The 56,527-nt window shown below is 39.7% G+C and carries 66 protein-coding genes (1 of these 66 cut by a window edge); 10 read left to right on the forward strand and 56 right to left on the reverse strand.

The window, feature by feature from the left end; translation table 11 throughout:
* Nucleotides 1-102 precede the first annotated feature (102 nt).
* The 39 genes from ABS766_RS15250 to rpsL all read right to left on the reverse strand — a co-directional run bounded on the left by ABS766_RS15250 (nt 103) and on the right by rpsL (nt 28,207).
* On the reverse strand, nt 103-1,989 hold the full coding sequence (locus tag ABS766_RS15250; protein ID WP_408086059.1) for a T9SS type A sorting domain-containing protein: 1,887 nt from the start codon (nt 1,987-1,989) through the stop codon (nt 103-105).
* A 99-nt stretch (nt 1,990-2,088) separates the two neighbouring features.
* Nucleotides 2,089-2,850 (reverse strand): LytR/AlgR family response regulator transcription factor, encoded by a 762-nt coding sequence (locus tag ABS766_RS15255; protein ID WP_408086060.1) that lies wholly within the window; start codon nt 2,848-2,850, stop codon nt 2,089-2,091.
* Nucleotides 2,847-4,730, reverse strand: coding sequence for a tetratricopeptide repeat-containing sensor histidine kinase (locus ABS766_RS15260; protein WP_408086061.1), 1,884 nt, complete (start codon nt 4,728-4,730; stop codon nt 2,847-2,849). The genes ABS766_RS15255 and ABS766_RS15260 overlap by 4 nt, the downstream gene beginning before the upstream one ends.
* A gap of 235 nt (nt 4,731-4,965) precedes the next feature.
* Nucleotides 4,966-7,221: a DUF7619 domain-containing protein gene (locus ABS766_RS15265; protein WP_408086062.1), complete on the reverse strand. Its 2,256-nt coding sequence runs from the start codon at nt 7,219-7,221 to the stop codon at nt 4,966-4,968.
* Between the two features lie 127 nt (nt 7,222-7,348).
* The gene (gene eno / locus ABS766_RS15270) at nt 7,349-8,644 is read right to left on the reverse strand and encodes a phosphopyruvate hydratase (protein WP_408086063.1); all 1,296 of its coding nucleotides are present in this window, start codon (nt 8,642-8,644) and stop codon (nt 7,349-7,351) included.
* Between the two features lie 27 nt (nt 8,645-8,671).
* Nucleotides 8,672-9,787, reverse strand: a complete 1,116-nt coding sequence (gene carA / locus ABS766_RS15275; RefSeq protein WP_408086064.1) for a glutamine-hydrolyzing carbamoyl-phosphate synthase small subunit — start codon at nt 9,785-9,787, stop codon at nt 8,672-8,674.
* 173 nt (nt 9,788-9,960) lie between these two features.
* Nucleotides 9,961-10,464, reverse strand: coding sequence for a 50S ribosomal protein L17 (rplQ, locus tag ABS766_RS15280; protein ID WP_408086065.1), 504 nt, complete (start codon nt 10,462-10,464; stop codon nt 9,961-9,963).
* Nucleotides 10,465-10,506: 42 nt separating this feature from the next.
* On the reverse strand, nt 10,507-11,499 hold the full coding sequence (locus tag ABS766_RS15285; protein ID WP_408086121.1) for a DNA-directed RNA polymerase subunit alpha: 993 nt from the start codon (nt 11,497-11,499) through the stop codon (nt 10,507-10,509).
* Between the two features lie 21 nt (nt 11,500-11,520).
* Entirely contained in the window at nt 11,521-12,126 is a 606-nt protein-coding gene (gene rpsD / locus ABS766_RS15290; RefSeq protein WP_408086066.1) for a 30S ribosomal protein S4, read from the reverse strand.
* A gap of 94 nt (nt 12,127-12,220) precedes the next feature.
* Nucleotides 12,221-12,604, reverse strand: a complete 384-nt coding sequence (gene rpsK, locus ABS766_RS15295; RefSeq protein WP_408086067.1) for a 30S ribosomal protein S11 — start codon at nt 12,602-12,604, stop codon at nt 12,221-12,223.
* A 14-nt stretch (nt 12,605-12,618) separates the two neighbouring features.
* Nucleotides 12,619-12,993, reverse strand: a complete 375-nt coding sequence (gene rpsM / locus ABS766_RS15300; protein ID WP_408086068.1) for a 30S ribosomal protein S13 — start codon at nt 12,991-12,993, stop codon at nt 12,619-12,621.
* 2 nt (nt 12,994-12,995) lie between these two features.
* Nucleotides 12,996-13,112, reverse strand: a complete 117-nt coding sequence (gene ykgO, locus ABS766_RS15305) for a type B 50S ribosomal protein L36 (protein ID WP_013305171.1) — start codon at nt 13,110-13,112, stop codon at nt 12,996-12,998.
* 10 nt (nt 13,113-13,122) lie between these two features.
* A complete protein-coding gene (gene infA, locus ABS766_RS15310) occupies nt 13,123-13,338 on the reverse strand; it encodes a translation initiation factor IF-1 (RefSeq protein ID WP_408086069.1) in 216 nt (71 codons plus the stop codon).
* A gap of 8 nt (nt 13,339-13,346) precedes the next feature.
* The gene (gene secY / locus ABS766_RS15315; RefSeq protein WP_408086070.1) at nt 13,347-14,690 is read right to left on the reverse strand and encodes a preprotein translocase subunit SecY; all 1,344 of its coding nucleotides are present in this window, start codon (nt 14,688-14,690) and stop codon (nt 13,347-13,349) included.
* A 12-nt stretch (nt 14,691-14,702) separates the two neighbouring features.
* Nucleotides 14,703-15,155, reverse strand: a complete 453-nt coding sequence (rplO, locus tag ABS766_RS15320) for a 50S ribosomal protein L15 (RefSeq protein WP_408086071.1) — start codon at nt 15,153-15,155, stop codon at nt 14,703-14,705.
* A 12-nt stretch (nt 15,156-15,167) separates the two neighbouring features.
* Complete coding sequence (gene rpmD / locus ABS766_RS15325; RefSeq protein ID WP_408086072.1) at nt 15,168-15,350, reverse strand: 50S ribosomal protein L30; 183 nt, start codon at nt 15,348-15,350, stop codon at nt 15,168-15,170.
* 15 nt (nt 15,351-15,365) lie between these two features.
* Nucleotides 15,366-15,890 (reverse strand): 30S ribosomal protein S5, encoded by a 525-nt coding sequence (gene rpsE / locus ABS766_RS15330; RefSeq protein ID WP_408086073.1) that lies wholly within the window; start codon nt 15,888-15,890, stop codon nt 15,366-15,368.
* Between the two features lie 6 nt (nt 15,891-15,896).
* A complete protein-coding gene (gene rplR, locus ABS766_RS15335) occupies nt 15,897-16,247 on the reverse strand; it encodes a 50S ribosomal protein L18 (RefSeq protein WP_408086074.1) in 351 nt (116 codons plus the stop codon).
* Nucleotides 16,248-16,258: 11 nt separating this feature from the next.
* On the reverse strand, nt 16,259-16,801 hold the full coding sequence (gene rplF / locus ABS766_RS15340) for a 50S ribosomal protein L6 (protein WP_408086075.1): 543 nt from the start codon (nt 16,799-16,801) through the stop codon (nt 16,259-16,261).
* A 19-nt stretch (nt 16,802-16,820) separates the two neighbouring features.
* Nucleotides 16,821-17,219 (reverse strand): 30S ribosomal protein S8, encoded by a 399-nt coding sequence (gene rpsH / locus ABS766_RS15345; protein ID WP_408086076.1) that lies wholly within the window; start codon nt 17,217-17,219, stop codon nt 16,821-16,823.
* 21 nt (nt 17,220-17,240) lie between these two features.
* A complete protein-coding gene (gene rpsN, locus ABS766_RS15350) occupies nt 17,241-17,510 on the reverse strand; it encodes a 30S ribosomal protein S14 (RefSeq protein ID WP_408086077.1) in 270 nt (89 codons plus the stop codon).
* Nucleotides 17,511-17,513: 3 nt separating this feature from the next.
* Nucleotides 17,514-18,065, reverse strand: a complete 552-nt coding sequence (gene rplE, locus ABS766_RS15355) for a 50S ribosomal protein L5 (protein ID WP_408086078.1) — start codon at nt 18,063-18,065, stop codon at nt 17,514-17,516.
* A 2-nt stretch (nt 18,066-18,067) separates the two neighbouring features.
* Complete coding sequence (rplX, locus tag ABS766_RS15360) at nt 18,068-18,382, reverse strand: 50S ribosomal protein L24 (RefSeq protein WP_408086079.1); 315 nt, start codon at nt 18,380-18,382, stop codon at nt 18,068-18,070.
* An 11-nt stretch (nt 18,383-18,393) separates the two neighbouring features.
* On the reverse strand, nt 18,394-18,762 hold the full coding sequence (gene rplN / locus ABS766_RS15365; protein ID WP_116787132.1) for a 50S ribosomal protein L14: 369 nt from the start codon (nt 18,760-18,762) through the stop codon (nt 18,394-18,396).
* Nucleotides 18,763-18,764: 2 nt separating this feature from the next.
* The gene (gene rpsQ, locus ABS766_RS15370; protein WP_408086080.1) at nt 18,765-19,022 is read right to left on the reverse strand and encodes a 30S ribosomal protein S17; all 258 of its coding nucleotides are present in this window, start codon (nt 19,020-19,022) and stop codon (nt 18,765-18,767) included.
* Between the two features lie 17 nt (nt 19,023-19,039).
* Nucleotides 19,040-19,231, reverse strand: coding sequence for a 50S ribosomal protein L29 (gene rpmC / locus ABS766_RS15375; RefSeq protein ID WP_408086081.1), 192 nt, complete (start codon nt 19,229-19,231; stop codon nt 19,040-19,042).
* Between the two features lie 10 nt (nt 19,232-19,241).
* Nucleotides 19,242-19,661, reverse strand: a complete 420-nt coding sequence (gene rplP / locus ABS766_RS15380) for a 50S ribosomal protein L16 (RefSeq protein ID WP_408086082.1) — start codon at nt 19,659-19,661, stop codon at nt 19,242-19,244.
* Nucleotides 19,662-19,681: 20 nt separating this feature from the next.
* Entirely contained in the window at nt 19,682-20,416 is a 735-nt protein-coding gene (gene rpsC / locus ABS766_RS15385) for a 30S ribosomal protein S3 (RefSeq protein ID WP_408086083.1), read from the reverse strand.
* 11 nt (nt 20,417-20,427) lie between these two features.
* Entirely contained in the window at nt 20,428-20,841 is a 414-nt protein-coding gene (gene rplV / locus ABS766_RS15390) for a 50S ribosomal protein L22 (RefSeq protein ID WP_408086084.1), read from the reverse strand.
* 5 nt (nt 20,842-20,846) lie between these two features.
* Nucleotides 20,847-21,125 (reverse strand): 30S ribosomal protein S19, encoded by a 279-nt coding sequence (gene rpsS, locus ABS766_RS15395; RefSeq protein ID WP_408086085.1) that lies wholly within the window; start codon nt 21,123-21,125, stop codon nt 20,847-20,849.
* Between the two features lie 11 nt (nt 21,126-21,136).
* Nucleotides 21,137-21,961 (reverse strand): 50S ribosomal protein L2, encoded by an 825-nt coding sequence (rplB, locus tag ABS766_RS15400; RefSeq protein WP_408086086.1) that lies wholly within the window; start codon nt 21,959-21,961, stop codon nt 21,137-21,139.
* A gap of 7 nt (nt 21,962-21,968) precedes the next feature.
* On the reverse strand, nt 21,969-22,259 hold the full coding sequence (rplW, locus tag ABS766_RS15405; protein ID WP_408086087.1) for a 50S ribosomal protein L23: 291 nt from the start codon (nt 22,257-22,259) through the stop codon (nt 21,969-21,971).
* 7 nt (nt 22,260-22,266) lie between these two features.
* Nucleotides 22,267-22,896 (reverse strand): 50S ribosomal protein L4, encoded by a 630-nt coding sequence (gene rplD, locus ABS766_RS15410; protein WP_408086088.1) that lies wholly within the window; start codon nt 22,894-22,896, stop codon nt 22,267-22,269.
* Nucleotides 22,896-23,513: a 50S ribosomal protein L3 gene (rplC, locus tag ABS766_RS15415; protein WP_408086089.1), complete on the reverse strand. Its 618-nt coding sequence runs from the start codon at nt 23,511-23,513 to the stop codon at nt 22,896-22,898. The genes rplD and rplC overlap by 1 nt, the downstream gene beginning before the upstream one ends.
* 221 nt (nt 23,514-23,734) lie before the next feature.
* Nucleotides 23,735-24,673 carry a hypothetical protein gene (locus ABS766_RS15420; protein WP_408086090.1) on the reverse strand — a complete coding sequence of 313 codons (939 nt, stop codon included), beginning with the start codon at nt 24,671-24,673 and terminating at the stop codon, nt 23,735-23,737.
* A 147-nt stretch (nt 24,674-24,820) separates the two neighbouring features.
* Nucleotides 24,821-25,126 (reverse strand): 30S ribosomal protein S10, encoded by a 306-nt coding sequence (gene rpsJ, locus ABS766_RS15425; protein ID WP_020213633.1) that lies wholly within the window; start codon nt 25,124-25,126, stop codon nt 24,821-24,823.
* A gap of 11 nt (nt 25,127-25,137) precedes the next feature.
* Complete coding sequence (gene fusA / locus ABS766_RS15430) at nt 25,138-27,273, reverse strand: elongation factor G (protein ID WP_408086091.1); 2,136 nt, start codon at nt 27,271-27,273, stop codon at nt 25,138-25,140.
* 27 nt (nt 27,274-27,300) lie between these two features.
* Nucleotides 27,301-27,777 (reverse strand): 30S ribosomal protein S7, encoded by a 477-nt coding sequence (rpsG, locus tag ABS766_RS15435; protein WP_408086092.1) that lies wholly within the window; start codon nt 27,775-27,777, stop codon nt 27,301-27,303.
* Nucleotides 27,778-27,802: 25 nt separating this feature from the next.
* Complete coding sequence (gene rpsL / locus ABS766_RS15440) at nt 27,803-28,207, reverse strand: 30S ribosomal protein S12 (RefSeq protein WP_248432887.1); 405 nt, start codon at nt 28,205-28,207, stop codon at nt 27,803-27,805.
* A 180-nt stretch (nt 28,208-28,387) separates the two neighbouring features.
* Here rpsL and ABS766_RS15445 point away from each other — a divergent pair, with 180 nt between their 5' ends.
* Nucleotides 28,388-30,055 carry a BamA/TamA family outer membrane protein gene (locus ABS766_RS15445; protein WP_408086093.1) on the forward strand — a complete coding sequence of 556 codons (1,668 nt, stop codon included), beginning with the start codon at nt 28,388-28,390 and terminating at the stop codon, nt 30,053-30,055.
* A 59-nt stretch (nt 30,056-30,114) separates the two neighbouring features.
* On the opposite strand, the gene ABS766_RS15450 is transcribed toward ABS766_RS15445, so the two are convergent.
* Nucleotides 30,115-32,856 carry a fibronectin type III domain-containing protein gene (locus ABS766_RS15450; RefSeq protein ID WP_408086094.1) on the reverse strand — a complete coding sequence of 914 codons (2,742 nt, stop codon included), beginning with the start codon at nt 32,854-32,856 and terminating at the stop codon, nt 30,115-30,117.
* 294 nt (nt 32,857-33,150) lie between these two features.
* Between ABS766_RS15450 and rlmB the strand changes: the two genes are divergently transcribed.
* Complete coding sequence (rlmB, locus tag ABS766_RS15455) at nt 33,151-33,885, forward strand: 23S rRNA (guanosine(2251)-2'-O)-methyltransferase RlmB (protein ID WP_408086095.1); 735 nt, start codon at nt 33,151-33,153, stop codon at nt 33,883-33,885.
* 93 nt (nt 33,886-33,978) lie between these two features.
* On the opposite strand, the gene ABS766_RS15460 is transcribed toward rlmB, so the two are convergent.
* Entirely contained in the window at nt 33,979-34,773 is a 795-nt protein-coding gene (locus tag ABS766_RS15460; protein WP_408086096.1) for a rhomboid family intramembrane serine protease, read from the reverse strand.
* 67 nt (nt 34,774-34,840) lie between these two features.
* Nucleotides 34,841-35,728 (reverse strand): alpha/beta hydrolase family protein, encoded by an 888-nt coding sequence (locus ABS766_RS15465; RefSeq protein WP_408086097.1) that lies wholly within the window; start codon nt 35,726-35,728, stop codon nt 34,841-34,843.
* Nucleotides 35,729-35,822: 94 nt separating this feature from the next.
* Between ABS766_RS15465 and ABS766_RS15470 the strand changes: the two genes are divergently transcribed.
* Entirely contained in the window at nt 35,823-37,100 is a 1,278-nt protein-coding gene (locus ABS766_RS15470; RefSeq protein ID WP_408086098.1) for a replication-associated recombination protein A, read from the forward strand.
* A 100-nt stretch (nt 37,101-37,200) separates the two neighbouring features.
* Here ABS766_RS15470 and ABS766_RS15475 read toward each other — a convergent pair whose 3' ends face one another.
* The 7 genes from ABS766_RS15475 to ABS766_RS15505 form a co-directional block, all read right to left on the reverse strand.
* Nucleotides 37,201-37,950 carry a hypothetical protein gene (locus ABS766_RS15475; protein WP_408086099.1) on the reverse strand — a complete coding sequence of 250 codons (750 nt, stop codon included), beginning with the start codon at nt 37,948-37,950 and terminating at the stop codon, nt 37,201-37,203.
* Nucleotides 37,951-37,956: 6 nt separating this feature from the next.
* Nucleotides 37,957-38,646, reverse strand: coding sequence for a YjjG family noncanonical pyrimidine nucleotidase (locus ABS766_RS15480; protein ID WP_408086100.1), 690 nt, complete (start codon nt 38,644-38,646; stop codon nt 37,957-37,959).
* A 41-nt stretch (nt 38,647-38,687) separates the two neighbouring features.
* A complete protein-coding gene (locus ABS766_RS15485; protein ID WP_408086101.1) occupies nt 38,688-39,017 on the reverse strand; it encodes a hypothetical protein in 330 nt (109 codons plus the stop codon).
* A gap of 67 nt (nt 39,018-39,084) precedes the next feature.
* Nucleotides 39,085-39,573: a hypothetical protein gene (locus ABS766_RS15490; protein ID WP_408086102.1), complete on the reverse strand. Its 489-nt coding sequence runs from the start codon at nt 39,571-39,573 to the stop codon at nt 39,085-39,087.
* The gene (locus ABS766_RS15495; protein ID WP_408086103.1) at nt 39,566-40,933 is read right to left on the reverse strand and encodes an ABC transporter permease; all 1,368 of its coding nucleotides are present in this window, start codon (nt 40,931-40,933) and stop codon (nt 39,566-39,568) included. The genes ABS766_RS15490 and ABS766_RS15495 overlap by 8 nt, the downstream gene beginning before the upstream one ends.
* Before the next feature lie 3 nt (nt 40,934-40,936).
* Nucleotides 40,937-41,563 carry an ABC transporter ATP-binding protein gene (locus tag ABS766_RS15500; protein WP_408086104.1) on the reverse strand — a complete coding sequence of 209 codons (627 nt, stop codon included), beginning with the start codon at nt 41,561-41,563 and terminating at the stop codon, nt 40,937-40,939.
* Between the two features lie 94 nt (nt 41,564-41,657).
* Nucleotides 41,658-42,044, reverse strand: coding sequence for a hypothetical protein (locus tag ABS766_RS15505; RefSeq protein WP_408086105.1), 387 nt, complete (start codon nt 42,042-42,044; stop codon nt 41,658-41,660).
* Between the two features lie 249 nt (nt 42,045-42,293).
* On the opposite strand from ABS766_RS15505, the gene ABS766_RS15510 reads away from it, so the two are divergent.
* The 3 genes from ABS766_RS15510 (at nt 42,294) to ABS766_RS15520 (ending at nt 45,041) form a co-directional block, all read left to right on the forward strand.
* Nucleotides 42,294-42,935, forward strand: coding sequence for an NAD(P)-dependent oxidoreductase (locus tag ABS766_RS15510; protein WP_408086106.1), 642 nt, complete (start codon nt 42,294-42,296; stop codon nt 42,933-42,935).
* Between the two features lie 131 nt (nt 42,936-43,066).
* Entirely contained in the window at nt 43,067-44,074 is a 1,008-nt protein-coding gene (locus tag ABS766_RS15515; RefSeq protein WP_408086107.1) for an aldo/keto reductase, read from the forward strand.
* Between the two features lie 58 nt (nt 44,075-44,132).
* Nucleotides 44,133-45,041: a helix-turn-helix domain-containing protein gene (locus ABS766_RS15520; RefSeq protein ID WP_408086108.1), complete on the forward strand. Its 909-nt coding sequence runs from the start codon at nt 44,133-44,135 to the stop codon at nt 45,039-45,041.
* 117 nt (nt 45,042-45,158) lie between these two features.
* On the opposite strand, the gene radC is transcribed toward ABS766_RS15520, so the two are convergent.
* On the reverse strand, nt 45,159-45,857 hold the full coding sequence (gene radC / locus ABS766_RS15525) for a RadC family protein (protein ID WP_408086109.1): 699 nt from the start codon (nt 45,855-45,857) through the stop codon (nt 45,159-45,161).
* Between the two features lie 96 nt (nt 45,858-45,953).
* On the opposite strand from radC, the gene ABS766_RS15530 reads away from it, so the two are divergent.
* Nucleotides 45,954-46,523 (forward strand): DUF1287 domain-containing protein, encoded by a 570-nt coding sequence (locus tag ABS766_RS15530; protein ID WP_408086110.1) that lies wholly within the window; start codon nt 45,954-45,956, stop codon nt 46,521-46,523.
* A gap of 77 nt (nt 46,524-46,600) precedes the next feature.
* On the opposite strand, the gene ABS766_RS15535 is transcribed toward ABS766_RS15530, so the two are convergent.
* Entirely contained in the window at nt 46,601-47,959 is a 1,359-nt protein-coding gene (locus ABS766_RS15535) for a UDP-N-acetylmuramate--L-alanine ligase (protein ID WP_408086111.1), read from the reverse strand.
* Between the two features lie 94 nt (nt 47,960-48,053).
* Between ABS766_RS15535 and ABS766_RS15540 the strand changes: the two genes are divergently transcribed.
* Nucleotides 48,054-48,806 carry a nucleotidyltransferase domain-containing protein gene (locus ABS766_RS15540; RefSeq protein ID WP_408086112.1) on the forward strand — a complete coding sequence of 251 codons (753 nt, stop codon included), beginning with the start codon at nt 48,054-48,056 and terminating at the stop codon, nt 48,804-48,806.
* Nucleotides 48,803-49,861: a nucleotidyltransferase domain-containing protein gene (locus tag ABS766_RS15545; protein ID WP_408086113.1), complete on the forward strand. Its 1,059-nt coding sequence runs from the start codon at nt 48,803-48,805 to the stop codon at nt 49,859-49,861. The genes ABS766_RS15540 and ABS766_RS15545 overlap by 4 nt, the downstream gene beginning before the upstream one ends.
* Nucleotides 49,862-49,946: 85 nt before the next feature.
* Here the strand turns inward: ABS766_RS15545 and ABS766_RS15550 are convergent, their stop codons facing one another.
* Both ABS766_RS15550 and ABS766_RS15555 read right to left on the reverse strand, forming a co-directional pair.
* A complete protein-coding gene (locus tag ABS766_RS15550) occupies nt 49,947-50,831 on the reverse strand; it encodes a T9SS type A sorting domain-containing protein (RefSeq protein WP_408086114.1) in 885 nt (294 codons plus the stop codon).
* A 131-nt stretch (nt 50,832-50,962) separates the two neighbouring features.
* On the reverse strand, nt 50,963-52,633 hold the full coding sequence (locus ABS766_RS15555; protein ID WP_408086115.1) for a tetratricopeptide repeat protein: 1,671 nt from the start codon (nt 52,631-52,633) through the stop codon (nt 50,963-50,965).
* 214 nt (nt 52,634-52,847) lie between these two features.
* On the opposite strand from ABS766_RS15555, the gene lysM reads away from it, so the two are divergent.
* Nucleotides 52,848-53,300, forward strand: a complete 453-nt coding sequence (lysM, locus tag ABS766_RS15560) for a peptidoglycan-binding protein LysM (protein ID WP_408086116.1) — start codon at nt 52,848-52,850, stop codon at nt 53,298-53,300.
* A 72-nt stretch (nt 53,301-53,372) separates the two neighbouring features.
* Here lysM and obgE read toward each other — a convergent pair whose 3' ends face one another.
* The 3 genes from obgE to ABS766_RS15575 form a co-directional block, all read right to left on the reverse strand.
* Nucleotides 53,373-54,386 (reverse strand): GTPase ObgE, encoded by a 1,014-nt coding sequence (gene obgE, locus ABS766_RS15565; protein WP_408086117.1) that lies wholly within the window; start codon nt 54,384-54,386, stop codon nt 53,373-53,375.
* Between the two features lie 208 nt (nt 54,387-54,594).
* Complete coding sequence (locus tag ABS766_RS15570) at nt 54,595-56,022, reverse strand: glycosyltransferase (RefSeq protein WP_408086118.1); 1,428 nt, start codon at nt 56,020-56,022, stop codon at nt 54,595-54,597.
* Nucleotides 56,023-56,273: 251 nt separating this feature from the next.
* Nucleotides 56,274-56,527 carry the 3' portion of a hypothetical protein gene (locus ABS766_RS15575; protein ID WP_408086119.1) on the reverse strand. It continues 271 nt past the right edge of the window, so 254 of the gene's 525 nt are visible here — the last part of the coding sequence; the start codon falls outside the window, past its right edge; its stop codon occupies nt 56,274-56,276.

Below are 56,527 nucleotides of genomic sequence, written 5' to 3' on the forward strand. Positions count from 1 at the left end.
ATACATATAAATCAGTAAATAAAGAGAAATCAGAATTGATTATAAAAAAAAGGAGCTGTCCCTTTTGAGACAGCCCCCTTTCTAAAAAATAATTCAAAACCTTTATTTCTTCATAATTTTTGAAATACTTGCACCATTATTGGTGATAATTTTAACTAGATATATTCCCTTAGGCCTTCCGGAAAGATCAAGCGATACTTCTGTACCACTTTTACTTTCGGTTTGTAATTGCCTGCCTTGTATATCATAAAGTTGTACTGATATTATATTTTCATCACTTACAATATTCACTATGCCATCAGAAGGATTCGGATATACCGCTACCCTGTTTTTGATAAAATCATCTACCCCCATAGTACCGAATGATGTTGTAGCTATATTGGTTTGTACCGGCGGGTTATAATCATAAAATATCCTGGCCTGACTGTTTACTGATGTACCGCCTAACAGACTTGGCCTTGTTTTTACTTTAAAAAGTATATTACCATGATCATCTGTAGCAAGGTTTATATTGTTAAAAATAACCTGCAAAATATTGCCCCTCATTCTGGCATTTACATTATGTGAACTGTTGAGTATTTCAACCGTATTACTATCAAACTGCGCCGGGTCTATTTCCTGTTCTATAACTATCGAGTTGGCAGTTTGCATACCCATATTTTTAAAATTTACTATATAATGAAGGTATTCGCCTATAGCTGTACCAGGTTCTGTTTCTCCTTCAATACACACAATATTATTAGCTGTTACTGCTCCCATAACTTTTTGATCCAGCTGATAGGTGTTGTCTTGTGGTGCTATATCTCCAGTTAGGTTTGCACTGGCATAAAAAGATATTACATCACCCTCATTTACGGGATAGCCATCTGTATTTGTGTGGACACCTAAAGAAATTGTGACTTCCCTGTTTTCAAAAGGCTGCAGGTTAGTAAAGTTCCAGGTATACGTTGCCATATCTCCTACCACTTGTGTATTGTCAGGAGCAGGAGTAAAACTGTTGCTATAAAAATCAAACAAAGTGTAGTCCCATGTGCATTGCACATTACCACTAACCACTTGGTTACCCTTATTTTTATACACCATTTTATAATGCGCTGTATTACCAGGCACTGCCTCTACTACCGGGGCCATAACTATTTCTATATCAGGATTAGCACCCGTTGGGGTTATGCAAAAATTTTGTGTAATTATAGTATTATCTATTACCGGGAAATTTACCGGTGCAGTAACCGGGGTTGCAGAAAAATAAACCGGCTCCTCAAACTGAGGGGTAACTGTAAAAGTACCTGTTTGCTGTGTATAAAAGTTGTAGCCGCCAAAAGGATTAGTAAAAACAGAAATATCTTCTGTACCATTATTTACAGTAACTTTAATAAAACTTTGCACCGGATCAGCACTGTCACAGCCATTGTTATCTGCATCTACTGTAAGCGTACCTGTAATAGTGTTGTAATCGCCTCCGGGTGTAAAGGAGCAATATGCATTAAGATTTATTGAACCAGGCAATGTACCCGCAAGCGCTGCTACCTGAAAATCATCTGCACATACATACTGAAGCGGTATGTTTGATGACCATGTGCCCGGAGCCAGGGTTTCATCCTGCCCGTTTTTTATAAAAAGCATTTGCAGGTTGTTAGCGGTACAATCAAGATATGTAAGGGCGGTATTGCTATTAAGGTCTAATTGTGTAAGGTTGTTATTATTGCAATTTAGAGTTTGCAGGCTGGTAAAATACTCTATACCTGTAACATCTGTTATGCCACTGCCTGAAATATCAAGCGTAAATACGGCCAGTGCCTCATCCTGCTGTATTTGGTTATCAGCATTGGCATCAACAACTATAGCATTGCCATAGTTGTTTTTTGCCACATTGTTTGATGTTGTGGCAGAGAGCAGCACGGCTTTAAAAACCGGATCGGTAAAATTAATATCCTGGGCATTTATCCCAAATGAAATTAATATGAGGAACAATAGTAACTTTTCTTTCATAACAACCTGTTTTCTTGCACTATAAACTTTCAAATATAAACAGTATACTTTACTAAAATACTTTTTATTTAGAATTTAGCGTGTTCCATTTAGAATTCGTTACAATGACTTTAACAGTTCCTGTAACCTTTCTTTTTTACGCTGTGATATAGGAAGGTGGCTGTTATCGGCCATTATAGCATAGCCCCCATCTTTTTTTATGTACGATTTAAGGTACGCCAGATTGATAAGGTGCGACTGGTGAATGCGCTCAAAACCTTCTTCCCCCAGCATATCTTCATATTCTTTCAGGGTTTTGGCTATTAGTACAGGTTTACTGTTTTTTATGTAAAATTTGGTATAATTATCCTGTGATTCCAAGCGGATAATATCGCTGACTTCAAACAGGTGTATACCATCTGAAGTAGACAGGGCAATACGTTTAAATTTATCTACTTTCTTTCGTATATTCTCCAACAGCAGGTCTATATGCGCAAAACCATCGTTGGTGGTTACAATTTTTTTAATTTTATCAAGTACTTTTTCCAGATCTTCCGGGTCAACAGGCTTTAATAAATAATCTAACGCACTAAACCGGAATGCCTTAACAGCATACTGCTCGTGTGCGGTAATAAAAACCACATGCTGGGCAATGTTGCCGTGTTTTTGGGCTAATTGCTCCAGTATATCAAAGCCGGTGCCGTCTCCTAATTGTATGTCCAGAAAAACAACATCAGGCCTATGCTGCTCTATGGCAGTAATTGCTGTTTTAACGCTATCGGCTTCACCAACTATATCTATCTCCGGAGCATAACGCGCCAAAAGGCTTTTCATGCCATTGCGCAGGTTATTATCATCGTCTATAAGTAAAGCCGTAATCATTTCTTTTTATCTATATATTGTATGGGTAAATACAGGGTTATTTTTGTACCGGTAGCCTGGCCGGAGGTATTGGTAAGCTCATCAATTTCTACATATGAAGCTTTTGAGGTATACTCCTGAATTATCTCAAGGCGTTTGCGGGTAATTTCGAGCGCCAGCGATTTATGCACTGTTACCGAGTTTTCCTTAATTTGTTTTGAGCGGTTTATGCCAATACCATTATCTGTAACAATACAAACCAGCTTATCCTCTTCAATGAGAAAATTTATAGTAATAACACCTTCATAATCATCATTCAGTTGCTTTTTAGGCACAATACCGTGCATGATGGCGTTTTCTACAAAAGGCTGTATAAGCAATGGCGGCAGCGCCACATCATCTTCTATATCAGCAGCTTTGCTAATATTAAAAGTAAACATTTTATTAAAACGCAGCTGCTCAAGCTCCAGGTAATTTTGAAGCCCTTCGATTTCCTTATCTATAGGTATAAGGGATTCTTTAGAATATTCGAGCGTTAACCGCATGAGCTTGCTGAATTTTGAGAGGTATTTTATAGCTGAATCGGTTCCGTTCTGCACAATAAATGCGGAAATAGCCCCGAGGCAGTTAAATACAAAATGCGGATTCATTTGCAGGTGTAATGCTTTCTGCTCATATTCTGCCAGGTCGCGTTGCAGGGTGAGGGTCTTTTTTAACTGCAGCCTGCTGTATACTAAAAAAGCTATACCAAAAAGAAGCAGTAACAATAACCCTGTGAATAACATTTGCAGTTTATACCTCTTAGCCTGTTCATTAAACAAGGCTTGTTTTTTTTCGGTTTCAACTTTTTGCAGTGCTGCCTTGCGTTCAAATTCATAATTCATTTCCTCGCGCACCATGCTTTTAATATTCTCGGCATTATTAATGCTTTCCCTGGCAGCAGTATAGTTTTTATAGTGGGCAAGGGCCTGTTGCGGATTGCCTGTTTTTTCATACAGGTCGCTAAGTGCTTTTTCAGACTTCATTACCTGTTTAGGAACGCCGATTTCACGGGCATAATCTGCCGATTTCTGAAAATTGGCTATGGCTTTGGTATCATTACCCTGAGAGGCATTTAACTCTCCCAGATAATATAGTGAGGACGCCGTACCATATTTTTCGCCTACCTGTTCAAAAACAGTAATAGCTTTATTAAAATACTTTTCTGCACGAAGGTTATCATCCTTTTTCAGGTAATAATTTCCGAAATTATTATATAACTCCGCAAGCCCCCTTTGGTATTCATCCTGCTTAAATAACCCTTCTGCTTCGTTAAAAGACTGTAAGGCCTTGCTGTCTTCATCACGGGCCAGGTATATTTTACCAATATTGCTTATGGTAATGGCAGCCGAAGAAAGGTCGCCTGATTTTTTATGTATCCAAAGGGCTTTATTAAAATAATCAAGCGCTTTGCCATATTCTTTTTCGGCATCATAAATGTTGCCAATATTGTTGTATACTATAGCCATTACGGCTTCCTGCCCGGTTTCCTGAAATAACTTTAATGCTTTAAAATAATATTCAAGCGCCTTGCCGTAATTATTTTGTTCTGAACACACTATACCTATACTGCCGTATATATTGGCGAGGCCTTCTTTATAATATACTTGGTTATTTTTTGTAGCTGTAGTAACCAGCTGTTCATAAATAGTTTGTGCATTGGTAAAGCACCTTAGCGCACTGGTATATTTGCTTTGAATAATATTGGCATTACCCAGGTTTTGCCAGCCCTGCGCTTCAGATTCCAACAGTTTTTCCTGTTTTGCCAGCTTGATTGCCTTTTTGGCATATTGCTCCATAAGTGGCGGGGCATTTTCATATGCAGCAGCCAGTTCATTTAGCATGTTTGCCTTTTCTAGCACTGTTTTAGCATTTTCTAACCGGTTTTTTAAACTATCTATAGCCCGGTTTTGGGCTAAGGAATGCAAACAGATAAAAAAAAGCAAAAAAGGCAACTGTTTCAAAAGCTTCATATACACCTTTTTAATAGCTGCAAATGTATTGCTTACTTTTGAAATAATGTAAAACGGTTTAGAATTTAAGCCTTATGGTTTAGAATTTGAAAAATTAAAGCCTCCCAAAAGGAGGCTTTAACAATTATTGCTTTATTATTTTATGGGATGACGTGCCCTTATCTGTAGTAACTTTTACCAGATAAACCCCGTTGGGATATGGCTGCATATTAATTTGGGCTGAAGTTGCACCGCCTTTTTCAATACTTAGCTGCCTTCCCTGTACATCAAATATGCGTACTGATGATATGGTTTGAGAGGCTTCAACAGTTACAACATTTTTTGTAGGATTTGGGTATAGCGACACATTTGCTGTAACAACATCTTTTATGTCAGCAGTAGTTTCATAAGTTGTAACTGCCTCATTTGTTACTATTGCTTCATTATAATCAAATACTATACTTGCCTGGTTCATAACCGCATCGCCTGCCTGTAAGCTAGATAGTGATTTTATCTTAAAGGTTACATTGCCGTGTGCTTCTGGTGCCAGGTTAATATCATCGAACCTGAAGGTTATTATATTGCCCTCTAAAGTTGCCGAAACAGCATCAGAGCTATTTAGCACCTGCAATGTGCTTACATCATATTTTGTTGCATCAATTTCATCTGTAACTGTTACAAACTGTGCTGCGGCAGTACCTATGTTTTCAAAATTGATGGTATAATGCAGGTACTCCCCTATTCTCTCTACTGGCTCGGTATCGCCCTGCAGGCAAATAATATTATTAGGGTCATAAGAACCAACAACTACATGCTCAAAAGTAAAAACATTATCATCAGGCGTATCATCACCTGTAACCGGATTTATAGTAGCTGTAAAAGATAATACATCATCAATATTCACGGGCGGGGTATCATTAGGTGTGTTTACAGGAAGTGATACCATTACTATTTCATAACCAAAGGGCATAAGGCTGTAATTCCAGGTTAACTCACCAGCGTTAACAGCATCAGGGGTTACAGTTGCCTGGTCAAAAGTAAGCAGGCTGTCATCAAAAGTAAACGTAAAAGTACCTGATAGTGGCTGGTTGCCCTTGTTACGGCATATAATACGGTATATAGCATCAAAACCCGGGGTAGCTGTAGACATTGGTGTAATAATTATTTCCACATCAGGATGATCGCCGTCTGCCATCAGGCAAAAATCTTCTGTAGCCACAGAACCGTCAATAGCTGTAAAATTTACCTGTGCATCAGTTGGCGAATAAGTAAACAAAGGCTGTTCAAAAACCGGTGTAACAGTAAAGCTTCCATCTTCAGTTAAAAATGAATAGTCGCCCTGATAATTTACATATTGGTACCTTGTTACTGTGCCATCGGTTAATTCAACTTTAGCGAAATAAGCTGCTCCATCATTCTCATCGCAACCATCGGCATTTAAGTCAAAGCTTATATGGCCTGTTATTGTGTTGTAAGGAATTATTGTTGATTCACAATCGGTAGTAAGGGTAATATTATCAAAGTCATCATTTTCGGCTAAAATTACCTCTTCCCCTTCATCAATACAAATAGATTCCAGCAAAGGGTTATTTACTACGTAGCACTCCTGGGGAGCTAACATTGTATCGCCATTTTTAATATTTACGGACACAAGGTTAGGATTATCATACACATGAAAATAAAACAATGCGGGGCAGTTGCTAAAATCTATATGCTCCAGTAGCGAATCGCTGATTTCTATATATTCAAGGCTTAAAAGACCTGTAAGATTTAAACTTGTTAATTCAACATTAGCTATGATGGCATACTGCAGGTTACTCAACCCGGATAAATCCAGTTCTGTTAAAGGGTTATTGCTACAGCTCAGAGTATTTATATTAGGAAAACTTTGAGCGTTAAGGCTGGTTAAAAGATTACTATCGCAATAAAAGTGCTGGACGTTAGTTAAACTGGCATAGTCTATACTTGTAATAAGATTGCCGGAAAAATTGTATGTTGTTAAATTTCCGGGAATATTTATAGTGGTTAACTGATTAACAGAACAATCAAAATACATAAGGTTTGAAAGCATTGACACATTAAGCGTTATAAGTTGGTTTTCTGAACACCTTAATGTTGTAAGGTTAGTAAAATACTGTATTCCTTCTAAAGAAGCTACATTGCTGTCAATAATATTCATTTCATATACCTGCAATGCTTCAGCTTCCTGTATTTCTCCATCATTATTGCTGTCAACCAATATAGACTGTCCGTTAACATCTTTTGTTACAGCGTAATATAACGGATATCCACCTCCCTGCAACAACTTAGCCTTAAAGTTAGCGTCTGGAATATTTATAATTTGTGCATTAGAACAAATCGTAATTAAAAATATGCTTAGGAGTAAAAATTTCTTTTTCATAAAAATGATTTTGGTTTAAAAATTATCAGCTAGCTTATAGTAATAACAATTGTAACCAAAATCACCCTACTTTAAAAATAACTGCCCGCTAAAAGCGGGCAGTTTATAGTATGTATAAAACTATGAATTAAGCTTTTACCTTAAATGCTTTTACACCCGGAAAATAAGCTACATCGCCCAGCTCTTCTTCTATACGAAGCAATTGGTTGTATTTTGCCATACGATCTGAACGTGAAGCCGAACCGGTTTTAATCTGCCCGCAGTTAAGCGCCACAGCAAGGTCTGCAATGGTTGTATCTTCAGTTTCTCCCGAACGGTGAGACATTACTGAAGTATACCCGGCATTGTGTGCCATATTTACAGCAGCAATAGTTTCGGTAAGTGTACCAATCTGGTTTACTTTTATAAGTATTGAGTTGGCAATACCATTTTCTATACCTTTAGAAAGACGCTCTACGTTGGTAACAAATAAATCATCCCCTACTAACTGTATTTTATCGCCAATTTTTTCGGTAAGCAGTTTCCAGCCTTCCCAGTCATTTTCTTCCATACCGTCTTCAATAGAAATGATAGGGTATTTTGCAGCAAGTTCAGCAAGGTATTCTACCTGCTCTGCCGATGTGCGTATTTTGGCACCTTCCCCTTCAAACTTGGTATAATCGTATTTACCGTTTACATAAAATTCTGAAGCAGCACAGTCAAGCGCAATCATTACATCATCGCCAAATTTGTACCCTGCCTTTTCAACCGCCAGTTTTATAGTGTCAAGTGCATCTTCTGTACCACCGGCAAAGTTAGGTGCAAAACCACCTTCATCTCCAACTGCGGTACTCAGGCCACGATCATGTAATACTTTTTTTAAATTATGAAATACCTCTGTACCAATTTGCATAGCGTGGGTAAAATCTTTAGCCTTAACCGGGAAAATCATAAATTCCTGAAAAGCGATGGGCGCATCAGAGTGCGATCCACCGTTTACGATGTTCATCATCGGCACAGGCAATGTGTTGCCTGATACGCCACCAACATAACGGTATAACGGCAGGCCAAGCTCATTAGCAGCCGCTTTAGCCACTGCAAGAGAAACACCTAAAATAGCATTAGCGCCAAGTTTAGATTTATTTTCTGTACCATCTAACTCAATCATGGCTTTATCTATAGCATTTTGCTCAAATACTGACATGCCAACTATGGCAGCAGCAATAGTAGTATTTACATTTTCAACAGCTTTAGATACTCCTTTACCCATATAGGCCGAACCACCATCACGAAGCTCTACAGCTTCATGCTCTCCGGTTGAAGCACCTGATGGTACTGCAGCCCTGCCTAAAATACCGTTTTCAGTAATTACATCTACTTCTACTGTAGGATTTCCGCGTGAATCCAGTATTTGTCTTGCGTGTACTTTGATAATAATGCTCATAATCGTTTTTAGGAATTGATTTTATAATTATTTTTTGTTTTTAGCTTCATTTATACCCTGTATAAACTGATCAAAAAGATACGTAGCATCATGCGGACCCGGGCTTGCCTCAGGGTGGTATTGTACTGAAAAACAGTTTTTATTTTTCATGCGCATACCTGCTACAGTGCCGTCATTTATATGTTCGTGGGTAATTTCAAAATCAGGGTTGTTTTCCAATGCCTCACGTTCTACTGCAAAACCATGGTTTTGCGAGGTGATTTCTCCCTCTCCTGTAAGTATATTTCGCACCGGGTGGTTTATCCCCCTATGCCCGTTAAACATTTTATAAGTAGGTATACCGTTAGCAAGCGCTAATACCTGATGCCCAAGGCATATACCAAATACCGGCTCATTTTCGGCCAGTATCCTGCGTGCGGTTTCCTGTGCTACTAAAAGTGGCGCCGGGTCTCCGGGGCCGTTAGATAAAAAGTAGCCATCGGGTTCAAAACTTTTAAGTTCTTCATAACCGGCATCATACGGAAACACCTTAATATAGCAATCACGGGCTGCAAGGTTTCTCAGTATATTTTTTTTAATACCAAGGTCTAATGCAGAGATTTTATATTTAGCATCTGGGTTACCAATAAAATACGGCTCTTTTGTAGATACTTTTGAAGAAAGCTCCAGGCCGTTCATATCCGGCACATTAGCCAATTGTTCTTTTAAGGTTTCAACAGGGGTGCCATCAGTACAAATTGCGGCATTCATAGCGCCGTTTTCGCGTATGTAGCTCACAAGGGCACGGGTATCTACATCAGATATGGCTACCAGATGCTGTTCTTCAAAATATTGCTTTAGCCCTTCTGTACTGTTAACCCTTGAATGATTAAAGCTAAAGTTTTTACACACAAGGCCCGATATCATTATTTTATCTGCTTCTACCTCTTCATCATTGGTTCCGTAGTTACCAATATGGGCATTAGAAGCTACCATAATCTGGCCAAAATAAGAGGGGTCTGTAAATATTTCCTGGTATCCCGTCATACCGGTATTAAAGCATACTTCACCAAAAGTGGTTCCTTCTATCCCGATAGACTTTCCGTAAAATACAGTGCCATCTGCCAAAAGAAGTAACGCTTTATTCCTGTTATGATATTTCATGTAGCTTAATTAATGTTGTGTTATTGCAAATTTACTTTAAAAAATCGTTATACAGAAACCCTGTACTATTTTTGCATTTACTGTAACCCTATAACGATTAAGGATTACAAAAAAAAAGGACAAACTAAATAGTTTATCCTTTTTTTTATATCAATAATTTAAATAATCATAAATTATTCTGTAGCTTCTTTGTTTTCGTCTGTATCAACAGCAGGTGCTTGTTCAACGGCAGGAGCCTCAGCAACCGGATCAGCCACCTTTTTGGTACGGCCACGACGGGTTGATTTTTTAGCTTCTTTTTTAGTTACGTTATAAAGCTCGTTAAAGTCTACAAATTCAATCATTGCCATATCTGCGTTGTCACCTAAACGGTTACCAAGCTTAATGATACGGGTATAACCTCCGGGGCGGTCTCCCACTTTATCAGAAACTTCCCTAAAAAGGGCAGTTACTGCATATTTATCACGAAGGTAAGAAAAAACTATACGCCTGTTGTGGGTAGTATCTTCTTTAGATTTTGTTACCAAAGGCTCGATATACTGTTTAAGTGCTTTAGCCTTAGCAACAGTAGTATTAATACGCTTATGCTCTATCAATGAGCAGGCCATATTTGCCAGCATCAGTTTCCTGTGGCCAGCCTGCCTGCCTAAATGATTTATTTTTTTTCCGTGTCTCATTGCTCTATATTATTTTCCTGACCAAAAACGGTACGGACTACTTTATTCTTTATCTAGTTTGTATTTGCTTAAATCCATACCGAAGTGCAGGTTTTTAGACGCCACAAGCTCATCAAGCTCTGTAAGCGATTTTTTACCGAAGTTACGGAACTTCATCAAGTCATTTTTATTGAACGATACCAGGTCGCCTAATGTATCAACTTCAGCCGCTTTTAAGCAATTAAGCGCCCTTACAGAAAGATCCATATCTACCAGCTTGGTTTTAAGCAGCTGCCTCATGTGAAGTGATTCTTCATCATAAGATTCTGTCTGGGCAATTTCATCGGCCTCAAGTGTAATCCTTTCATCAGAGAACAGCATAAAGTGGTGTATCAACGTTTTTGCTGCCTCAGTAAGCGCATCTTTAGGATGAATAGAACCATCGGTAATAATTTCAAAAACCAGCTTTTCATAGTCGGTTTTTTGTTCTACACGAAAGTTCTCAATGGTATATTTTACATTCTTTACAGGTGTATAAATAGAATCTGTAAATATAGTTCCTATAGCCACGTTTTGCTTTTTGTTTTCTTCAGCGGGTACATATCCACGGCCTTTTTCTATAGTAAGTTCCATGTTTATGTTTATTTTGCTGTCCATGTTACAGATTACAAGTTCCGGGTTTAACACCTGGAAACCTGAAATAAATTTCTGGAAGTCACCGGCAGTAAGCTGATCTTTGCCGCCTACAGATATAGATACCGATTCATTATCAATATCTTCTATCTGGCGTTTAAAACGCACCTGCTTAAGGTTAAGTATTATTTCTGTAACATCTTCAACAACCCCAGGTATGGTAGAAAATTCATGCTCTACACCTTCAATGCGAACTGAAGTAACTGCATACCCCTCCAGCGAAGAAAGCAAAACTCTTCTTAGTGCATTACCTACTGTTAATCCATAACCGGGCTCCAGGGGGCGGAATTCGAATTTCCCCTGAAAATCGGTAGAATCAATCATGATAACTTTATCGGGCCTTTGAAAATTAAATATTGCCATATTTTCGACTAATGTCAATTATTATTTGTTATACAACTCAACGATAAGCTGTTCTTTTATGTTTTCCGGTATTTGAATCCTGGCAGGAACGCTAACAAAAGTACCTTCCTGTGTTTCGTTGTTCCAGGTAATCCACTCATATACATGAGATGAATTTGATAAAGAATTTGTAATAATATCAAGCGATTTAGATTTTTGACGAACCGCTACTTTATCTCCGGGTTTTAAATGATATGAAGGTATATTAACCAACTCTCCATTTACAGTGATATGCCTGTGGCCAACTATTTGCCTGGCAGCCCTGCGTGAAGGTGCTATACCCATTCTGTACACTACATTATCTAGCCTTGCCTCACATAGCTGTAAAAGTACTTCGCCGGTAACGCCTTTAGTGGCAGCGGCTTTTTCATACAGGTTCCTGAATTGTTTTTCAAGGATACCGTATGAGTACTTAGCTTTTTGCTTTTCCATTAGCTGAACAGCGTACTCTGATTTTTTACCTCTCCTTTTTGACAGGCCATGTTGCCCTGGAGGGTAATTTCTTTTATCGAAGGCTTTATCGTCTCCGAAGATCGCCTCACCAAATTTACGGGCGATTTTTGTTTTTGGACCAGTATATCTTGCCATTTAAAAATAAATTATTGAACAGGGAGCCATGAATTCAGGTCTTAAATAAATCCTCCGATGACTCTTAATCCTATTCCTACGTTATACTAAAAAATTAAACTCTTCTTCTTTTTGGAGGGCGGCAGCCATTGTGTGGCATTGGCGTTACATCAATAATTTCAGTAACTTCTATACCTCCGTTGTGTAATGTCCTGATAGCAGACTCACGTCCGTTACCCGGGCCTTTTACATAAACTTTTACCTTTTTAAGGCCGGCTTCCATAGCAACTTTACTACAATCTTCTGCAGCCATCTGGGCAGCATAAGGGGTGTTTTTCTTAGAACCCCTGAAACCCATTTTACCTGCTGATGACCATGATATAACTTCACCTTTCTTGTTGGTTAAAGAAATGATTATGTTATTAAAAGTCGCATTAATATGAGCTTCACCTGTAGACTCAACTACAACTTTACGTTTTTTTGTACTCGCTTTAGCCATACTACTACTTCTTATTATTTAGTTGCTTTTTTCTTGTTAGCAACAGTTTTTCTCTTACCTTTTCTTGTTCTTGAGTTGTTTTTTGTGCGTTGGCCGCGTAGTGGTAACCCTGCCCTGTGGCGGATACCTCTATAGCAACCAATATCCATCAAACGCTTAATGTTAAGCTGTATTTCAGAACGAAGCTCACCTTCAATTTTAAAGTAAGAAACAGCATCACGGATGGCACTGATTTCGTCATCATTCCATTCCTGTACTTTTTTATCTTCGCTTACCTGTGCTTTTTCAAGTATTTGTTTAGCCCTGCTATTACCAATACCAAAAATATAGGTTAATGCAATAACACCTCTTTTGTTTTTAGGTACATCTACCCCTGCTATTCTTGCCATAATTATCCTTGCCTTTGTTTAAATCTAGGATTCTTTTTATTAATAACATATAACCTGCCTTTTCTGCGTACTATTTTGCAGTCGGCACTTCTTTTCTTAACTGACGCTCTTACTTTCATTTTATAAGCTTTAGTATCTATAAGTAATTCTTGCTTTAGACAAATCATAGGGGCTCATTTCAAGTTTTACTTTATCGCCCGGAAGCAATTTTATGTAATGCATGCGCATTTTACCTGAAATATGAGCTATTACTACGTGTCCGTTTTCTAGTTCAACACGAAACATTGCATTAGATAATGCTTCAACTATTGTCCCGTCCTGTTCTATTGCTGCTTGTTTTGCCATAAAAATTATTAAGCTACTGCTTTTCTATTTTTACCTGTTTTCATTAAACCGTCATAATGCCTGTTCAGCAGATACGAATTTATTTGCTGAATAGTATCGATTGCAACCCCAACCATAATTAATAACGATGTACCACCATAAAACAAAGCCCATTGCTGCTGTACTCCAAAGTTAGATACTACTGCCGGGAACACGGCAATAAGAGCCAGGAACAGCGAGCCCGGGAATGTAATTAATGACATAATCCTATCAAGGTAATCAGATGTTTCTACACCCGGCCTTACACCCGGTATAAAACCTCCGCTCCTTTTAAGGTCATCTGCCATTTTGTTGGTGGGCACCGTAATTGCGGTGTAAAAGTACGTAAAAATTATAATTAATAACGCAAAAACCAGATTGTAGGCTAAACCGAACACATCTTTAAACTGTGCTGTAACGGTTTTGGCCATGTCAGACTCTGAAAGTCCGGCCAGTGCAGCAGGTATAAACATAATAGCCTGTGCAAATATAATAGGCATAACCCCCGATGCATTTAGCTTTAACGGTATCCATTGCCTGTTATTACCCATAAGGTCCTGTTCAAAATCGCCCGAAGCCGTACGCCTTGCATATTGCACCGGTATTTTACGTACCGCCATAACAAGCATAATACAGGCAATAATAACTCCCAGCCATACTACTACTTCTAATAGAAGCATTAGTGGGCCACCGTTATCTTCGCTTACTTTATTGGTAAACTCCTGTATAAAGGCCTGCGGCAACCTGGCTATAATACCTACAAGGATAAGAAGGGATATACCGTTACCTATACCTTTATCAGTTATTTTTTCACCAAGCCACATTGCAAATATTGTACCACTCGATAGTATTACTACTGATGAGAACAGAAACTGGAATGAATCTGAAGGCAGCATAAATGCTTCGCGGGGAAGGGTATGATACAGGTTATAGATATAACCCGGGCCCTGTACAAGCGTAATAAGTATGGTTAGCCAGCGTGTAATCTGGTTTATCCTTCTTCTGCCGCTTTCTCCCTCGTTTTGCAGTTTTTGAAGATATGGAATGGCTATACCCATAAGCTGCACTACAATAGATGCAGATATGTAAGGCATAATACCCAATGCAAATACAGATGCCTGCGAAAACGCACCACCTGTAAATACATCTATTAGCCAACCAATACCTTCTTTTGCCTGGTTTGTTAGGGAGCCCAGCTTTGTGGCATCAATACCCGGCAATGTTACATGTGCACCAAAACGGTACACCAGTAACAAACCAAGAGTTACCAAAATTCTGTTTTTTAGTTCCTCTATCTTCCAGACATTGACAAATGCTTCGAAAAATTTCTTCATTTTAATGAATGATTATAAGCTTACAGCTTCTCCGCCTGCAGCCTCTATAGCCGCTTTAGCAGTAGCAGTAAATTTGTGAGCACTTACTTTTAGTTTTGCCTTAAGCTCTCCTCTTCCTAAAATTTTTACCTCTTCATTTTTAGTAGCCAAACGGTTTTGTACTAATACGTTAAAATCAACAGTATCGGTAATTGTGCCGTTATCTACAAGAGCCTGTAGCGTATCCAGGTTTACACCTGCATATTCCTTACGGTTTATGTTTTTAAAACCAAATTTAGGAACACGACGCTGTAATGGCATCTGGCCACCTTCGAAACCTATCTTTTTAGAGTAGCCTGAACGCGACTTGGCACCTTTATGGCCACGGGCAGCTGTACCGCCTTTGCCTGAGCCCTGGCCACGGCCTACCCTTTTATTTTGATTGTGAACTGATCCCTCAGCCGGTTGTAAGTTACTTAAATCCATTTCCTGTAATTGTTAGTTAGTTTCTTCTACAGAAACTAAGTGTTTAACTTTGTTTACCATTCCAAGGATGGCAGGAGTTGCATCGTGCTCAACAACTTGTCCCAGTTTACGAAGACCTAAAGATTCAAGTGTCCTTTTTTGTGTTTGAGGACAGTTGATCTTACTCTTTACTTGTTTTACTATTATTTTTGCCATGATTTCCCTTGTGAATTAACCTTTGAATACTTTCTCTAAAGAAACTCCCCTTTGTTTTGCAACAGTGGCAGCGCTCCTCATTTGAAGTAAAGCATCAAAAGTAGCTTTAACAACATTGTGAGGGTTTGATGAACCCTGAGATTTTGATAATACATCGTGTACACCTACAGACTCCAGTACTGAACGAACAGCACCACCGGCAATTACTCCTGTACCGTGGCTAGCAGGCATTAGCAGCACGCGGGCGCCACCAAATTTACCTTTTTGCTCATGTGGTACACTTTGGCCGTAAAGTGGTATTTTTACCAGATTCTTTTTTGCATCTTCTACAGCTTTTGCTATAGCTTCAGATACATCTTTAGATTTACCTAAACCGTGGCCTACAACACCGTTTTCATCTCCTACCACTACTATGGCAGAAAAACCGAATGCCCTACCACCTTTAGTAACTTTGGTAACACGGTTTACAGAAACCAGGCGGTCTTTAAGTTCAAGCCCGCTAGGTTTTACTATTTCTACGTTTTTATAATTATGATACATAATTTTTTAGAATTTAAGTCCGGCTTCCCTTGCGCCTTCAGCTAATGATTTAACACGTCCGTGGTAAAGGTAACCGCCCCTGTCAAAAGTAATGGTTTCTATACCGGCCTGTAATGCTTTTTCTGCGATAAGCTTACCTACTGCTGCTGCAGTTTCGGATTTGCTTCCGTTGGTAATACCTTTATCTCTAGATGAAGCAGCTGCCAGGGTAACACCATTTACATCGTCTATTATTTGGGCATAAATTTCTTTATTGCTCCTGAAAACAGAAAGGCGTGGCTGAGCTGCAGTTCCGCTTACAATCTTCCTGATCCTGAACTTAATTCTTTGTCTTCTTTCAGATTTGTTTAATGCCATGATCTTAATTTTTAAGCTGATTTACCTGCTTTTCTCCTTAATACTTCACCCACAAACTTAACTCCTTTTCCTTTGTACGGCTCTGGCTTACGGAATGAGCGGATTTTTGCCGCTACCTGGCCTAAAAGCTGTTTATCAAAAGATGAAAGTTTTATAATTGGGTTTTTACCTTTTTCACTTACGGTTTCTACCGTAACTTCTGGTACAACTTCTAAAACAATATTGTGGGAAAAACCTAAAGCTATATCAAGCTTTTGCCCTTGGTTAGAAGCCCTGTAACCTACACCTACAAGCTCAAGCTGTTTGGTAAAGCCTTCAGAAACCCCAACAATCATATTGTTTACAAGTGACCTGTAAAGGCCGTGCTTAGAACGGTCATCTTTATGGTCTGTAGCGCGCTCAACAACCACTTTGCCGTCTTCTATTTTTATAGTTACATCAGAAAATTCCTGAGTAAGCTCGCCGTTTTTTCCTTTTACCTTAACAATATTGCCATTAACTTCTACAGTTACACCGGCAGGTATTGTGATTGGGTTTTTTCCTATTCTTGACATCTCGTATAAGTCTTTTTATTTAGTATACGTAGCAGATAACCTCACCACCTACATTAAGCTGTTTTGCTTCTTTTCCCGTCATCAATCCTTTTGATGTAGAAACGATAGCAATACCAAGACCGTTAAGGATTCTTGGAAGGCTGGTAGAACCTGCGTATTTACGTAAACCCGGTTTACTGATTCTCTGGATATCTTTTATTACAGACTCTTTAGTGTCTTTATCGTACTTAAGTGCAATTTTGATGGTACCCTGTACAGAGCTGTCATCAAATTTGTAGCTTAAAATATATCCCTGGTCAAACAAAATCTTTGTGATTTCTTTTTTTAGGTTAGAAGCAGGAATTTCTACCACTTTGTGGTTAGCCCTTACTGCGTTTCTAATCCTGGTCAAAAAATCTGCGATAGGATCTGTATACATTTTTCTTCCTTTTAAACTTGATTACCAACTTGACTTTTTAACTCCTGGTATTAACCCCGAATTGGCCATTTCGCGGAATGTTACACGCGAAATACCGAACTGGCGCATATACCCCCTTGGCCTTCCGGTTAGTTTACAACGGTTGTGTAAACGTACGGGAGAAGCGTTTTTAGGTAGTTTTTGCAGACCTTCATAATCTCCGGCTTCAAGTAAAGCTTTCCTTTTTTCTGCGTATTTAGCTACCATTGCCTCTCTTTTTGCCTCACGGGCTTTCATTGATTCTTTAGCCATATCTTAATTCTTTTTAAAAGGTAATCCTAATTCTGCTAATAATGACTTTGCTTCTTTATCGGTTTGTGCCGAGGTTACAAAAGTAATATCAAAACCTGCAATTTTGTTAACCTTGTCTATATCAATTTCAGGGAAAATGATTTGCTCGGTTACACCCAGGTTATAATTACCTCTGCCATCAAAACCGGTTGCTTTGATGCCGCCAAAATCCCTAACACGTGGTAAAGCTGATGTTATAAGCCTGTCAAGGAATTCATACATCCTTTCGCCACGAAGGGTTACTTTGGCACCAATTGGCATACCCTTTCTAAGTTTGAACGATGCTACGTCTTTTTTAGATATGGTAGATACTGCCCTTTGGCCGGTTATTTTTGTTAACTCGTCTACTGCATACTCGATAAGTTTTTTATCTGATACAGCGGCACCAACACCACGGCTTAAAACGATTTTTTCAAGTTTAGGAACCTGCATTACGTTTTTATAGCCGAACTCTTCTGTAAGGGCAGAGATAACTCTGTCCTTATATTCTTGTTTTAATCTTGGTATATAAGCCATTACTATAATACTTGATTAGATTTTTTTGAAAATCTCACGTTCTTATCCCCTTCTTTCCTAACACCTGTTTTGGTAGTTTCCTTAGTTTTAAGGTCTACAAGTGCAATGTTAGAAATATGGATAGGAGCTTCTTTTTTAACGATACCCCCCTGAGGGTTTTGGGCGCTTGGTTTGGTGTGTTTACTTACCATATTTACGCCTTCTACTACCGCTTTGTTCTTGTCTCGAAGAACACGTACTACTTTACCTTCGCTACCTTTATGGTCTCCGGCAATTACTTTTACGGTGTCTCCAGATTTTATTTTCAGCTTCGTCATCTTTATAACAATTAAAGCACTTCTGGTGCTAATGATACAATTTTCATGAATTGTTTTTCACGAAGTTCCCTTGCTACAGGACCAAAAACACGTGTACCTCTCATTTCACCAGCAGCGTTTAATAACACACATGCGTTGTCATCAAACCTGATGTATGAGCCGTCTGCACGGCGTACTTCTTTTTTGGTACGTACAACAACTGCGGTAGAAACAGCACCTTTTTTAACGTTACCGTTTGGTGTTGCATCTTTTACTGCTACCACAATTTTATCTCCAACAGAGGCATAACGTCTTTTCGTTCCTCCTAAAACACGGATAGTTAAAACTTCCTTAGCTCCCGTGTTATCTGCTACTTTTAGTCTAGATTCCTGTTGTACCATAATTACTTCGCTCTTTCAATAATTTCCACTAACCTCCAACATTTGGTTTTGCTTAAAGGACGTGTTTCCATAATCCTTACTGTATCACCAATGTTACAGTCATTTTTCTCGTCGTGTGCAACAAACTTTTTAGTTTTTAACACGAACTTTCCATATAACGGGTGTTTTACTTTAGTAGTTTGGGAAACCACAATTGATTTCTCCATTTTGTTACTGGTAACAACACCTATACGTTCTTTTCTTAAGTTTCTTTTTTCCATCTTTCAGCAGACTACAATTATTGTAACTCTCTTTTGCTTAGCTCAGTGGCTACTCTCGCGATAGACCTTCTTGCGGTCCTGATCTGTAACGGATTCTCTATTGGAGAAATAGCGTGGGCTGATTTAAGGTCGGTATATGTCTTTTTCAATTCACCAAGTTTACCTTGTAACTCAGCTGTAGATAGATCTTTCATTTCAGATTGTTTCATAATAAATAAATTATGCTTCGAAATCTCTTGCAATTATAAATTTGGTCCTTACAGGCAACTTTTGAGCAGCAAGGCGCAATGCCTCTTTTGCTACGGCCAGTGGCACCCCACCTACTTCAAACATAATCCTTCCGGGTTTAACAACGGCTGCCCAATATTCTACAGCACCTTTACCTTTACCCATACGTACCTCTAGAGGTTTTTTGGTTATTGGTTTATCCGGAAATATTTTTATCCACAACTGTCCTTCCCTTTTCATAAAACGGGTTGCAGCAATACGCGCAGCCTCTATTTGACGGGAAGTGATAAAAGATGAATCTAAAGATTTTATACCAAACATACCGTTAGAAAGTTCACTCCCTCTCTGAGATATGCCCTTCATTCTACCTTTCTGTACCTTACGGTATTTTGTTCTTTTAGGCTGTAACATGTTTCTTTAGTTTAAAATAATTACTTTCTTTTGCGCTGGTTTGGCCTACCGCCGCCTGGGCGGCCTCCTTGAGATCCTGAAGATTTAGACTGTTTTTTGTCCATACCTACTAACGGAGAAAGATCTCTTTTGCCGTAAACCTCACCTTTCATGATCCATACTTTGATACCCATCCTACCATAAGTAGTGTGAGCTTCTGCCAAAGCATAGTCTATGTCTGCCCTGAAAGTTGATAGAGGTATCCTTCCTTCTTTGAACATTTCAGAACGTGCCATTTCAGCTCCGTTCAAACGACCCGAAATCATTACTTTAATACCTTCTGCATTCATGCGTATAGCAGCCGCTATTGCCATTTTTATAGCCCTTCTGTAAGAGATACGGCTTTCAATTTGGCGCGCAATGCTAGAAGCTACAAGGTAAGCATCAAGTTCTGGCCTTTTAATTTCAAAGATGTTGATTTGAACCTCTTTATCGGTAAGTTTCTTAAGTTCTTCTTTTAGCTTGTCTACCTCCTGGCCGCCTTTACCGATAATGATACCGGGGCGTGCGGTGGTGATAGTAACGGTTACAAGCTTAAGAGTTCTCTCGATGATTACCTTACTTACACTAGCTTTTGACAAACGGGCATGGATGTATTTCCTGATTTTGTGATCTTCAGCAATTTTATCGCCGTAATCATTTCCACCATACCAGTTAGAATCCCAGCCACGGATGATACCAAGGCGATTTCCTATTGGATTTGTCTTTTGTCCCATACTCTCGTTTATTAATTGCTTTGTGTGTTATTGTTTGCAGCTCCAAGCACTATTGTTACATGGTTAGAGCGTTTTCTTATCCTGTGGGCGCGGCCCTGTGGTGCAGGCCTAAGCCTTTTTAGCATCATACCGCCATCTACCCTTATTTCTTTTACAAAAAGCCCTGCTTCTTCAAGGTTCTCTTCGCTGTTTTTTTGCTGCCAGTTATTAATGGCGCTTAGTAACAGTTTTTCAAGTTTGCGAGAAGCTTCTTTAGAGCTGAATTTTAATATATTTAGGGCCATCTCTACTTTTTGTCCTCTTACAAGGTCTGCAACAATGCGCATTTTCCTTGGTGAGGTAGGGCAGTTATTCAGTTTTGCAAAAGCAACTGATTTCTTAGCCTCTTTTCTGGCCTCTGCTGTTTCTCTTTTACGAACTCCCATTGCTTTTATTTTTTACCTTTATTTTTAGCCCCTGCATGGCCCCTGAAAGACCTTGTGGGTGAAAATTCTCCTAGTTTATGACCTACCATGTTTTCTGTAACATAAACGGGTACAAATTGGCGCCCGTTGTGCACTGCTATAGTTTGTCCTACAAAATCAGGGGTAATCATAGATGCGCGTGACCATGTTTTAATCACGCCTTTATTACCCTTTTCTACGTTTTCCAGAACTTTTTTCTCTAATTTATAGTGAACGTAAGGTCCTTTTTTTAATGAACGTGCCATATCTTAACTTACTATTTCTTTCTACGTTCTACAATATACTTGTTACTCGGGTTAACTTTAGAACGAGTCCTGTAACCTTTAGCAGGAAGACCTTTTCTAGAGCGTGGGTGTCCGCCCGAAGAGCGTCCTTCACCACCACCCATCGGGTGATCTACCGGGTTCATTGCTACCGGCCTTGTTCTTGGCCTGCGGCCTAACCAGCGAGACCTACCTGCTTTACCAGAAACGATAAGCTGGTGATCTGAGTTAGAAACAGCACCAATAGTAGCCACACAGGTTAACAGGATAAGCCTTGTTTCACCTGAAGGCATTTTAATGGTAGCATATTTTCCATCCCTTGCCATTAGCTGGGCAAATGTACCTGCACTACGTGCAATTACAGCACCCTGACCCGGACGTAATTCTATGCAAGATATAACAGTTCCTAGAGGAATTTTACTTAAAGGCAGTGCATTACCAATCTCCGGAGCAGCATCTTCTCCTGAAACTACGGTTTGCCCAACCTGAAGTCCGTTTTGTGCAATAACATAAGTTTTTGTACCGTCTTCATACGTTAATAATGAAATGAACGCAGAACGGTTTGGATCGTACTCTATTGATGTTACTGTTGCAGCTACTCCTGCATTAGCACGTTTAAAATCTATAATACGATACCTTTTCTTGTGACCACCGCCAATATAACGCATGGTCATTTTTCCTTGACTATTTCTACCTCCTGAGTTTTTTTTCGGTGCTAGCAAGCTACGCTCCGGCTTATCAGTTGTAATAGTGTCAAAGCTATTTACAACTCTAAAACGCTGACCCGGGGTAATAGGTTTTAATTTTCTAACTGACATCTCTTAATTAGATATTATTATAAAAATCTATTGTTTCTCCTTCTTTCACCGATACAACCGCTTTTTTATACGCACTTGTTTTTCCGGCTATCAAGCCACTTTTGGTGTACTTAACTGTTCTATCAGCCCTGTAGTTCATTGTGTTAACATCTGTAACCGATACTCCGTAAGCCTCTTCAACAGCCTGCTTAATTTGTATCTTGTTGGCTCTTTTATCAACAACAAAACCAAAACGGTTAAAAACTTCGCCGTCTTTGGTAATTTTTTCAGTAATGATAGGCTTAATTATGATACTCATATCCCTATTATTTGCTTAAATTATCTTCAATACCTGCCAACGAACCCTCTAAAAGAACCAAATTATTTGCATTAAGTATGCTGTAAGTGTTTAATTCTGAAGAAGTTACAACGTTAGTAGCCTTCAAATTGCGTGAGGACAAATATACATTTTTATTTGCATCTCCCAACACAAATAAAGATTTTTTATTATCTAACCCTAAAGCTTTCAAAACATTAATGAAATTTTTAGTGTTTGGCACCTCAAATTCTATGTTTTCTATTACCACTAAATTTGACTCCTGAGCTTTAAGCGAAAGGGCAGATTTTCTTGCCAGGCGCTTAAGGTTTTTGTTTAGTTTAAAGCTGTAGCTTCTTGGCCTTGGCCCAAAAACTGTACCACCGCCCCTAAACAAAGGGTTTTTTATACTACCTGCACGGGCTGTACCGGTACCTTTTTGCTTTTTAAGCTTACGGGTACTACCGCTTATCTCGTTACGCTCTTTAGCTTTATGTGTACCCTGCCTTTGGTTGGCAAGATATTGCTTAACATCTAAGTATAACGCGTGCTTATTAGGCTCAATTGCGAATACTGCATCAGAAAGGGTTACCGTTCTGCCAGTTTCTTTTCCGTTGATATCTAATACTTTTACTTCCATTACTTCTGAATGATTACATAAGAGTTTTTATGTCCTGGCACAGCACCTTTTACTACAAGCAGGTTTTTGTCAGCCACAACTTTTAAAACTACAAGGTTTTGCACTGTTACATTATCGCCACCTGTACGGCCAGCCATACGCATACCCTTAAATACTCTTGAAGGATATGATGATGCACCTACCGAACCCGGCGCTCTTAAACGGTTATGCTGACCGTGTGTGGCCTGGCCAACACCGCCAAATCCGTGGCGTTTTACAACACCCTGGAAACCTTTTCCTTTACTTACACCCTGTACATCTACATACTCACCTTCGTTGAATAAATCTACAGTTAGCACATCGCCAAGATTATACTTGTCTACAAAATACTTGAATTCAACGACTTTTTTCTTGGCAACAGTACCGGCCTTTTTAAAGTGACCTTCTTCTGCCTTTACAGAATGTTTTTCTGCTTTGTCATCGAAACCAAGTTGCAACGCTTCATACCCGTCAACCTCATTGGTTCTGACTTGGGTAACTACGCATGGTCCAGCTTCGATTACTGTACACGGTATGTTTTTACCGTTTTCGTCGAAAATGCTGGTCATGCCGATTTTTTTACCAATTAACCCAGACATATTAAATTATTAAATTAATTAAAAAACATAGGGACAGCGCATACTACCCCCTTTTGAGGGCGCAAAGTTAGTCATCTTTTTATTATATGCAACATTTTACAAATAGTTTTTTGTAAGTTTTATACACATAATTGCAAGAAAGATAATATATTATGGGTTACTTAGCCTATAAGAACGGCACACAGCGCAATAAAACAATTTTGAAAATCTGTTTTACTGTATTATTTTGGCGCTGAAACATTTTCATGCTTAACAGGCAATGGTTCGGCCTTATGGGCATAAAGCACTATGGCAGGAGCCGAAAAAGTACTGTTGGCAAGCTTTACAGAAGGATTAGAAAAAGCATAATTTGTGTGCAGTAAATTTATATTAATAAGCTCTTCAGTAAGGTTTTTTGATTTCACATTATACATTTTGGCGTAATAATCTAAATTATCTGACAACTGAAAACGTAAGCGTGTACGCATCTCCGGTTCAAGCGCTGTTTTATGCCCATCTTCATCATAATAACCTAAAAGCTGTATCCATACAAAAACAGGCTTATCCGGCTCAAGGTACCAATCAGGCGGAAGGGCAACTTCAATCTTTCTGTTATCTTTTGGATTCAGGTATAAAGTATCTGTAGCATACATTACATCACCAACATTGGCATACTGGTTACCATAGTTTAGGGTGGTTTTTTTCATTTCAGAAAAATTGATTTTATACGCTGTTTTGAAGTGTACTTTTTTAACGTAGAAAACAATTTTATCGAGTTGCAAAACGTAGGGAAGCGTGTTGGTAAACACAAGGCCTTCATCAAGATCTTCTGAAAGGTTGGAGTATATTCTTTTTACAAACCGGTTGGTTTCGCCAAGGGTTATGCTTTTATCTTGTTTAGCACCAACTACTACTTCATCAAGATAAAAGATTCTTTTTTTAAGATAAATTACAGAATCTATGTTCTTGCGCAACAGCCCAAGAGTTTCATAATCTACACGGGAAAATGTAATAGAGTCATACAACAAGCCCTGGCTGATTTCTGTTGGCCGGTCTGATAGTGTTACGCCATTAAAAACCTCTCCCCTGTCTTTATAGAGCGTATAATTTACATCTTCTATAAATTCATCGGTATCCTGATCTATAGTAATAAATACCTGCCCAAAAGAGAGATTGCTCACACAAAAAAACAGTAGTAAATACCTAAACATATATTATACTGATTGGATTTGCAATATAGCATATTAGAAAACTATTTATACAAAACGCTGCAATTTGTAACAAAAAAGCCCCGGTAGTACCGGGGCTCATCTATATAGGTGATATTATCACACTTTTATCTCTACTTCTACACCACTTGGAAGCTCTAATTTCATTAGGGCATCAATGGTTTTAGAAGATGAACTGTAAATATCAAGAAGCCTTTTGTATGAGCTTACTTCAAACTGTTCCCTTGATTTTTTGTTTACGTGCGGAGAACGCAGTACGGTAAAAATCTTTTTGTGGGTAGGCAATGGAATTGGCCCGGTTACCACAGCTCCTGTACTCTTAACAGTTTTAACGATTTTCTCGGCAGATTTATCTACCAGGCTGTGATCGTATGATTTTAGTTTTATTCTGATTTTCTGACTCATTTTCTTGTAAATTAAGCGTTTCCTTTAGCTTTTTTAATTACTTCGTCTGCAATGTTAGACGGGGTTTCAGCATAGTGTGAGAACTCCATTGTAGAAGTTGCACGGCCTGAAGAAAGTGTTCTTAACGTAGTTACGTAACCAAACATTTCTGAAAGTGGCACACTGGCTTTAACAACTTTAGAACCAGCCCTGTCATCCATGTTATTAATTTGTCCACGACGACGGTTAAGGTCACCAACAATATCACCCATGTTTTCTTCAGGGGTAAGCACTTCAAGCTTCATAACAGGCTCAAGTATTACCGCACCGGCAGCTTTAGCTGCTTCTTTATAACCCATTTTTGCAGCAAGCTCAAAAGAAAGCGCATCAGAATCCACAGGGTGGAATGAACCGTCAAGAAGTGTAACCTTCATACTATCCATTTCATAACCTGCAAGAGGCCCTGCTTTCATAGCTTCTTTAAAGCCTTTTTCTACAGATGGTATAAATTCTTTAGGAACGTTACCACCTTTTACAGCATTTACAAACTGAAGACCTACAGGCACTTTACCGTCTACCTCATCGGCAGGCTCTAGTGTAAATACAATATCAGCAAATTTACCACGTCCACCAGATTGTTTTTTGTAAACCTCCCTGTGTTGTGCAGTACGGGTAATAGCTTCTTTATACTCTACCTGTGGCTCACCCTGGTTAACCTCTACTTTAAACTCACGTTTCATACGGTCAACAAGAATATCAAGGTGAAGCTCACCCATACCAGATATAATAGTTTGTCCTGAAGCATGGTCTGTCCTTACGGTGAATGTAGGATCTTCTTCTGCAAGTTTTGCAAGGGCCATACCCATTTTATCAACGTCTGCCTTGGTTTTAGGCTCAACCGCGATACCGATTACCGGATCGGGGAAGTTCATACTTTCAAGAACAATAGGGTGTTTTTCATCACAAAGTGTATCACCGGTTTTAATATCTTTAAAACCTACTGCTGCACCAATATCACCCGCTTCGATAAACTCAATTGGGTTTTGCTTGTTAGCGTGCATCTGGTAAATACGTGAGATACGCTCTTTATTACCTGAACGGGTATTGAACACATACGAACCGGCATCAAGACGGCCAGAATATGCCCTGAAGAAAGCCAAACGTCCAACGTAAGGGTCTGTAGCAATTTTAAACGCAAGCGCAGAAAATGGCTCATTTACAGATGGCTTACGGCTTACAGGCTGCTCAGTATCAGGGTTTGTACCGTCAATAGCTTCTTTATCAAGTGGCGAAGGAAGGAATTTACAAACGGCATCAAGCATAAACTGAACGCCTTTGTTTTTGAATGACGAACCGCAAAGCATTGGTATGATAGCCATATCAATAGTAGCCCTGCGTAGTGCATTATTTACTTCTTCTTCGGTAATTGAATCTTCATCTTCCATGAATTTTTCAAGAAGATCTTCATCATAAGCAGCAACTTCTTCTATAAGCTGCGCCCTGTATTGTTTAGCCTCATCTACCATATCTTCAGGTATCGGCACAATATCAAAAGTAGCACCAAAATTATCATCATGCCATACTATAGCACGGTTTTTAATAAGGTCTACCACGCCTTTAAAGTCAGACTCATCACCTATCGGAAGTACGATTGGCACGGCATTACTTTTAAGCATGTCTTTAACCTGCTGGCAAACGGCAAGGAAGTTAGATCCCTGGCGGTCCATTTTGTTTACAAAGCCCATACGTGGCACTTTGTAGTTATCAGCAAGCCTCCAGTTAGTTTCAGATTGAGGCTCAACACCGTCAACAGCACTAAAAAGGAATACAAGACCATCAAGCACCCTTAGCGAACGGTTTACCTCAACGGTAAAGTCAACGTGGCCGGGGGTATCAATAATGTTAAAGTGGTATGGCTTGGTATCGTCTATAGCCGCACCCTGCTTGGTAGGAAAGTTCCATGTACAGGTTGTAGCAGCCGAGGTAATGGTAATACCCCTTTCCTGCTCCTGTGCCATCCAGTCCATAGTTGCAGCACCGTCATGCACCTCACCAATTTTGTGAGACATACCGGTGTAAAACAATATACGCTCTGTAGTAGTTGTTTTACCTGCATCAATGTGGGCAGCAATACCAATATTACGTGTATATTTTAAATCTCTTGCCATTTTTTTATATTCTTTATCTTTTATGAATTAAAACCTGAAGTGAGAGAATGCTTTGTTAGCCTCTGCCATTTTATGAGTATCAACCCTCTTTTTAACAGCAGCACCTTCTTCTTTGGCAGCAGCCAAAATTTCTGATGCTAACCTTTGAGCCATTGATTTCTCATTTCTTCTTCTTGCATAAAGGATAAGCCATTTCATAGCCATTGAAATTTTCCTGTCCGGGCGAATTTGCATCGGTATCTGGAATGTAGCACCACCTACCCTGCGGCTACGTACTTCTACGTGCGGCATAACATTAGTAAGGGCATCTTTCCACATTTCTATAGCTAATTTTTCTTCGTCCTGCTTTTTAGCCTCTACAATGTCTATTGCATCATAAAACACTTTAAAAGCAGTTGATTTTTTACCGTCCCACATTAAGTTATTTACAAAACGTGTTACTAACTGGTCATTAAACCTCGGATCTGGTAACAGAGGTCTTTTCTTGGCCTGTCTTTTTCTCATGTCTTTTCTTTAAAAGTTCTTTAAATTACTTTTTCTTTGCTGGTGCGGCAGCTTGTCCCGGTTTTGGTCGTTTAGCTCCGTATTTAGACCTGCGTTGTGTTCTTCCCGCAACACCTGCGGTATCAAGGGCACCACGAACAATGTGATACCTAACACCTGGCAAATCTTTCACCCTTCCACCCCTAACTAATACTATCGAGTGCTCTTGAAGATTGTGTCCTTCTCCGGGTATGTATGCATTTACTTCGTTACCATTTGTTAAACGAACCCTTGCAACTTTACGCATTGCAGAGTTTGGTTTTTTTGGTGTAGTAGTGTAAACACGTGTACAAACCCCTCTTCTCTGAGGACAAGAATCTAAAGCAGCCGATTTACTCTTCTTAGTTATCTGGGCCCTTCCTGTTCTTACTAATTGTTGAATTGTAGGCATAATTTATACTAAAAATTTCTTAAAATTTAAAAACCCGCTTTTTACGGGCTGCAAATGTAGGAATTATAATTTACAAAACAAATCTTAACCTATTAATTTCCAAAAGGATTGTAAGCAATATTTACTCCCTTATATGATTTAGTGTATTTTTGCGTTACTTTTAGCTGTAAACCTTTCGCTTTGAAAAAAATCCTGTTGCTTGTTGTTATATTATGTGCTGCTTTTTCTGCCGGGGCACAAAACTTTTACCTGAAAGCAACAGGGCGTAATGAAGCAGAAACAAAAATTATCGATTCGGTATCTTACAAAAACCCGAACCCCAATGCACGTGCCGTTACCGATGAGGCCAATGCCCTTTCGGCAGCATTGTACCGGGAGGGGTACCTTGAAAACCGGATAGCAGATCATATTAAAGTAAATGATTCGGTTTTTAACTATATGTTTTATGTAGGCAATAAAACCAACACCTTATATATATATACCGGCAACCTTAGCGAAAGCCAAAAGCTACTGCTGGAAATGAAACCTGAAAATGACACGCTGGCCATACCTTTTAATACGGCAGAAGAATTTATGAACGGCAACCTGGGCCTGCTGGAACAAAAAGGATATTCCTTTAGCGCCCTGCGGCTAACCGGTTACCAGAAAAAAGGCAATGCGCTATATGCAGCGCTGCTGCTGGAAACCTCTAAAAAACGTACACTGAATAACCTTGTGCTGGAGGGATATGATAAATTTCCGGAGGGGATACGCCGGAATATTTTACGGCAGTACCGTGGAAAAACGTTTAACCAGAAAATGCTGGAGAAGGTATACAGCGATTTTAATGCGCTTCAGTTTGTGTCTCAGCCCCGATATCCCGAAATACTTTTTAAAGAAGATTCTACTACGGTATATGTGTACCTGGAAAAAGCCCACCCCAATACTTTTGACGGGTTTATAGGTTTTACCAATGATGATGAGAATAAGATACGTTTTAACGGGTATACCGAAATTTTACTGAACAATATACTTAACTCCGGCGAGAAGTTTAACCTGTACTGGAAGAGCAACGGCAATGGTCAAACCACATTTAACACCTCACTGGAACTGCCGTATATTTTTAAAACCCCGCTTGGGGTTAAGGGCAGCCTGCAAATTTTTAAACAGGACTCTACCTTTCAAAATACGGTGAGCGACATTAACTTGGGGTATTATTTTAATTACAACTCTAAAGTATTTTTGGGCTACCGCAAAACACAGTCAACCGATATACAAAACCTGGACAGCAGTACACTGAGCGATTTTTCTAATACTTTTTATACTGCTTCTTACTTTTTTACCCGGTATGGGGGCAACCGTCTCTTCCCCGTAAAATCTGTGCTGGAGTTTGCCGGGGGTACCGGCAGCCGCAATAATAAAGGTAACAATACAGGCCAGTATTTTGTGCAGGCAAAACTATCGCACAATTTTTACCTGAACGAAACCAACATTATAAACCTGAAAAGCGAAAACTATTACCTGAAAAGCGAAAACTATATTGTAAATGAGCTGTACCGCTTTGGCGGTATTAATTCGATACGCGGGTTTAACGAAAACAGCCTGCAGGCTAATATTTATTCGGCTATTTTGAGCGAGTACCGCTATATGCTATCACCCGGGCTGTATGCCCATACCATAACTGATTATGGCTATTACCAGGACCAGGCCAATAACGTGCGCCAAAACCTGCTGGGTATTGGTTTTGGCCTTGGGCTATATGCCGGTGGAGGACTGTTTAATATTGTTTATGCCAACGGCAGCACGAAGGGACAAACCATAAAACTCTCTAACTCTATAGTGCATATAAGTTATAAGGCATCCTTTTAAACAAGAACAGGCTGCTAAAAAAGCAGCCCGTTCTTTCTGATTTGCAAAAATAAAACCTATTAATTTACTATCACTTTTACTGTATATACTTTATTTGAATGTATTTTGAGTAAATAAGTACCTGTAGGAAGGCTTTGATTGATAAGCGAAAAGTTATAATCATTTACGTTTTTAGAGGTATAAAAAAGGTTACCCGTTATATCAAACATATCTATCTGGTCTATACGGTATTTACATTTAATATACGTATTCTCCCCTTTTTTAACCGGGTTAGGGTATACCATTAAAGGCTGTTGCCCCTGCCACTCGTCTATGCCAGATGTATCGCCCTGTACCTCAAAGGAAATCCTGTTAGACACCTCGTTATAAGAATCATCAGTAAACATTACTATAAAATAATCGCCGGGTGCCGTAGGCAATTTATCTTCCGGCAAGGTCATAGTACCTTCCGGTTGTCCGTCAAAATATGTATAGCTTACCAATGGGTCGGTATTAGGTTCATCTCCTTCGTGATAAATACCCAACCAGTCTTTAATAATACCCGGGGCATCCGTCCATGTAGCAATAATATTTTCGTTAAGGTTATAAACTGTTTTGTTTATACCCAACTGGGTAATTTCTGTACCTACCTGAAAAAAGACTTTATTACCTACGGTGTTATAACCATCCTGCAAAAAATATTCGGCAAAATAGTAACCTTTGTCAAGGCCGTTGTTATAGGTATGGCTGCCCTCTGTAGCGGTAACATAAGTCCATGCAGTTGCAGGCACGGGGCCAGGCTCATGCCCTACTTTATAAATACCTATCCAGTCATTTGCCATGTTAGGGGCATTGGTAAAACTAACCGTTACGGGAGCGTTTTCTTCATACACTTCCTGGTCAGTGGCAAGTTCAACAAACGGGCCTACATAAAAATATTTCCTTTCGGCAATCTCTGTATAGCCATCGTTTTCAAAAAGGGCCGCATAATACATGCCCGTATCTGTAAGGCCGCTAAAGGTGTGCGTACCGCTTACCTGTCCGTTTGTATAAGCCCAAGTCTGAGAAGGGCTGCTGCTGCCCGGTGTCTGGCTTTCTTTATAAAGGCCAATCCAATCGGTAGCGTTACCCGGGGTGTCAGAAAATGAAACTACAATTGGTGTATTAGGCATATAGGCAATGGTATCAATTGCTATTTGCGTATCGGCATAAGTACTGTTAGTAATATTGAATGATTTAACATTACTCCACGCGCTCCAGTTAAGGTTATTATCCCTGTGGCGCACTTTTACAAAATACTGCCCGTTTGGCATTGCACCTTCTGCAAGGGTCAGCTTGGTAATATCTACCCCTTCCATCACGTTAGCAGTGGTATCAACCTGAGTGCCTACCGGACCAAACAGGTCTTCAAAATCGCGGTATACATCTTTTTCTATTATACTAAAATCTTCTGTTTTACCAATCATAAACTGCGTAGAGTTTAAAGGCTGATCTGTAGTAGTATTATACGCTGTACTTTCTATAGTAACCGGCAGCTCCTGGTCTCCTCCGTTAAAATTGTTTGTGATTTGCGGAGTTTCAGGCGCCTCAAGGCCAAGGTGGCGGTGAAACTCATCCATTAGCTGGTTATTTTTCCACTGGTAAACGCTGCCTATAGAATATGCCTCTACATCAAATGTACCATTGTTTACATCTATATCAACAATCTGGTACAGCCAGTTAGAGATGGTTTTCTGAACATCTTCAAAATCTTCCTCTACAGCCATACCCCAATACTGGTCCCACGCTACACCACCGGAAATAATCTGGTACGTAGGTGTATTTTTTAACTGCCCCCTATGGTATAAGTGGTGATGTGCACCAATATGTAATATGTGCTTTGGAGATGTAACCAATACCGGCATAACAGAGTTGCGTACCCATGTAGAAATATCGCCTACATATTGCTCTGCCTGATACGGCCTGTGCCCTAATGATATAATCCAGTCTACAGTGTCATCATTGTTGGCCGCGGTTATTACCTGCTGTACCCAGGTAAGTTGCTGCACGCCGGTATGCTCTGTATCTAATGCTATAAACAGGGTGTTACCTACCTGGTTGGCATAGTAATTTTCTGTACCTGATGATATGCCCTGATAACTCATTTCATCAAGTATATAATGGTCATAATAAGCCTGCATGGCCAATGTACCATAGGTTTCGTGGTTACCTACAAGTGTTTGTATAGGCAGGTAGCCCGAAAGCTGCTTATTTTTGTTGAAATGCACATTTTCATAATGATCCAGCGTGCCTACGTCAACCTGGTCGCCCACCATTACCGTAAGGGCAATATTATCAGACGGGTCGGCATCGGCGCCCCATTTTTCAGCTATTTTCCTTTTTGCAGCAGATACAAGCGAATCGTATCGCGGTACGTTCCTCATCTGGTTATCGCCCATTATCAGGAAACGAAGGTGGCCATCGGCTGTGGCGGCCTGCCCTGCCAGCGGCATTGTCCTGAATGAATATACTTCTGACTCTAACTCACCGGTTTTAATACGGTAATAATATTTACTGTTTGGGTTAAGCCCCTCAATTTTCACAGTATGGTAAAAATAGTTTGCCGGGTAACCGGTATCAGAAAAAACCTGGTTGCTACCGGTAACGGTATTGGTAAGTGCTTCCGGCGATGTACCATATTGCACTATACTCTCCGGGTTAGATGATGTTTTCCAGTTCACGTAAATTGAATTGGATGTTGGTGCCTGTAAATACGGGTAAAGCGTCTGGGCTTTTACGCACAGGCCGGCAAAAAGCAACAGCAAAAAGTAAATTTTTTTCATGTAAAATGATTTTTTGAGGTTTCCAAAAAAAGATGTGTAAAAGTAGTCCCCCACCCCCTAATACATTATTATGCCATATTTAAATTAGGGTTACCAACGCGGTAAGTTACCGTTGGCTGTTTTAGCTTTTTGTTAAATTTAAAAACACTATTGACTGATATATCTCTATTACATGCGCCGCAGTTTTTAAAAATTTGATTGGTTATTTAAAGTTTATCCTAGGATTGATTCAGCATGATTCTTAAAATACCATGAATATATAGTTATAGCATTACAATTAGCTATCTTTGCGCTATGGAAAAAGAGCACCAGATTTTTGGCATACGGGCTATTATAGAAGCCTTACAGGCCGGCAGGGAAATAGATAAGGTATTTGTGCAGAAAGACGCGCAGGGCGATTTGATGCGCGATTTACTGAAAGCATTAAAACAGCACAGTATTAACTTTAGTTATGTGCCTGTTGAAAAACTGAACCGCCTTACCCCCGGCAACCACCAGGGTGCGGTAGCGAGTATTTCTCCTGTAAAATTTCATGACCTGGAAACACTGGTAGAACAGGTGCTTGAAAGCGGTAAAACACCTCTTTTCCTGATACTTGACCAACTGAGCGATGCCCGTAATTTTGGCGCCATCATCCGCACGGCAGAATGTACGGGGGTTGATGGTATCATAGTACAGAAACAGGGCTCGGCGCCTGTAAACGGCGATACGGTAAAAACATCGGCCGGGGCCGTGTTTAATGTACCCATCTGCAAAGTTGAGCATATTAAAGATGCTATTTTCCACCTGCAGGGATCGGGTATTGCAACGGTAGCTGCCACAGAGAAAACCGACGATACTATTTATGATATAAACTTTAACCAGCCTATTGCTATTATTATGGGTAGTGAAGACCGCGGCATTAACCCCTCGGTTTTAAAGATAGTAGATGAAAAAGCAAAGCTGCCTATGTTTGGAAGCATATCTTCATTAAACGTATCGGTAGCGTGCGGCGCTTTTTTGTATGAGGCGGTAAGGCAGAGGAGGTGAAAATTATTTTAAATTCTGAATTTTAAATTTTGAATTATGAGTTGTTACGTCGATATAACAACACATTAAAATTTGCCTCTTTGAGCTTGAAACTCAAACTCCGTTTTCTTTCACACCACTATCGTCATTTTTGACATAATTGTATACGATTTTGAATATTTTGGGTGGTGGCGATAGAATTTCGGCATCAATTACTTCTATATCTTCCGGCTTGGGTGGGTTTACAAAATTACCGTTTTCGTCAAAGCGTTTCATGAACTTATCCTTACTGGGGTCAAAGTCCGGCCTTTGCCAGTCATACACTATAGGCTTGTGGTATTGTGGTGATTCATATATCCTTGCAAACAGCAGCCCTGCAATCAGGCCGCCAAGGTGCCCCTCCCAGCTAATGTTGCTATCGCCATCAGGAAATACATACCATACCATGCCCCCATATAACATTACTATAGTAAGGGACAGTGCTACTAAACGGTAGTATTTGGTTTGCAGCCCTTTAAAAAGCATAAAGCTTACCAATACATATATAAGTGAGCTGGCGCCTATGTGGTAACTATACCCCCGGCCTATTAACCAGGTTATAAAACCTGAAATTAATATACCGTATAAAATTACCTGCAGGGCATGCGCCCGGTAAAAATAGCGCAATGCGGCAATGAGCAAAAACAAGGGAATGCTGTTATTATAAATATGCTCCAGGCTGCCGTGCAAAAACGGGCTGAAGATAATACCCCGCAAGCCTTTAAAGGTACGCGGCAAAATACCGTATTCATTTAAATAGATATGAAACCGTACCTCTACCCAGTACACCAGCCATATTACCAGCGTAAAAGCCAGCGGCCAAAGCACTACCGAAGGGGAAAATTTAAATCTGTCGTAGTCGTTATACATAATATGCACACATCAAAAAGGCAACCAAATACAATTACCTGTTAAAATGTCAGTTACCTTTTAGTAGTTAACCTCCAGAAAAATGTGTATGCAGCCACAAATCTATTTTTTCTATTACATCAGGCCATACTTCTCTCAAACTATGGCTACCGTTGGGATATATGAGTAACTCAGACTGTAAGCCGAGTTGTTGTGTTTTGTTATATAGCTCCACCGCATTGTTTTTTTCCACACGCTCATCTTTATCCCCCTGTATAAACATCAGGCTGCAATGTTTATTTCTCATAGATTCTAAAAGAAAAACAGGCGAACGCTCTTTTAGTGCAGTAACAGAATCCTGGGCATACCCTGGTATACATTTACGGTAAACCTGAAACATCTTTTGCCTGCTTTTCATAAGGTCTGATGGTCCTGCAATATTAATAGCGGTTTTTATCCTTTCAGACTTTTTCAACAATATAAAGTTTGTCACTACTCCCCTGCTCCAGCCGATCAGTCCTATTTTTGATGTATCCGCATACGGCAAGCTGTCAATAATATTAAGCAGGCATAGTACATCATTTACATCTCTTCCGCCAAATTCATCTACCCCATCACTACCCATGCTGCCGCGTAGTTGAGAGCCAATTATAATATATCCACGGGCTGCAATTTTGCTGAGAAACATCATAATGTAAGAATCTGATACCATTCCAAACTCATTATTGCCACCCCTGTTATAAATAATCACAGGATGCTTTTTCAATTCACTTACAGGTTTAATCAAGAAACCATTTACAGATGTACTATCAAAAGAGTGGTAACTAAGGTTGTATACCTGCACCTGTTGCAAATGGGTTTGAAATTGTTTTCTTTCAGCAAACGAAAAATATTCATTTTCCGTAAGAGAATAATTAACCCCCTGACAACAACATGGCATAACAGCAAAAAGCAAAGCGATTATAAAAAAGCGCATAATTTTAATAAATAAGAACAATAACTAGTCCCAAAAATAACCATTTAGCATTTCTAAAACATAAAATTATTTACCAAATATGTATTTTTACAGTATGGAAGCACCCTTGGCAGAACGCATACGCCCACAGCATTTATCAGAATACATCAGCCAGCAGCACCTTGTTGGCCCTAATGGCTCATTAACCCAACAGATAAAACGAGGGATGATACCGTCGCTTATATTATGGGGGCCTCCCGGTACGGGTAAAACCACGCTGGCACAGATTATAGCCCAGGAAAGCCAGCGCCCTTTTTATGTGCTTAGCGCTATTAATGCCGGGGTTAAGGATGTGCGGGAAGTAATAGACAAAGCCAAACAAAGCGGCGGTATGTTTACTACCAAAAACCCGATTTTATTTATTGATGAAATTCACCGTTTCAGCAAATCGCAGCAGGATTCGCTTTTGGCCGCGGTAGAAAAAGGATGGGTAACGCTGATTGGTGCCACTACTGAAAACCCGAGTTTTGAAGTAATACCCGCATTACTTTCACGCTGCCAGGTGTATGTGCTTAATGCTTTTTCACGAGAAGATTTAGAGGCATTACTACACCGGGCTATGGCTGAAGATACTGTACTTAAAACTAAAAAAATTGACTTAAAAGAAACCGAAGCCTTACTACGCCTGTCGGGCGGGGATGGGCGCAAGCTGCTTAATATTTTTGAACTGGTAATTAATGCAGGCGAGGGTGATGATGTTGAAATTACTAACGACCGTGTAATGCAACTGGTACAAAATAATACCGTATTATATGATAAAACCGGCGAGCAACATTATGACATAATTTCTGCTTTTATAAAAAGTATGCGGGGCAGCGACCCTAACGGGGCGGTATACTGGCTGGCGCGGATGATTGAAGGAGGCGAAGATTTAAAATTTATTGCCCGCCGTATGCTTATTTTAGCCAGCGAGGATATTGGCAATGCCAACCCCACGGCGCTTATAATGGCAAACAACACGTTTCAGGCGGTGAGTACAATTGGCTACCCGGAATCGCGGATTATATTAAGCCAGTGCGCCGTTTACCTGGCTACCTCACCAAAAAGTAATGCAAGCTATATGGCTATTGGCAAAGCACAAAGCATGGTAAAACAAACCGGCGATTTACCGGTACCCATACACCTGCGCAACGCCCCTACTAAACTGATGAAAGAACTGGGCTATGGCGATGACTATAAATACTCTCACGATTATGCCAACAACTTTGCCGAACAGGAATTTTTACCTGATGCCATAAGCAATACAAAATTCTATGACCCGGGGCAAAACAGCCGTGAAAACAGCACACGTGAGTTTTTAAAAAACCGGTGGAAAGGAAAGTATGGTTACTAAGATGCAAAGTAGCGTAGTTGAAGAAGCAGTAAAGCCTCAAAGTGTTTTTAAAATAAAACACTTATCTTAAAAACACATTAAAACTTTGCAGCTTTTAAGCCTAAAACTTAATCTCCAGCTTTTCGCTTATCAGTTTATCGTTTTGATAATATTCAAAAAACCAGTCGTTACCTTTTTTAAATACCACCCCATTTTTGCCATCGCCAACAGCAGTGTAAGAATCCTGCTGTGAGGTACGGTACATTTTTAGTACCACTTTTGGTGTGGTATCTACTAACTGGTAGCCATTTTCTATAGGCTGTGCAAAGAGTATATCCTTATTTACAACAGGAGTTGGCGTTGCTGCCGTAGCTGCTACGGCCTTAGGGGGATTAGCGGTTTGTGTTGCTATAGGCTGTGCCGTATTTAACGCTGTATCTCCTGCGTATTTATAATTAAGGCCATCAAGAGAAACCGAAGCCTTTCGCAGTGCTTCATAATATCCCTTTTGGTAATCTTTAATTTTACTTTTTCCTACTTCCGATTCAAAAATTACTTTACCGCCGCAATCTTTCAGCAGTATAGACAGTCCGCTGCCAAACCAGTCGGAATGATCTTCCAGATCCCCATACAATGCCCTGCATTTATTAGCCATAAGATCAGGAGGAAGGTTATCATTGGTAAAAAATACTACAAAGCCGTATTTTTCAAAAAGCATTTTGGTTAACGTATTCAGGTTATACTCATTAGGATCTTTTAAAAAGTCAAACTTTTCAGGCACAATTACGTATTTATAATTATTAATGTCCTGAGTTTGTGCAAAGCTTGCCAAACCAATAAGCAATGCTGCTAATAGAAAAAGTTTTTTCATATAATTTTAAAGAAGTTTTTTAAGTTCAAGCAGGTGATGTACCTGTAACATACCAGCAGGGGCCTCTGCTTTATGCTCGTTAAAAAAAATAGCATCCATGCCACAATCTAATGCTCCCTGTACATCGGCCTCAATACAATCGCCAATCATTATGCTATCACATTTATCTACTCCGGCAGCCTTAATGGCATATTCAAAAATATCCGGATGCGGTTTTTTGCAGCCGGCATTTTCGCTATTAGTTATCGTTTCAAAGTAGTGATGTATGTTAGCATTTTTCAGTTTATCTTCCTGAACGGTATGAAAGCCATTAGTAATAATATGCAGGCTGTACCGGGGTTTCAGGTATTCTAAAATTTCTATAGCCCCTTCATACAAATAGTTGTTAAGGGGTAGAGTAGCTACATATTCTTCGCTAAGAGTATTAATCACCTCATCAGTTACCTCGTATTCAAGAATATCAAATACATCTTTAAGCCTGCCATAGCGCAGTTGCTGCTGGGTGATAAGCCCGTCGCGGTATTTTTTCCAGTAATTTTGGTTAATGGGTGTATGATGGGCTATAAAAAGGGGTGCCTCTATACCTATACCATTTTTTGCCAGTATATGCTCAAAAGCCAGTGCAGAGTTTTTCTCAAAATCCCACAAGGTATGGTCAAGGTCAAAAAAAATGGCTTTTTTATTTGTTAATGTCATAGTAGTATTTACTCATGATCAATTGTACAGTAACGGGAATTTTATTCCAAATAAAATGTACAAATTTTCTTTTTATTTCTATAAACGGCAACAACTTTATCATTACTTTTCTTGCATATCGAGTCACCTATTTTTATAAAGGAACCTATTGCCCCTCTTTTTTTACTATATGATTGTAAACTTTCATCTATTTTATACATATACAGGGAGTCACTTGATACCCCTAAAAAATAACCAAATACTTCATCATGATAATGACCCGTTCTGTCCACTATTCCATTTAATGGGTAGCTGATGGTATCTTCAACAAAGATATTTTCATTATTATATCTGAGCTTCCCAATAATGACCCCAATTAATGCAAATAACATCAATGTAATATATATAACAAAGAGTACTTTATATCTTAATCTCATAAATGGCAGGATCCCGTATGAGTTATTTACTTACAACAACGGCATCTTCTATGTGGTAAATCCAGTCATCTACATCATTATCATTATACCTGAAATTGCCTTTAAGGGTAACATACTGGTCTGTCTTAAATTTTTTTGAGGAGTCTTTCATCTTTATCCCCATAATAGTCTCCGGCCCTGCCTGGCCGCAAAAAAAGCAGGATGCAAATACATTTTTGCTCAATGCATAACTTTTATTATCAATAGGTATAACAAAGCCACTCATAACCACCTGCTTGTGGTTTTTAGCTTTTAGTGTACTATTAATTAACGGATACATAACCCCTTCGGGATAATCTGCACTTGGTTTTTTTATGTATTGAATCTGCCCCAGCAATTTCCAGCTAAGGGTGTCTGCTGCAGTATGCAGTACCGGCTGTGCAACAACAACGGTATGTTGGGGGGCCGAAGCCAAAGAAGCCAAAAGAAAACCTGAAAATAAAACTGTAACTAAAAAAAATACTTTACGCATTTGCCAATGTTTTTGATATATTTAAACTATATGCTTTTACTGCGGGTATAACCGCAGCTATAATACCTACAAAAATAGTAAGCCCTAATAAATATCCCTCTTTATCCCATATAAATTCAAAAGGGTTAAAGGATATTTTAAATTCAGACTCGCTTGAGTTTGAGATAAGCTGTAATGCTAACCTTCCAACAATTGTACCGAAAATATAACCCGTTATACATAAAAGCAGGCTTTCTATAAGCACAAGTGACAGCAACTGCAAACGGCTGGCCCCATTTACCCGTAATAATGCAAACTCAAATTTACGCTCTTTTAATGTGTTATAGAGCGCAATAAATATACTAATGCCGGATATAAACATAATACCCATTGCAAGGTAACGCAGCGCATCTAACCCCACACCAAAAAGTGTAAACAGCCTGTTTATTTCTATAATTGGCATTGCCACCTGCATATCGGTATTTTGGGGTATGAGCCTTGGCCAGGTAACAATAGCCATTTTACTGCGCATTTTTAGCAATACAGCGGTTATTTCTTTACCTTCTTCACTTATCTCATCATCATGATGGCCTGCCTCTGTAGCTTCATCATGATGGTGGTCATGATCATGTTCTTCTTCAGCCTCTGCCTCGTGGGCATCATGGTCATGTTCATCATGATCGTGGGTTTCTGCTGCAACATCATCATGGTCATGCTCATCATGATCTTCAGCCGCTTCCCCTTCTTCATGGTGGTGATCGTGCTCGTCATGGTCGTGCATAGCCCACACGCTTGGTATAGTACATAATATAAGGTTATCAATCACTTTGCCTGTCGGCGATGCTATACCCGTAACTATATACGCATGGCTTTTGTGTACTTCGCCCTCAGCGGCATCGCCATGAGAACCAAAAAAAGTATCCCCTACTTTCAGGTTTAATTTTTCGGCTACACTGCTGCCCACCACTACATCAAAATTTTGGGCAAACACACTGCCATTGGTTAGGGTTGCCCCAAAATGTTCCAGGTATTGCGGGGTGGTACCCACAATACGGTAGCCGTGGTAATTATCGCCAAAAGCCAGCGGAATGGCGGTTTCTACCATACGGTTATTCATCCATTGCTTTGCCTGGGCATAATCTATGTTCCCTGTAGGTGCATCTACCTGGTATACTGCCGAAAGTATAAGCTGTAACGGGCTGCCTTTTGCACCCATAACCATATCTATACCCTCTATATTATCATTAAACTTTTTTTCAAACTGGTTTTCCAGCAATATAAGTACTGTTATTATGGCAACGCTTGCTGTAAGCAGTATGATACTCAGCGCTGTGTTAAGCGGCTTATACCAAATATTTTTCCAGGCTATTTTACTTATCATGGGTTACAGCGAAATTTGGTTAGCAAATCGGTCTTTTAGCCTTTGATCGTGCGTAACAATAATAAGCGCCGAACCAAATTGTTTGGCAAGGCCATCCAGCATATCGGCAACAATCAGTGCATTTTCATCATCAAGGCTTGAGGTTGGCTCATCGGCCAGCAAAAGTTTGGGCTTATTAATAAGTGCGCGCGCTATGCTTACCCGCTGTTGTTGGCCTATACTTAGCTGCGAGGGCAGTTTGTGCCACTGCTCCCCCAACCCAAGTTGAGCCAGCAGCTCTTTAGCTTCGTCAAAAGGTTTTTTGCCATTGGCAAGCCAGGCAGCCAGCACAACATTATCTAACACGTTGAGCGATGCCACAAAAAAAGACTGCTGCAATACAAGCCCTATATTTTGTCCGCGAAAATGGTCAAGTTTTTTTTCTGAAAGCTGCGTAATGTCGGTACCTCCTACTAAAACGCGGCCGCTTATAGGTTTAAGCAAGCCGCCCAATATATGTAACAAAGTAGTTTTACCACGCCCGGAACCTCCTGTTATAAGCAGGGATTGCCCTTCGGCGGTTTTTATATCCGGAAAATTGAAGTTAGTATCTTTTCCGTATGAAAATTTTAATGTATGCGTAGTTATCATTATACTGACTATAGGCCATGCAAGATAACAAAACTGAATGGAATTTAAAGAAATGCCATAGCCAAAGAGTAGTTAATGCATTGTTAAGACAGCATTATGATGCCTCGGCGTGCTTTTTTCTTTCAAAAACAAAAATATTTTGTACCCCGCTGTTGTCTTTATCTTCAAAGCCTGAATAATCCCTAAGTTGCAGTTCATTCTGGCGCATGGCCACAAAGCACTTATTAAATATTGCATCACGGCTTTTTAAATCCCGTTTATCAAGCTGCAATTTTATTTCAATCAGGGTTTTATTATCATTTGCCCTTTCATCATATCCCACAGAATTACTGTAATTTTCGGTACGGTTAAAATCAACCAGTTCAAGCTGGCGGTTATTCATTTTTTCCAGCACCTGCTGCTGAACCTGGTTTTGGCGCAACCTTTTATCCTCGGGCAGCGAGAGACAATCTTTACAGTAAAAGGTCATAGTATAGTCCATAGCCTATTTTTTTATATAAAATTACACATCATGCTGTGTAATACGAAAAAGATTAACAAAGCCCTAATATAAAGTTTTATTAAAATAATTTTGCACACCATAGCTGAATTTCAAAAAGTTGACTATTTTTGAGCTATCAGAATCTCTTTATAAAATATTCAGTTGATCGGCCTTTTCAGGCTGTACGGGGCATACCTTCTGCATTTGCCCCCTGCTTTATCTATTTTAAATTTTTAATAAAGAGAAATCATGAAAACACATAAAAAAGTTGCCGTTATTGGCGGCACCGGAAAATCAGGACGTTACCTGGTAAACACCCTTTTACATTGTAATTACAACATTAAAATGCTGGTGCGCAATCCTGAGCGTGCTATATCACATAACGCCATTGAAACTGTTGTTGGTACCGTGCAGGATTATAAGGCTGTTGTGCAATGCCTACAGAGTTGCGATGCCGTTATAAGCACTTTAGGTTTGGGCATCCCACCCAGTGCACCGGATATATTCACTATAGCAACCAGCCATATACTTAAAGCTATGGCTGAAACCGGCAGTAACCGGTACATAGTTACTACCGGGTTAAATGTTGACACGCCTTTTGATGCTAAGGGAGGTGCTTCAAAAGCAGCTACAGAATGGATGTACAATAACTATCCTGTTTCTACAAAAAACCAGCAGCAGGAATATGAATTGCTTACTAAAAGCAATTCAGACTGGACAATGGTACGCCTGCCCATAATACAACTTGTTGATGAAAATCCTGATATTGCCGTAAGCCTGGAAGACTGCCCCGGTACTGCTATTGCTGCCCCGGCGCTGGCAAGATTTTTAATTCACCAAATGCATGACAGCTCCTATAGTAAACAAGCGCCTTTTATAGCAAATAAATAGTGATGAAAGCTCCCCTATTACCGGGGAGTTTTTATTAAAACCCAATTTGGCTACAAGCTGAAGTAATACGGCTACAAATAAACGGTTTAACGGCTGCAACTTTGCAGTATATAATACATAACAAAAAAATTATGAGCATAAAAAAAGTAAACTTAGGACAACAGGGGCTGCAGGTACCCGCCGTAGGCCTTGGCTGCATGGGGATGACTACTATTGCAGGTAATGATATTTATGGTAAGGCCGATGAAAAAGAAGCTATTGCCACAATACACCGGTCTTTAGAACTTGGCGGTAATTTGTTAGATACAGCCGACCTTTACGGGCCCTTAATTAATGAACGCCTTGTAGCAAAAGCCATTGCCGGCAACAGGGACAGCTATACTATAGCCACAAAATTTGCCTGGGAAATTGATGATAACGAGCAAATAACCTGGCGTATTAACGGCAAAGCCGATTATGTAAAAAAGGCAGCCGAGCGTTCTTTAAAAAACCTGAATACCGATTATATTGATTTGTACTATATGCACCGCCTTGACCCGGAAACACCAATTGAAGAAACCGTAGACGCTATGGCTGCACTGGTGAAAGAAGGAAAGGTACGCTATATAGGCCTGAGTGAAGTGGCCAGCGAAACCATTCGCAGGGCACATGCCGTGCACCCCATAACTGCATTGCAAAGTGAATATTCGTTATTTGAGCGCAGTGTTGAAGAGGCGGGCATAATAGATACCCTGAAAGAACTGGGTATTGGTTTTGTACCCTATTCTCCGCTTGGGCGCGGGTTTATTTCCGGCGATATAAAAAGCCCTGACGATTTTCCGGAAAATGATTTCCGCCGCACCATACCGCGCTTTCAGGGTGAACAATTTTATAAAAACCTTGACTTGCTGGATGCCATACAAAAAATGGCTGCCGAAAAAGGCGTTACGCCATCTCAGTTAGCTATAGCGTGGTCGGTTAATAAAGGTTTCGTCCCCATACCTGGAACCAAACGCATAAAATATGTGGAGCAAAACCTGGCTGCTGCCGATGTAACAATATCCCCGGAAGAAATGCAAAGGCTGGAAAGTATCATTCCGTTAGGTACAGATACAGGCCAGCGTTATGATGATTGGGGAATGACCCTTGTTAATCTTTAATTTCGATAGGGAAAAAGCTATCTTTACGGTAGCTTTCCCTATTACAAACCTATAAGCTATGAAAAAAACAGCACCACCGCCATTGGTACTCAACACCATATCAGACCTCCACAGGGAACTGGATTTACCAAAACCCCTGCATCCTCTGGTAAGCGTTATAAACCTGAAAGAGGTGCCCTGCACTATTAACCGGGGCATAGACAGCCTGCTGTATAATTTTTACTCTGTTTGTACCAAGCGCGATTTTACGGGCAGGATGAAATACGGTCAGCATTATTATGATTTTGATAATGGTATTATGACATTTTTCTCTCCCGGCCAGGTTATAAGCACAGAGGGCAGCGATATAAGTGTAAACGGCATGTGGCTGGTGTTTCACCCTGATTTTTTAAGGGGGTACGGACTTGATAGAAATATTAAAGATTATGGATTTTTCTCTTATGCTATCCATGAGGCGCTTCACCTTTCTGAAGTAGAGGAAACACAGGTAAATAATGTAATGCATGCCATACAAAAGGAATATGAACAACCTATAGACCGCTTTAGCCAGGATGTAATAATATCACAAATTGAACTACTCCTCAATTACAGCAACCGTTTTTATAACCGCCAGTTTATTACCCGCAAACAGGCAAATACCGACCTTATTATAAAAATGGAGCAATTGCTTACGGAATATTTTAATAGTGAAGAACACTGCCTGCCACGCGTAAAAGACCTTGCAGATCACTTAAATGTTTCGCCGGGATACCTTAGTGATATGCTGCGTGCCCATACCGGACAGAATGCACAGCAGCATATACACAATAAACTGATTGAAAAAGCAAAAGAAACCCTTGCAACCACAAACCTCTCGGTAAGTGAAATTGCTTTTAAGCTGGGTTTTGAACATTCACAGTCGTTTAGCAAACTGTTTAAGGCAAAAGCCAATATGAGTCCGCTCGAATACCGCAGGCAGTTTAATTAATGGCTGGCTATTAGCTGTCAGCTTTCAGAAAGTATATATCAGGTATCAATATTAAGTTATAAGCAGTATAGAAAATACTTATTATCGAGCTAATTGCTTAAAGTTGACAGCTTGCAGCTACAAAATCCCTTCATCGGCAAAGCTCATGTAGCTGTGCTCGGTTACAATTACGTGGTCCAGCACTTTAACATCCAGTGCATGGCCTGCAGCCTTTAACTGGCGGGTAACCTGTTTGTCCTGCTCACTGGGTTTTAGTACGCCACTGGGGTGGTTGTGTACTAAAATTATAGCTACGGCATTATGTTCTAATGCTGTTTTATATACCAAACGTACATCTACAATTGTACCGGTAAGCCCGCCCTTACTCAACTGTGTTTTGTAAATTACTTTATTGGAATTATTGAGGTAAATAATCCAGAATTCCTCATGGGGCAGTTCGCCTATAATCGGCTGCATGATTTCAAATACGGAGCGGCTGCTGGTAATCTGTTTTAAATCCAGTACATCTTCCTCGCGCCTGCGGCGGCCCAGTTCCATAGCAGCGGCTATACTTACGGCTTTGGCTTCGCCTATACCTTTAAAATTCATAAGTTGCTTAACCGATAGTTTCCCCAGGGCATTCAGGTTATTATCAGCGCTTTTAAGTATACGCTTGCTAAGCTCTACCGCACTTTCATTACGGCTGCCGGAACCTATGAGTATGGCAATCAATTCGGCATCGCTCAGGGCGGCTTTGCCCTTAAGCATCAGTTTTTCGCGGGGCTTGTCGTCTTCTGCCCAAAATTTAATTGAGAAGCCGGTTGGTGTTTCTTCCATGGTTTTACTGGTTGTGGGCTAAAGATAAATAAAATACATTATACCGCAACACACTATATAAACAAGGGTAACGTTATGTATATAAACCAATTAAGCATGAAACAACTTGTCCTTTTATTTTTACTGCTAACTGCCCCAACGCAACAAACCGATTTTTACCACAAGCTTTCTGATGCCGCCATAGCGCTCACCAAAGATAAAGTTGAGTATGACCCTGCCTATTACTCTATACCTTACCCTAATGGCGATGTACCCAAAGGCAAAGGCGTTTGTACCGATGTAGTGATACGCGCCTACCGCAAACTGGGGATCGACCTGCAAAAAGAGGTACACGAAGACATGAAGGTCAACTTTAGCAAATACCCTAAAAAATGGGGCCTGAAGGGGCCTGACACCAATATAGACCACCGGCGTGTGCCTAATTTACAGGTGTTCTTCAGCCGTAAAGGAATTTCTTTACCAGTTACCCAAAACGCTGCCGATTATAAGCCGGGCGATATTGTAACCTGGAACCTTACCCCAAAAATTACGCATATTGGTCTGGTAGTAGATGTAAAAGGAGCCAGAGGGCGTTATAAAATTGTACATAATATAGGTGCAGGGCAGGTAATGGAAGATGTACTTTTTGACTACAAAATATCGGGGCATTATAGGTATGGGAAGTAATTTTGTTTCAGATTTCAGGTTCAAAGTTTAAGGTTGGCATTAAAACTTTACAACTTTTGGCTTTGAACCCTTTTCAACTAAATAAGTTCCTTCACCTCATCAAAATTAAGTCCGCCATAATTGCCGCTGCTCATAAGTAACAGGGCCGCACCACTGGCATCATATTTTAGTCCGTACAAATATTGCTTAAAGGCAGCAGGATTAGTATAGATTATTAAGTCTTCACGGTTAAAGGCTTCAGCTATCTGTTCGTAGGTTACTTCTTCAAGCTGCTTTATCTTAACCGCGTCGGGACTATAAAATACCACGGCAACATCGGCTGCATCAAGCGCGCCCTGGTATTCTTTCAAAAATTCGGCATTCAGGCTGCTGTAGGTATGCAGCTCCAGGCAGGCAATAAGGGTTTTATCGGGGTATTGCTGTTTTACCGCTTTGGTGGTTGCCGCTACCTTACTGGGCGAATGGGCAAAATCTTTATACGCTACATTTTTACCGTTTTCGGCAATTTTTTCAAGGCGTTTACTTGCCCCTTTAAACGTGGCAATGGCTTCGTAAAATTCGGCTTCATCTACCCCCATGCACTGGCATATCCATTTTGCCCCGGCAAGGTTATTCAGGTTATGCGCCCCAAATACCTCAATAGGCATTGGGCCATCGGGCGTTTCCAATAAAGTTACACCATTTTCAACGGTATATTCCGGTGTGGTATAGGGTATTTTCCGGATGGGGTTTGTAGCCGCTTCTGCCACACGCTTCACTTCGGCATCATCTTCATTATACACTAAAATACCGCCGTTAGTAATTTTCTGAATGAATATTTCAAACTGTTCTACATAATTATCATAGGTAGGAAATACATTGATATGATCCCAGGCTATACCGCTAATCAACGCTATATTGGGTTGGTACAAGTGAAACTTAGGCCTTAAATCTATTGGTGAAGAAAGATACTCGTCGCCTTCCAGCACAATAAAGTCATTTTCCTCTGTAAGGTGTACCATAGTATCAAAGCCTTCCAGCTGCGCCCCCACCATATAATCTACTTCACGGTTATTGTAATGCATTACATGCAGTATCATACTGGTAATGGTGGTTTTGCCATGGCTCCCCCCAATAACTACACGGGTTTTATTTTTACTCTGCTCATATAAAAATTCAGGATAGCTGTATATAGTAAGCCCAAGCTCTTTGGCGCGTACCAGTTCGGGGTTATCGCCTTTGGCATGCATACCTAAAATTACCGCTTCAATATCAGGTGTAATGCGTTCAGGGCGCCAGCCAAGTTCGGCTGGCAGCAACCCGGCCTTTTCAAGACGGGTGCGGCTGGGTTCAAAAATAGCATCATCGCTGCCGGTTACTTTATATCCTTTATGGTGCAGGGCAAGCGCCAGGTTGTGCATGGCAGCGCCCCCTATGGCGATAAAATGTGTACGCATTTACTGGGAATTTCTTTACAGTGTATATTTTAACCCAAAAGTAACGAATAGAATTTAAAAATGTAAGTTTGTATTTATAACTATTAAAATTCCAATGCAACAAACTATACTGAACAAACTGTCTGAAATTGAAAAACAGCATAATATTAAAATATTACATGCGGTTGAGTCAGGAAGCCGTGCCTGGGGATTTGCCAGTCCGGATAGCGATTATGATATTAGATTTATTTATAAAAGGCAAACACAGGAATATCTTAACCTTTGGGAGAAACAAGACACTATAGAGTTTATGACTAATGAAGACCTTGATGGCTCCGGGTGGGATTTAAATAAAACCTTAAAACTTTTGGCCAAGTCAAACGGGGCCTTGCTGGAGTGGCTTTTCCCACCCGTTGTTTATAAAACAGATGTTGTTTTTTCATCAAAAATGCAGGCTTTAGCAAAAGAAACCTTTTCTCCCATAGCAACCCTTCATCATTACCTAGGTACTACCAAAAACTTTATGGAGGTATGCGAAGCCGAAAAGGTTAAGCTTAAAAGTTATTTCTATGCATTGCGTTCTGCCCTTGCCGGAAAATGGATAGTAGACAATAAAACTATTCCTCCTGTGGCTTTTAAAGAGCTAATACCGCTTGCACCGGCCCATATTCAACAAAAAACTGATGAATTACTTGAAATAAAAGCTGTACAGGACGAAAAATACCTGCATCCAAAGGAAGTACTAATAACCAACTACCTTAAGGAAATTATAGCCTATAATCAAAAAAATGCTGCGTCGTTACCCTCGGGAAAGAAAGTAAATGAAAAACTAGAGGAATTTTTCAGGACAGAAATACAAAGTAAATGACAATACAGGATTTAAAAGACCAAAATCTAATTTTGTTTGAGGCTATTGTAGGAAGCAGGTCTTTTGGGCTTGATACACCTACATCTGATACGGATATTAAAGGTGTATTTTATCTGCCAAAAGAAAAGTTTTTTGGCATGGAATATATTCCGCAGATTAATAATGAAACAAATGATATTGTATACAATGAGATTGGCCGTTATATTGAATTGCTAAGTAAAAACAACCCCAATATATTGGAATTGCTTGCATCGCCTGATGACTGTGTACTATATAGCCATCCTATTATGGAAAAGCTACATATTACAGACTTTCTTTCAAAACTTTGTAAAGATACTTTCGCAGGTTATGCAGCCACACAAATAAAAAAAGCTACCGGACTTAAAAAGAAAATCGTAAATCCTATTGCAAAAGAGCGTAAAAGCCTCATTGATTTTTGTTATGTGCTTTCCGGCCCCGGTACAATCTCATTGAACGACTGGCTTGCAGAGAATAAACTTGAGCAGCAACAATGTGGATTGGTAAACATTCCACATTCTAAAGATATGTTTGCACTTTATATTGATAAGCAAAAAACTTTGGGCTATAAAGGCATTATAAAAAGTACTGAATCTAATCAGGTATTACTATCGTCTATCCCTAAAGACGAGCAGCAAACCGCTTATCTCTATTGTAATAAAGATGCTTATTCTTCCTATTGCAAAGAGTATAAAGAATATTGGGAATGGGTAGATAAACGCAATAATGACCGTTATAACACCAATAGCCAACATGGCAAGAATTATGATTCAAAAAACATGATGCATACGATAAGACTTTTGCAGTCTGCTAAACAAATACTTACGGAAGGCAAGCTAAACGTAAGGGTAAACAACCGGGATGAACTGCTTAAAATTAAATCCGGACTTATCGAATACAATAATATTATGGAAACAGCAAATCAATTACTTGCTGATATAGAACAAGCTTATACCAATTCTTCGCTCCCTGAAAAACCAGATTTGGTAAAAATTGAAAAATTACTGGTTGCTATCAGAACAGAACTCTACCAATAGACGCTTCACTATATTTTATGGAATATAAAACAAAAAAAATGCCTTTCGTGATGAAAGGCATTTTTTAATGATTTAGAATGTATTATTAATTCTTAAGAAACTTAATTGATTTGCTTCCTTCCGCAGTACTTATTTTCACAAAGTAAAGCCCGGTTGCAAGATGGCTTATATCAAACTGTGTATTATCTGCATTAAGTGCAGTTACATTAATTTTTTGTCCGCTTAATGAATATACATCAACCGAATTTACAGCCAGGTTGTTACCTACTGTAAAAGATAACACATCATGTACCGGGTTTTTAGTAAGCCCTATAGTTTTTAAACTGTTATCAGGTAATGCGGCAGTCTGGCAGTCGGGGTTTTGTGCAACTTCAAAAGTTAATGATGTACTTGTTACATTAGGGCAATACTCCGGCGCAGCCACAACATAATATGAACCCGGTTCGGTAATGGTATACGTTACATCAGTAGCACCTTCAATAGCCTCACCGTTTTTATACCACTGTATTACAGAATAAGGGCTGTTTACGGTATTAATCATGTAACTATCCTCGCAAATAAGAAATTGTTGCGCATCAGGGTCAAAAACAACATCTTCGCTTGATTCGGTTGCTACAAAAAGGCTGGCCCACGCATAGCTGTCTACCAAAATTTCGTTTGACTCATACGTTACCCCATCTTTAGTTGCCACAACTTTAATATAAGACACATCATAAGTATACCAGTCATACGTAAAAGATGCACCGGTAGCGCCCTCAATGGGGTCAAACTCCTCATCAAAAAACATATATTTAAAGTACCATTGATAACTGTCATAAGTTTCATCGTTGGTTATGGTAGCGGTACCGTAAGAATCTTCACTTGGGCAAAGTAGTGGGGTGTCAGTTTCAATAACAGGTGTTTCCACATCCTGGGCATGTGCAAAAAATGTACATGCTATACAAGCTGCTAAAAATAGTTTTAATTTCATAATTGTAAAATTTCTGTGGTTTTTAAATTAATAGATTGTAAATACAACCCTGCTAAGAACCGGAAAATTTTACGCTATCCAAAAAACCAAGAGGTTACATGTTGTGACATCAGGTGTGACATTTTGTGACATTAGAGTGTTGAAAGGTAATTATAAAGAGATTCACCACTGGGCACCCCAATTTTTTTGCTAATCCGTTCTTTCCGCTTTCGGGAGCTTTCAGGAGATATATTTAATAAGGATGCAATTTCTTTAGAAGAAAGGTTAAGATATACAAATGAAAGAAACCTCACATCATTTGCATTAATTTCAGGGTGTGACTTTTTTAGCCGGAGTAAAAAATCGCTGTTTACATTTTCAAAATTAGAAGTAAACTCATCCCATCGGGCATCTTCTTTAAGGTGCGATTTAAGGCTGTTTACAGAACGCAGCATTTGTTCGTCATTTTTTACCTGTGGTAATCCGGCTACCTTTTCAATTATATCCTCTATGAGTTCATTACGGGTAGTCTGAAACAGTATTTTATCTGATAATTGCCTGTTACGTTCTTCTATTTCATGCTTAAGTTTTCGTTGTTTATCCCGCAGCTTTTCCTTTTCCAGTTCGTTAAGCAGTTCCTTTTCCTTCATCTTCTGGTTAAGGATATTGGTTTTTTGCCGTTCGCGTTCTAACTCCAGGTCCGCTATTTTAAGGTTACTTTCCGCAAGCTCTTTTTTTTGCTTTGCAACCTGGTTTTTTTTGTAAAATGCCCATCCAAAAACCAATAAAACCAATACAAGAAATATCGTACTGATAATATACAGCTTTTTTTGGCTTGCCGATTTTTCACGGTTAATCTCCAATTCGTGGTTGGATGAAGCCAGTTCAAACTGTAATCTAGAATTTTCTAATATCTCCCTGTTTTTATTGATGCTGATGTAATTATTAAGTTTAACAATACTGTCTTTTGCATTATAAAGCGCAGTAATATTATGCGTAATTAATGCAAGCTTTGATTCCAGTTCAAAAAAATCAAGCCGGAATTCTTCATTTGCGGCATTTTGCAGCCCTTTGTCAATTTCAACCGATGCAAGGCCGGTATCTCCCATCTCAAGGAGCGCTTTAGACAGCAGCAATTGCAATTCAGATTCAGATTCCCTCAGGTTATTATTATGGGCAATCGTAATAAGGTTACGAGAAGAAACAACCACCTCTGTATATTTCTTCTCAACAAAAAGAATCTCCAAAAGCGTTGTCTCCGTGTTCATGGTCACCGCAGGGTTATCCTTTACATTTTCCAAAGCATCTTTAGCATATTGCCGTGCCGTTGCAAAGTCGCCTTCTTCAAAGCTCAGTTTAGCAATATTTGAAGCATACAGGCTAATACGCGATTTTATATTTTGCTTTCTGGCTATTTTATACGATTTTTCAAAATATTCTTTTGCGGCAACCCTGTTTTCTTCACGTGCATAAACAATGGCAATGTTATTTAAAACAGACATTTCGTCTAACGGCTCATTATTGGCTATAGCAATATTGTAGGCATCAAGGTAATAGCGGATGGCATTACCATAATCCAGCATTTGGTAGCAGGCAGCGCCAAGGTTATTGGTTGCCAGAAAATACTGCCTGCCGTAGTGGTACTTTTTTGCGGCAGCCTGTGCGGTTTTAAGGTGCCGGATAGCCGAAGGGTAATCTGCCTGCTGAAAAATTTCTTTTACGGCAAGGTTTGTTAGGGAGTCACATTCCTCTTTTGTCTGGGTATAGGCAGCGGTAGTAATCCAAATTAAAAGCAAAAGTGTACTTTTTTTACACTTTGCCATAAAATATTTATTGGTAATCATGTTCAAAAATAATCGATTTTACCCAATATCAGCTATTTATTATTTATTGCCTTTGCATATATAAAGGTTAATATCATTATACTATATATTAACAATTATGCTGGTTTACCGCTAAACCTTTCTTAAATGTATGTATATGGTATTTACATTTATAAAAGTAAATAGTACTTTTAGTAAAAACAAGAAAACGAATATGAAAACATTATCATTTAATAAGGAAGCAGGTTCACAGCTGTTTGGAAAAATAAACAATGCTGCACCTGAAAAAGAGAGCCTAAAAGCCAGTGAATTGCTGAATTTTGTTAAAGGCCTTGGCCTTACTTATAAGAATATAAAAATCACAACAAGCGAGGATACTGTAACACTCGAAGGCGAAGTAGCAGAACAGGCAGATGCCGAAAAAATTGCGCTTGCCGTAGGTAATGTTAGCGGTGTAGAAGCTGTAAACAACAAAATGAAAGTAACAGAAGCTACACCTGAATCAGATTTTTACACGGTAGTAAGCGGGGATTCGCTTTCTAAGATTGCCGGAAAATTTTATGGCGATGTACAAAAATATCCTGTGATTTTTGAGGCAAATAAACCCATGCTCACAGACCCGAATAAAATTTATCCAGGCCAGGTATTAAGAATCCCTAAAATGTAATATTATAAAAAAAGCCGTTCCTCAGCAGAACGGCTTTTTTGTATATCATCTTAGAGTGTATTCTTTTAAATATTATCCTTTAGCTTCAACATTCAGCATCTTCCACAGCTTATCTTTAAGCTCGGTTAACCCCTGCTGTGCTACAGACGAAATAAACATATACGGTATCCCTTTAAACTCCACATCCAGTTGCTTTTTCATCTCAGCCTGTAATTCTTCATCCAGCATATCGCTTTTACTAATAGCTACCAGGCGGTCTTTATCTAATAACTCAGGATTGTAACGCCTAAGCTCGTCCAGCAATATATCATATTCCTTTTTTATATCTTCAGCATCGGCAGGTATAAGAAATAACAGCGTACTGTTGCGCTCTATATGGCGAAGAAAATAATGCCCAAGCCCCTTGCCTTCTGCAGCGCCCTCTATAATACCGGGAATATCGGCAATTACAAAACTCTGAAAATCGCGGTATGCCACAATACCCAGGTTGGGTTTTAGGGTAGTAAACGGGTAATCGGCAATTTTAGGCTTGGCAGAAGTAAGCACACTCAGCAGTGTACTCTTTCCTGCATTAGGAAAACCTACCAGGCCCACATCGGCAAGTACCTTAAGTTCCAGTATTATATCCATCTCCTCACTGGGCATCCCCGGCTGGGCATACCTTGGGGTTTGGTTGGTACTGCTTCGAAAATGCCAGTTGCCCAATCCGCCTTTACCTCCTTTTACTAATATTTTCTGTTCACCGTCTTCGGTAATTTCAAAAAGCACCTCACCGGTCTCCCTGTCTTTCACCACTGTACCCAGCGGTACCTCAATATACTTATCATCACCATCGGCTCCGGTACTGCGGGAGCTTCCGCCATCACCGCCATGCCCCGCCTTAATATGGCGCGCAAACTTAAGGTGAAACAACGTCCACAAATTTTTATTCCCAACAAGGTATACATGGCCGCCACGGCCACCATCACCACCATCAGGGCCTCCTTTTTCAATAAATTTCTCCCTGTGCAGGTGTGTAGAACCCTTGCCCCCTTTGCCGGAGGCTGCATAAATTTTTACGTAATCTACAAAATTTCCTTCTGTCATCTATACCGGTTTGTTTCACAATGTGGTGCAAAAGTACGCTATTTTTATCAAATGTACCTGTAAGTAAGGGCATATCAACAGTCAGCAAAATTAGCTGCATTATCTCATAAAAAAAGAACAGCCCCTTTATCAGGGGCCATTCACATCACACTACTATTCAAAGGTTAATAGAGAAAGCCTACTAATCCGGAAAAAACAAATTATTTAATTACCCCCTGGTGAGCCAACCTCTCCTGCTGGCGGTGGCTATGGCATAAGGCGTAATCCAGAACAATGCAAAGGTGTACATTATACTATAGCTGTATGCCCATACCGACCCTGCCATAGTATACCTTTTGGCATAAAACAACACGCTAAAACTGGACACTATTAAGATGCTGAAAAGCGTTGAACTAAAAAACAACAGCGGGTGTGTTAGTATAAAAATAAACATCAGCAAAACAAACGGGTAGGCCATAATAAGCCTTAGCCACTGGTTAAAAAACAGTAACCGTGTACCAAAGCGTGACTGCTCCCTGAATTTGTGGAAAATAAATTTAGACATCATAATGTTTTCGCGCACGTTGCTCCTGCCCCAGCGGATAAACATTTTATAAAGCCCCTTATACCTTTCCGGCACATTAGTAAGTACATAGGCATTGCGCTGAAACAAAACATGGTAGCCCTGCTTAAGTATCATATTAGTCATGGCGCGGTCTTCGCCAATATCAGAAGGCTTCCCTTTAAAGGTCTGGGTTATCCAGTCGTTAAGGCAGGCAAAAACTGCCTGGCTGCGATAGGCGGAAAGTGCCCCCGGCGTACAAAGCACTGAACCCAGTGCACTTTCGGCAGAACGTATAAACTCAAAGCTCATAACAAAGCTTACATTAAGCATTTTGGGTATCATGCCTTTTTTATTATTTAAAACCTGTACATTACCCGCTACCGCGCCACATTTTTCATTCACTACAAAGGGGCTAACCAAATTTCTCAACGTGTCTGTTTTAACTATAGAGTCGCTGTCAACCGTTACAAAAATTTCACCGGTACCCATTTTAAACCCGCGGTACAAGGCGTGGCGTTTACCCATATTTTTAGGCTGCTGAAAAATAGCTATCCTGTCTCCCAACACCTCCTTTGCTTTTTGCATCCAGTACCAGGTATCATCTGTACTACCGTCGTCAATAGAAATTAACTGTAATTTTTCCTGCGGAAAATCACTTTGGATAAGGCTCATAAGCGTATCATATACCAGGCGCCCCTCATTATAAGCAGGAACAATAATGGTACAGGCAGGCAAAGCTTCATCAGTAACCGATTGTACGGGTTTGTACCTGAAGTATAAAACCACTGTATACAGAAAAAACAAAAGTTTATATACCAGCAGGCCTGTAGCCACTACTATAAACATAAAACCCCATGTAGACTTGAGCCTGTCAAAACGGAGTTGCTCAAACTGCGGCTGCAACTCATAAATTAAAAAAGCGGCACTGCACAGCAATAAAAAAGTACAGATAAGTACGGCAACACGTAACGCATTGGTATTTTTAATTTTTTTATTAACTGCTGAAAGATAGGTGCCGGATGAGGTACCTGTGCCGGAAGAGGTAGGTGCTTTTCGGGCAGGCTGTTTAACAATGTATGATTCTGTATTCATATCTGTGTGAGTTAGTATATATGGCAGCAAAAGTCAGCAGTAAAACACAAAAGCCAAATTTGCCCAACTCACAATTTCAATTGGTGTGCCAACTCGATTTACACCCACTAAATCAAAACATTACCTGTTTTACTAAATAAAAAAAGTGTAGATAATTCTACACTTTAGTACAGTATTCTACACCCCACTTTAAAACTAAAAAAGGTTGGTGATATCCCTAACCTTAATATTATATAGTTTAAACACAAGTTTTAACCAAATAGTAAAGACGGTATGCCAATACCTATAGCTATGCCATAAAGAAGGTCGCCCCAAACAAAACGAAGTACATTAAACACATATATTATACCCACAATAGGAAATGATAATATAGCCAGCAAATTCCCCCTCCCGGCATGAATTGTAGCCTGGTTATAAATATTATTTGCATCCTGATTAGAAGGTATTGCGTGCATACCGATAGACACCCCAAGCCATATTAAAAAGTAGGAAAGCGGGTGTGTCA

The organism is Flavobacterium rhizosphaerae (assembly GCF_046000445.1).
GTDB lineage: Bacteria > Bacteroidota > Bacteroidia > Flavobacteriales > Flavobacteriaceae > Flavobacterium > Flavobacterium rhizosphaerae.

Bases quoted from the DNA above. Each gene is read 5' to 3' on its own strand.
- ABS766_RS15250 (WP_408086059.1), bottom strand. From the start codon at position 1,989: ATGAAAGAAAAGTTACTATTGTTCCTCATATTAATTTCATTTGGGATA.
- ABS766_RS15255 (WP_408086060.1), bottom strand. From the start codon at position 2,850: ATGATTACGGCTTTACTTATAGACGATGATAATAACCTGCGCAATGGC.
- ABS766_RS15265 (WP_408086062.1), bottom strand. From the start codon at position 7,221: ATGAAAAAGAAATTTTTACTCCTAAGCATATTTTTAATTACGATTTGT.
- eno (WP_408086063.1), bottom strand. From the start codon at position 8,644: ATGAGCATTATTATCAAAGTACACGCAAGACAAATACTGGATTCACGC.
- carA (WP_408086064.1), bottom strand. From the start codon at position 9,787: ATGAAATATCATAACAGGAATAAAGCGTTACTTCTTTTGGCAGATGGC.
- rplQ (WP_408086065.1), bottom strand. From the start codon at position 10,464: ATGAGACACGGAAAAAAAATAAATCATTTAGGCAGGCAGGCTGGCCAC.
- ABS766_RS15285 (WP_408086121.1), bottom strand. From the start codon at position 11,499: ATGGCAATATTTAATTTTCAAAGGCCCGATAAAGTTATCATGATTGAT.
- rpsD (WP_408086066.1), bottom strand. From the start codon at position 12,126: ATGGCAAGATATACTGGTCCAAAAACAAAAATCGCCCGTAAATTTGGT.
- rpsK (WP_408086067.1), bottom strand. From the start codon at position 12,604: ATGGCTAAAGCGAGTACAAAAAAACGTAAAGTTGTAGTTGAGTCTACA.
- rpsM (WP_408086068.1), bottom strand. From the start codon at position 12,993: ATGGCAAGAATAGCAGGGGTAGATGTACCTAAAAACAAAAGAGGTGTT.
- ykgO (WP_013305171.1), bottom strand. From the start codon at position 13,112: ATGAAAGTAAGAGCGTCAGTTAAGAAAAGAAGTGCCGACTGCAAAATA.
- infA (WP_408086069.1), bottom strand. From the start codon at position 13,338: ATGGCAAAACAAGCAGCAATAGAACAGGACGGGACAATAGTTGAAGCA.
- secY (WP_408086070.1), bottom strand. From the start codon at position 14,690: ATGAAGAAATTTTTCGAAGCATTTGTCAATGTCTGGAAGATAGAGGAA.
- rplO (WP_408086071.1), bottom strand. From the start codon at position 15,155: ATGGATTTAAGTAACTTACAACCGGCTGAGGGATCAGTTCACAATCAA.
- rpmD (WP_408086072.1), bottom strand. From the start codon at position 15,350: ATGGCAAAAATAATAGTAAAACAAGTAAAGAGTAAGATCAACTGTCCT.
- rpsE (WP_408086073.1), bottom strand. From the start codon at position 15,890: ATGTATCATAATTATAAAAACGTAGAAATAGTAAAACCTAGCGGGCTT.
- rplR (WP_408086074.1), bottom strand. From the start codon at position 16,247: ATGGCATTAAACAAATCTGAAAGAAGACAAAGAATTAAGTTCAGGATC.
- rplF (WP_408086075.1), bottom strand. From the start codon at position 16,801: ATGTCAAGAATAGGAAAAAACCCAATCACAATACCTGCCGGTGTAACT.
- rpsH (WP_408086076.1), bottom strand. From the start codon at position 17,219: ATGTATACAGATCCTATCGCAGATTTTTTGACCAGGATTAGAAACGCA.
- rpsN (WP_408086077.1), bottom strand. From the start codon at position 17,510: ATGGCTAAAGAATCAATGAAAGCCCGTGAGGCAAAAAGAGAGGCAATG.
- rplE (WP_408086078.1), bottom strand. From the start codon at position 18,065: ATGGCTTATATACCAAGATTAAAACAAGAATATAAGGACAGAGTTATC.
- rplX (WP_408086079.1), bottom strand. From the start codon at position 18,382: ATGACGAAGCTGAAAATAAAATCTGGAGACACCGTAAAAGTAATTGCC.
- rplN (WP_116787132.1), bottom strand. From the start codon at position 18,762: ATGGTACAACAGGAATCTAGACTAAAAGTAGCAGATAACACGGGAGCT.
- rpsQ (WP_408086080.1), bottom strand. From the start codon at position 19,022: ATGGAAAAAAGAAACTTAAGAAAAGAACGTATAGGTGTTGTTACCAGT.
- rpmC (WP_408086081.1), bottom strand. From the start codon at position 19,231: ATGAAACAATCTGAAATGAAAGATCTATCTACAGCTGAGTTACAAGGT.
- rplP (WP_408086082.1), bottom strand. From the start codon at position 19,661: ATGTTACAGCCTAAAAGAACAAAATACCGTAAGGTACAGAAAGGTAGA.
- rpsC (WP_408086083.1), bottom strand. From the start codon at position 20,416: ATGGGACAAAAGACAAATCCAATAGGAAATCGCCTTGGTATCATCCGT.
- rplV (WP_408086084.1), bottom strand. From the start codon at position 20,841: ATGGGAGTTCGTAAAAGAGAAACAGCAGAGGCCAGAAAAGAGGCTAAG.
- rpsS (WP_408086085.1), bottom strand. From the start codon at position 21,125: ATGGCACGTTCATTAAAAAAAGGACCTTACGTTCACTATAAATTAGAG.
- rplB (WP_408086086.1), bottom strand. From the start codon at position 21,961: ATGTCAGTTAGAAAATTAAAACCTATTACCCCGGGTCAGCGTTTTAGA.
- rplW (WP_408086087.1), bottom strand. From the start codon at position 22,259: ATGAGTATCATAATTAAGCCTATCATTACTGAAAAAATTACCAAAGAC.
- rplD (WP_408086088.1), bottom strand. From the start codon at position 22,896: ATGGAAGTAAAAGTATTAGATATCAACGGAAAAGAAACTGGCAGAACG.
- rplC (WP_408086089.1), bottom strand. From the start codon at position 23,513: ATGTCTGGGTTAATTGGTAAAAAAATCGGCATGACCAGCATTTTCGAC.
- rpsJ (WP_020213633.1), bottom strand. From the start codon at position 25,126: ATGAGTCAGAAAATCAGAATAAAACTAAAATCATACGATCACAGCCTG.
- fusA (WP_408086091.1), bottom strand. From the start codon at position 27,273: ATGGCAAGAGATTTAAAATATACACGTAATATTGGTATTGCTGCCCAC.
- rpsG (WP_408086092.1), bottom strand. From the start codon at position 27,777: ATGAGAAAAAGACAGGCCAAGAAAAGACCTCTGTTACCAGATCCGAGG.
- rpsL (WP_248432887.1), bottom strand. From the start codon at position 28,207: ATGCCTACAATTCAACAATTAGTAAGAACAGGAAGGGCCCAGATAACT.
- ABS766_RS15450 (WP_408086094.1), bottom strand. From the start codon at position 32,856: ATGAAAAAAATTTACTTTTTGCTGTTGCTTTTTGCCGGCCTGTGCGTA.
- rlmB (WP_408086095.1), top strand. From the start codon at position 33,151: ATGGAAAAAGAGCACCAGATTTTTGGCATACGGGCTATTATAGAAGCC.
- ABS766_RS15460 (WP_408086096.1), bottom strand. From the start codon at position 34,773: ATGTATAACGACTACGACAGATTTAAATTTTCCCCTTCGGTAGTGCTT.
- ABS766_RS15465 (WP_408086097.1), bottom strand. From the start codon at position 35,728: ATGCGCTTTTTTATAATCGCTTTGCTTTTTGCTGTTATGCCATGTTGT.
- ABS766_RS15470 (WP_408086098.1), top strand. From the start codon at position 35,823: ATGGAAGCACCCTTGGCAGAACGCATACGCCCACAGCATTTATCAGAA.
- ABS766_RS15475 (WP_408086099.1), bottom strand. From the start codon at position 37,950: ATGAAAAAACTTTTTCTATTAGCAGCATTGCTTATTGGTTTGGCAAGC.
- ABS766_RS15480 (WP_408086100.1), bottom strand. From the start codon at position 38,646: ATGACATTAACAAATAAAAAAGCCATTTTTTTTGACCTTGACCATACC.
- ABS766_RS15485 (WP_408086101.1), bottom strand. From the start codon at position 39,017: ATGTTATTTGCATTAATTGGGGTCATTATTGGGAAGCTCAGATATAAT.
- ABS766_RS15490 (WP_408086102.1), bottom strand. From the start codon at position 39,573: ATGCGTAAAGTATTTTTTTTAGTTACAGTTTTATTTTCAGGTTTTCTT.
- ABS766_RS15495 (WP_408086103.1), bottom strand. From the start codon at position 40,933: ATGATAAGTAAAATAGCCTGGAAAAATATTTGGTATAAGCCGCTTAAC.
- ABS766_RS15500 (WP_408086104.1), bottom strand. From the start codon at position 41,563: ATGATAACTACGCATACATTAAAATTTTCATACGGAAAAGATACTAAC.
- ABS766_RS15505 (WP_408086105.1), bottom strand. From the start codon at position 42,044: ATGGACTATACTATGACCTTTTACTGTAAAGATTGTCTCTCGCTGCCC.
- ABS766_RS15510 (WP_408086106.1), top strand. From the start codon at position 42,294: ATGAAAACACATAAAAAAGTTGCCGTTATTGGCGGCACCGGAAAATCA.
- ABS766_RS15515 (WP_408086107.1), top strand. From the start codon at position 43,067: ATGAGCATAAAAAAAGTAAACTTAGGACAACAGGGGCTGCAGGTACCC.
- ABS766_RS15520 (WP_408086108.1), top strand. From the start codon at position 44,133: ATGAAAAAAACAGCACCACCGCCATTGGTACTCAACACCATATCAGAC.
- radC (WP_408086109.1), bottom strand. From the start codon at position 45,857: ATGGAAGAAACACCAACCGGCTTCTCAATTAAATTTTGGGCAGAAGAC.
- ABS766_RS15530 (WP_408086110.1), top strand. From the start codon at position 45,954: ATGAAACAACTTGTCCTTTTATTTTTACTGCTAACTGCCCCAACGCAA.
- ABS766_RS15535 (WP_408086111.1), bottom strand. From the start codon at position 47,959: ATGCGTACACATTTTATCGCCATAGGGGGCGCTGCCATGCACAACCTG.
- ABS766_RS15540 (WP_408086112.1), top strand. From the start codon at position 48,054: ATGCAACAAACTATACTGAACAAACTGTCTGAAATTGAAAAACAGCAT.
- ABS766_RS15545 (WP_408086113.1), top strand. From the start codon at position 48,803: ATGACAATACAGGATTTAAAAGACCAAAATCTAATTTTGTTTGAGGCT.
- ABS766_RS15550 (WP_408086114.1), bottom strand. From the start codon at position 50,831: ATGAAATTAAAACTATTTTTAGCAGCTTGTATAGCATGTACATTTTTT.
- ABS766_RS15555 (WP_408086115.1), bottom strand. From the start codon at position 52,633: ATGGCAAAGTGTAAAAAAAGTACACTTTTGCTTTTAATTTGGATTACT.
- lysM (WP_408086116.1), top strand. From the start codon at position 52,848: ATGAAAACATTATCATTTAATAAGGAAGCAGGTTCACAGCTGTTTGGA.
- obgE (WP_408086117.1), bottom strand. From the start codon at position 54,386: ATGACAGAAGGAAATTTTGTAGATTACGTAAAAATTTATGCAGCCTCC.
- ABS766_RS15570 (WP_408086118.1), bottom strand. From the start codon at position 56,022: ATGAATACAGAATCATACATTGTTAAACAGCCTGCCCGAAAAGCACCT.